This is a genomic window from Lutispora saccharofermentans (genome assembly GCF_024363565.1).
Classification (GTDB): Bacteria; Bacillota; Clostridia; order Lutisporales; family Lutisporaceae; genus Lutispora; species Lutispora saccharofermentans.
In genome coordinates this window covers 1-57,671 of sequence record NZ_JAJEKE010000003.1, presented here as the reverse complement: position 1 = coordinate 57,671, position 57,671 = coordinate 1, and the positions used below count along the sequence as shown (strand labels likewise).

Here is a 57,671-nt window from a genome sequence, read left to right as displayed (position 1 = left end):
TCTACAGTATCCGCAAATTCTATAATGTCTTTTATATTAAGAAGGGTTCTATCTCCAATCGGTGCCGAATCGCTCTGAGCGCCTTCTTTATTTTCGTAAATGATTTCCCCATTCTTAACTATTTTGATTATATTGGTATGGGAATCTTTGATGTAAACCTCTGCTGATTCGCCTTCTGAAAAAACCTTGGCTGCAATATAAAGGTTTTCTACCCCCTGAAGATGATATACGGAACAATAGTCTTCCTTCAGCAGCTTTCTTATCTCATTATGGTCCTCAGTCTTAACGCTTTCTAATACCTGAAGCCCCCTGTCCGGGTCTCCTCCAACTACTCCTGCAACGGCAGCCGCCGCAATACCTATGAGGCCGCCTGTATTTGGCACTACAACGCCCTTCACATTCTTTACGATATTTCCGCTGCATCCAACTTCCATTCTCTCCGGCTGCTTGCCTAAAACCGCCTTTGCCTTGGCTGCCGCATAGGCGATTGCTATAGGCTCAGTACAGCCTAAAGCCTCTATCAATTCACTCTTTAATATCAAAATATAATTTTCATATGCTTCCTTTGTAAGCATTTTATCTCCACCTGCTTTCCTTAACTAGATTGCTACCAATATTTGATAAATATATTGCATAAAATTTATTGGTGGGGATCTATGTGAACCCTTACCTCATATACTTTATCCAATGCCTTATAAACATTGTCCCTTGCTATATCGCCTATCTTATGGGCTTCATCAAGGCTGACGCCCTTATCTACGCATATGTCCAGATCTATTAAATAGAACGGGCCGCTCTGTCTCATGCGAATGCCATGAGCGCTCTCAACTCCCGGTGTATTTAATACGGCTTCCTTTATCAATCCTACCTTTTCCTTTTCAGGGGACTTGTCCATAATTTGATTTGTTGCATCAACAACTATATCGTAGCCCATCTTTAATATAAACAAGGCTACCAGTCCGCCGGCTATTGGGTCCATTATGGGATAGCCTAATATAGCACCGCCTATTCCGACGAAGGTTGCTATGGAAGAGAAAGCATCAGACCTATGGTCTAAGGCATTAGCGATAGTTGACGGGCTATTTATTCTCTTGCCTACGCTATAAGTGACCCTGTACATGCCTTCCTTTACAACTATTGAAGTAATAGCTGCATATAGGGCAATTATCCCCGGAGCATGCAGAGAACCGCTGGATATTGAAGCATAAGCAGTTCTTAGTATTTGGATACCTGCAGCTATAAGCATCAATCCTACAATTGCAGCCGATATGGCTTCTGCTTTTCCATGTCCAAAGGGATGTTCCTCATCGGCAGGTTTTTTTGCAATTTTTAAGCTTACATATACTACGGCTGAGGCTATAATATCAGAAGCTGAGTGCATAGCGTCCGCTACCATAGCGCTGCTGCCTCCTACAATCCCTGCAAATGCCTTGAATGCTGTCAATACCAGATTACCGACAACTCCAATAATGGCCCATTTCTCAGCAGTTTTAAAGTCTTTATCATGCCTGGCATTATCCGCCAAATTCATATTCCCAATCCTCCTATACCACTGGTATTTCTTATTTTTATAATATCTTCCAAGGTTCATCTTATTATGATCATCATTGTCTCTGCTGTTCTGATATCTAAAAGAAGTCTCATTTTGGAATATATAGCATGTAGGAATACCTTATAGTTTTATGTCCTATATAATTGATTGTATAGAACATCAAGCTGTCCTATACAATCAATATATCTGCTAAGTGCTTGTGCCGGATTTTACCACTTGCATCCAAAAATCCTAATCGCAACAACTTTTACAGTGTCTTTGATGTTTTCCTTCTTCGCAGAATAAATTCTTTCTCCGGGTTACCGCTCTGCACGATAGCTAACCGCTGCTAACTTAGTCAGAAACTCCTATACTAATTTTTATCGGGCTGCTTTTTCAAGAAGCCTCTTTGCAACTTCAAATCTATCTTCATTGACATATAGGGGAACGCAGCATCCGGGGCCTAAGATAAGCTTCTTATCTTCAACCTGATCTAATGCATCCTTAAGATGAGCCAAAAGTTCTTCTTCATTGGCGTCATTAAGCACCTTGAACTCGTCCACGCCGCCGATTAAAATTTTGTCCGTCTTGCTTCTGCCGTCTTTTAAGCTTAAATCTACCAACCTGTCGTGCCAATTGACAGCTTGTACAGGATATTTTTCCATTATTTCAAACATAGGTGCAGCACCATGCATATGCATTATGTTGAACCAGGTATTGTTCTTCACAGCATCTAATATCTGCAAATCATAGGGGCGTCCGAATTCTTCGTATTCTTTGACGCTCATCCTGTCATAGGTTCCCAATTGGCTGGCGAAGAATAGTCCGTCTGCTCCGTTTTTGACCAACTCCTTGACATAGTTGACAGTGGTTTGTGTGATAACTTCCAAGCCTTTTTTGAAGAGCTCAGGATGCTGTCTCATGTGAATGAACATCTTGTCTCCGCACATCTTTACTGCAGTGGTCAAGGGATTAAATACTGTAACGACTACAGGAGCTTCACCCTTGAATCTCTTTACAATCTCTTTTGCAGCGAGAATGGAATCTGCCATTGAGCCTTGATCCATAGGCAGCACCTTTAGGTTCTTCCAGTCCTCGGCTTTTTTAATCGAGAAATCGGTTACTACACCAACCTTTGAGCAAGTGTTAGGCCATTGACAGTCTCTTTCAGGCCACTGAATTTTTGAGCCCCAATCCTGGATTGAATATAAACCTTGATAGGTAACCTTTACAAAATCCCAGTTGAATCTCTCTTGGAACTGTATGGTTTTTTTCACAAGCTCTTTCGGATCCTCATCATAAGGCGGAAAATGCTTCCACAGGTTGATCGCAGGTGTGTCCAGTTTCTTGCCAGCTAATAAAGCTTCTATCCTCTCTATAGGTTTCATGTACAATTCCTCCATTTCATGCAAATACTTCATTTGCTAAATTCTTATATTTTTATTTTCTGCCGGGGCAGGCTCCCTTGATTTCCTACATGGCTAGTCCTCATCAGCTTCCGGTGCAACAACTACGGAAAGCCTTGTAATACGCATGCCATCCAACTCTATAACCTTTATTGTCAGGTTCTTGTATCTAAAAGTATCGCCTGTATTCGGCAATCCATTGAGCATTTCTATGGTCCAACCGCCCACCGTGCTATATTCGCTTTCAAAGTCACGGTCATCTATATCTACATATTCAAAAAAATCACGAATCGTTAAATCACCACTCACCTCATAGGTGTTTTCTCCGAGGATGACAAATTCGTTAATGATCTCATCCGTCTCATCCCATATATCTCCTACCAGCTGCTCGAGCACATCCTCCATAGTGATGCATCCCATGGTTCCGCCGTATTCGTCAGTGACGATTGCCAGCTGGAGCCTGCGGCGCTTAAGCTCAGCAAAGATAGCAGGAAGTTTCATCGTCTTGTGGACAAAGCAAGCTTCAATAAGCATGGAGCGTATATTAACCGGTTCTTCATCCACCAGTTTTTTTAAAAAGCGGCCAAGGTATAAAACACCGATAATATTGTCTATAGTATCTTCGTAGACGGGAATCCTTGAGTAAGGTGAGTTTAATGCAATATCGACTATAGTATCCATGTCATCGTCAATATCAATAGCAATCATGTCCGTCCTGGGTGTCAGTATTTCCTCCACCGATATATCCGAGAATTCCAAAGCCGATTGCAGCAGCTCGCTTCTATCCTTATCGATTATACCGTCATCCTCGATGCTTTCAATGATAGAGACCAGTTCCTCTTCTGTTACCGACGGTTCCTTTTGCCCATCCTTTTCCCATAGCTTTGAGATCAGGTTCACAATCCATACTACAACGGCGATAACAGGCTTCATGATCACCATTAGAAAGCGCAATGGGTAGGATGCCAGCAGCACAAATTTATTGCATTGCTGTTTGGCTATGATTTTAGGAGTTATTTCTCCAAAGGTCAATATTACGACTGTCATGATCAAAGTTGCAGCAACAGTCCCTGATTCTCCCATCAAGCCAATGGCTATTACTGTAGAGATAGAAGATGCGGCAATATTTACAAGGTTATTGCCGATCAGTATTGTCGATAAAGCATCTTCAAAATGCTCGGTAATGTATAAGGCAATCTTCGCACTGGATTTTCCAGATTGGGATGCCTTTTTTAATCTTGCTTTGTTCACCGAGGCAAAAGCAATTTCCGACCCGGAAAAAAAAGCAGAAAGCATGATTAAAAGAACAATGCCTATATAGGGCCAACTGTCCATAATATAAAACCAACTCCTATTTCACATTGTAGTAAAGTAAATAATGTCCGCATTTTTCACTCCAGCAGCTTCAGAATCACCTTCGTAATCCTTCCGCTGTCACTATGCAAAACAGATACTTCAAGGTTTTTATCGCGAAAGCTATGCCCTTCACAGGGTTCACAATCAAAATGCTCCCGTGCCCATTGGCTTATGCTCAAAGCCCCGATTTCATTATCCCCGCATTGAAGTCCGATGCGTTCAAAGACTTCCGACACTGTGAGGTCACCGCTTATTTCATAGCGCTCTCCTCCCAGCTTGAGAAATTCATCATTTACGACATCGTCTTCATCCCATATCTCACCAACAAGCTCTTCTAAAATATCTTCTACAGTGACAAGCCCAAGAGTTTTACCGCTGTCATCGACGACAATGGACATGTGAAATTTTTTGCTGCTCATTCTTTTGAGCATATCATCGATGGGCTCTTTCCTCTTTATAAAATGAGGCTCTAAAAGCAGATCCTGAATCTCAAACACATCATGCTTGATGTAGAGCTTAAGAAATTTTCTAACTTGAAGGATGCCTATAATATTGTCTATAGTACCCCGATAAACGGGTAAACGGGAATATTTCTGAGTTTTTATCTTTTCCAGGATTTCTTCCTGTGTGGAATCTATATCCAATGCCACAATATCTTCCCTGGAGGTGAAAATATCACCGACTGTGATATCATCGAAATCCAATGCAGAATTAACCAAATCCTGCTTGCCTCTATCCAGTATACCTTCTTCGTCGGCGGTCTCGATAATATCGTAAAACTCCTCTTCGGTAATGGCTGGTTCCTGCTTTTCAGGAAAAAGCTTTGATATGCTCCGGCTCACCAATGTAAAAAAATAGGCAACCGGTGAGAATATTTTCATCAAAGCGCATAATGAACCTGATACAGCAAGAGCAAACTTTAGGTTGTTTGCTTTTCCATAGCTTTTGGGAATCATCTCGCTAATAAGAAACACTACAATAGTAGAAACAATAGTGGTATATTTAACTGATCCCATACCCCATAACTGAGTTGAAATCAAGGTTGCCAGCGATGCGAATCCAATATGTGTAATATTATTGCCGATGAGAATAGTGGTCAGTGCTTTATCGAAATTATTCGAAATATACATCGCAGTCTTTGCACGCTTATCCCCATTATCAGCATAATTTTTTAATCGGATCTTATTTAATGACGCATAAGCTATTTCTGAAGCGGCACAATACGCTGCACCAATAGTTAACAATACCAGAAGGATAATCTGTATCCAACTGCCATCGTCCATGAGGCTACCAACTCCTTTTTACAAGCAAATTATAATGCTCCGGTCCATCAGAAACTCCCGGTGTTATGTGTCGTACCAAAAGCTGTTATCGGGAGCTTCCTATGGATACCGGAAAAATATATTAATTAAATCAAATCTCCTACAGGCCTTCAACAGCTGTTCTTGCTGCATAGAAATTGACTGCCGGCGTGCTAAGCTCTGCTACACAGCCAGGTGTAACCATCAGGCCTGTACGGCCTGCTGCCAATACGGCTTCTCTGATATGCTCTCTAACTTCCTCAGGCTTTGCCTTTGACAGCCACTTTTCATTTATGCCGCCAAGGAAGCATTTGTCGGATATTTTTCTAGCCTCCGGCATGCTCGGGCTTACCCATCTGTCATGCCAGTTTATGCAATTGCACGGATAGCTTGCAACCTTTTCAAACATAGTGTTGTCTCCATGGATATGTGCAATATTAAAGTAGGTGATATCCTTATAGGCATTGATCACCTGAAGGTCATATTTTACACCGAATTCATCGTATTCAGCCTCAGTAACCCATTCTTTATTTGCACATTGGGTTGCGAAGAAGAATCCTGCCACGCCTGCCTCAATGTTGAGCTTAACAAAATTTATCGTAGTCTCAGTGATGGCAGCCAATGCCTGGTGCAAATATTCCGGATGGGACCTCATATCTTCAAAAACACGAGGGCCGGCCAGTTTTTTTGCAGTAGTAAGAGGGCTGAAAATAGTCTGCACGTATGGTATTTCTTCTCCCTTGAGCTGTTTTTGAAGCTGTCTGGCAAGCATCAATTGCTTGCCGTGAGAGCCGAAATATCCCGGCAATGGCTCAAGCTCTGTCCACTCTTTTACATCATCAATGGCAAACTTTCTTTCTAAAACAGGCTGTGTCTCAGTGCAGAAGAAAGTGCAGCTAAGTCCATAGTCATGTGCGCCATAATTGCCGAAAGGCATCATTTTGATGAAATCCAAGTCATAGCAGTGAGCTTGTTCAATTTGAACCTCTGCCAGCTGAACAGGGTCCTGATCCACTTGAGGTATGTGATACCAAATGCTGAAGGGTACTCTGTCAACTTCTTTCTTGTTTATTGCCGCGATAACTCTCTCTTTTTTTGTCATCTTATTCATATCTGTACTCCTTTCCACAGTTGTAAAAGTTTATATATTAGCAGCCGGCTGCTCCTTTGTCTTTTTTGATCAATCCCTTAATCTCTCCCCAGAAAGGTGAAATCAAGAATATCAAATCTACAGCCAGCAAGGCAATCGCCAAAGGTGTAAAGGCCACTGTGCTCAGGTTTCCGCCGGTCAGCAGCATAGTCCTGCGGAAATGTATCTCTGTATTTTTGCCCAGTACAAATGCCAGTACAAAGGGTGCCATAGGTATATTGGCCTTGGTCATGTAGTAGCCGATGACACCGAAGAATATGATCAAGAAGTTGTCAAAGGCCAAATTCCTATAAGTATAGGCACCCAGTATGCATAAGGAGCCTACTATGGGTATCAAAATATTTGTAGGTACTTTAGTTACTTTGGCATAAATAGGGGCTCCAAATAAGCCGATGAGCAAAATGAAAAACTGTGCGACTATCAAGCCAAAGAACAATCCATAAACTGTTTGAGGGTTTCTGTTAAATAATTGTGTTCCCGGAGCCAAACCGTGAATCAACAGGCCTCCTAAGAAAAGAGCGGAGGTTCCGTTGCCGGGAATTCCTAAAGTCAAAAGCGGTACCAAAGAGCCGCCAACCACAGCATTGTTGGCTGCAGATACTGTTGCCAGGCCCTGGTCATTTCCCTTACCGAAGGTTTCCGGATGGGGATCACCTTTTCTTGCAAGGTTATAGCTTATGCCTGCCGCAACAGTCGTCCCTGCTCCAGGGATAATACCAACGATGGTTCCTATTATTGAGGATCTTATATTATTGAACAACATGGATAGATGATCCTTCATCGATAAGAAGGGACTACCCTTGATTGCAGATTTATCAATAGAAATAGTTTCAGTTTTGTCTCCTGCCAGCGCAAGCACTTGGGAAACAGCAAACATACCCAATACAACAGGCAGTAAAGGCATTTCGTCATATATTGGTCTTATTCCGAAGTTCAATCGGCTTAAGCCGGTTATTCCGTCCATTCCTATCATGGTGCACAGAAAACCTAATGAAGCGCTTATTAAGCCTTTAAGCATACCGCCTTTTACCAAGCCTAATATGATGATCAATCCCATAAGAGTTGTCAGGAACAATTCCCAGGGACCGAATTTTATTGCTATCTGAGCAAGGGGAGGTGCAATAAAGAGCAATGCAATAGATCCTATCATTCCTCCTATAAATGCACTGAAGGTCGTGATGCCTATTGCCCTTAAGCCTTTGCCCTGCACCGTCATAGGATATCCGTCAAGGGTCATAAACAGAGAATCTGAAGTTCCGGGGGTATTTATCAATACCGCAGTAATATTTCCACCATAAGAGCCTGTTACATATATGGCGCCTAAAGTTATAAGTCCTGTTACCGGCTCAAGATTAAATGTCAAAGGTAAGAAAATGGCTATACCTGTATCGGCAGACATTCCGGGCAGCGCACCCAGGATGGAACCGATAAGAGCGCCTATGGTCAGCCACAATAAATTTGTCAGGGTACATGCCTCCAAAGCATATTGAAAAAAATCCATACGTTACACTCCTCGTTAAAGAAAATTATCCTAGAAACATGGGAAGCAGCAAGCCTTCCGGTATCTCCATGCCCAAGAGCATATCAAAGAATAGAAATACTCCCAAAGACATAAGCACAGAAATAGCAAGCATGAGCTTCTTATTTTTCTGTCCCAGTACCCGCATAGTAAGATAGAGATAAAAGGGTGTAGCCAAGTAAAAACCAACAACTTCTATTGCTGCAACATATACAACAAGGAATACTGCCATAAGCAGAGCCATTTTACCGCCGGCAAAGCTGATTTCTTCTTGTTTGCCCCATTTAAAATAAGTTTTCAGCAGTAGGATCGTTGCCAGTACCATTGCAAAAATACTTATCATTACAGGAAAGAGTCTTGAGCCCGGATCCTTTATTTTAGGAGTCCACATTAAAAATGCAAAAGCCCATATATAGATCAGTACGACCGATAAATAATTGAAATCAAAGGATTTTTTTGTAGTTTTATTATCCATTAGCGCACCACCTGCACATTTACTTATTTATGATTCGAGGGGCGTTATCCACCCCTTGAATCACATTGATTTATTAAATTAAGTTACTGCTTATGTTGTTAGTTCCAGGGATCTTCTTCATAAAGCTTCTTATAAGTGTCAGCGATAGAAGTAAACATAGTCTGCAATTCAGCACCAGTCAAAGTATCAACGGGGATTTTCATTTCAGCAGCTTTTGCTTTTACTTCAGGATCATTTGCAGCAGCTATGAAGCAGTTTTCAAGGTATTGTCTTATGGGCTCAGGGATACCTGCAGGTCCGCCGATTCCTCTCATGTTAAGCTGTGTAACGTCATAGCCTGATTCTTTATATGTTGGTACATCCGGCAGGAATTGTGAACGTTCGTCATCACCTGTAGCAAGTATTTCAACCTGTTTTTCTTCGATGAAAGTAGTAGCATCGGAGATATTGAGGCAGAAAGCATCCAAGTGTTTTCCTATAACTGCGGCAAATATTTCAGCTTCACCGTCGAAAGCAACCATGTTGAATTTAGCACCTGAAGCTTTTTCTATAAGCTTTACAGTCAAGCCTTCTTGTCCGATTGTAGATGTAACACCGACAGTTACTTTGCCAGGATTTGCTTTAGCAGCTTCAACCAGATCTTTTAATGACTTATATTGAGAACCAGCTGCAACACCTATAGCACCGGGGTCAGACATAGTATTGATGATATAGCTCATCTTGTCGGCACCGTAGGACACGTCTTCTGAAACGGCGGATATCAACATAGCACTGGGAGCGAATCCAAGTGTATATCCATCGGGTTTGGCCTGAGCAAATGCATTCCACCCGATTCTTCCGCTGGCTCCTTCTTTATAAGTAACTACGAAGCCGTGCTTCCAGCCTTCTGTCTTTTGGATTTTGTCTGCTAAGATTCTGAAATAAGCATCCATTGGTGATCCAGGACCAAAAGCATAAATCCATTCAATTTCTTTGTTGGGGAAGTCTTTCGGCACACCTTCAGGTCTTAGACCGGAGGCGGGTGCTGCTGTTCCGTCAGATGCTTCGGCCGGCTCCTTGCTGGCAGGTGAGCCGCAGCCAACAGCAGCGAAACACATTAAAGCGACGAGTAATAAAGCAATGATGGATTTACTTTTTTTGTTTAACATTCTTCTTCCTCCTCAATTTTTTTGTATTTTTTTATTGAGTAACAAATTCGATTTTTATATAATGCAATATTCATGCCACGATAAAAAGATTGTAAAGTTCCACATTGTCTAATAAATAACAAAAATAAGAGCCATATTTGGATGGCTCTTCCAAAATTTGTGGTTGTTAAATGATTAAATCTTTATTAAACTTAGTAGTAGAACATACAAATTGCAAATATGAAAAACATTTAACGGTATATATGTAACATATTTCTATTTCTTTTCCTTGGTCTATAGCTCATAAGATCAGATGATCCATATGTTATACCTTTAGTAAAAGCATATTGATCTTAGTTAAATTTTCATTTATGATAATACTTTTTTCAAATATGAAAATTTACGAATAGAAATACATAAATTATCGGCTTGGATAAGACCCGGAATCAATTATAAACTTTTTTTATATAAATGTATTATTGTATAGGCACAATATATGATCCATTGCTCTGACTGCTTCTCCTTGCTGATGCTGCAAGGCCTAGAGCTTTCACAAAGCCAAGCTGCATCAAAATAGCACAGCCGGTTAACCCATATGCTTTTTATGGTTTGCCATTTGATGTCAGCAAATAGGCATATATTATTTTTTTCAGCTATTAATAATGAAGAAAAATAATATGTTCCTTTGAGTTGGCACAATAATTGCAGATAGAAGTCATGTATAGATAATTGTCATGTCAATAATTGATTGAAGGGAGTTTTATGCTTGAGCAGAGAGGATATTTTAAATATTTTAAAGCAGCAAGTGAAGCCTGCTCGAGGCTGTACTGAGCCGGTTGCGGTTGCTTTGGCAGTGTCAACAGCCTATAAAGAAATAAAAGGGAATATTGAAGCGATCAATGTCAAACTCAGCCCTAATATATACAAAAATGGTATGAGGGTAGGCATACCGGGCACAAAGGAAAAGGGCATTGTTTTCGCTGTGGCCTTATCTGTTATATGTGCGGACCCGAAGTTAGGATTAGAGCTTTTCAAAAATGTTAACGATTGCTGCATAGATGAAGCCAGAAGCTTGGTCAGCAAGAATAAAATAGGCCTTGAAGTTGCTGATAATCAGGGCAATTTCTTTATAGAAGCAAAGATCAAGACCGATAAAGGCGAGGCCTGCTGTATTGTGAAGGACGGCCATACAAATATTGTTTATTTGGAGGCTAACGGTAAAATAATCTATAATGCAGAGGATAAAAAATGCTCTTTTAATGAAGGCTTTAGCGGCAACAAAGCTTCCTTAATAAGTGTAAGCATTAGAGAGATCATGGATTTTGTAGAAAACTCTTCATTTGAGGATATCAAGTTTTTATTAGAGGGCGTAGAGCTGAATATCAACATGGCCAATAAAGGCTTGGAAGGCAAAATAGGACTTGGTGCAGGAATGAGCCAATTGCTGCAAAAGGGAATATTGCGGGATGATATTGTAAATCAGGTAAGAATATTGACATCAGCTGCATGCGATGCAAGAATGGCCGGTATCAATTTGCCCGTCATGAGCAGTGCGGGCAGCGGCAACCATGGAATTACGGCAATAATACCCCCTACGGTGGTTTGCAGGTATTTGGGCTATGATGACGAGAAGCTTGCCAGAGCATTGGCGCTAAGCCATTTAGTAACTGCCTATATAAAAGAATATACAGGCAAGCTGTCTCCCGTATGCGGCTGCAGTGTAGCGGCCGGAATCGGGGCATCCGCTTCTATTGCATGGCTCCTGGGCGGAGGTTATGATCAGGTGGTAGGCGCTATAAATAATATGGTAGGCGCTATATCGGGAATGGTATGCGACGGAGCAAAGGGCGGCTGTGCCTATAAGCTGTCTACTGCAGCAAGCGAAGCTGTTATTCAGGCATATCTTGCCGTCAATGGTGTAGTAATATCTAAACTCGACGGCATTGTCGGAGATGATGTGGAAGATACTATTAAAAACCTAGGTGTATTGTCCAGTGAGGGAATGAAGGATATGGACGGTGCGATCTTGAAAATTATGACGAACAAAGTAGTCTAATTATTATATAAATATTTTATGGTGCTCCTGAGCTATGATTTGACGTCATATCAGGAGCACCATTTTCTTTCTTGAAGCTTGCTTTATTAATATTGATTATTTCTATCTACTTTTATCCTCTTAGGCTGCTTTCTTTAAATATAAAATTTATTTTAATAAGCTTTACTGGTTTACATCAAGGACAAACTGAACAAATAAAGCCATTCCATAAGGAAGCGCTTCTTCAGGGAAGACAAAATAGTCGTTATGAAAAATTGGAACGCTCATCTCAGGACGGCGTATTCCCAATCGTGCGAACACTCCCGTCGGCACAACCTCTAAGTATCTGGAAAAGTCCTCAGATCCCATTGCAGGAACTTCAATTTGCCTTACCTTAGCCGGACCAACTATTTTTTCTGCACTTTTACGTACAATTTCCGTGACTTCCGGTGAATTAATCAGAGGCGGAACTCCATAATAATATTCTAATTCAGCTTCGCACTTGTAAGTGGAAGCGATTCCTTGGATAATATCGTTGATCCGCTTTTCCATGGTATTTCTTATGTGTTTATCCTGACATCTGACGGTCCCCGAGAACTCAACTGTTTCCGGAATGATATTCTTAGCCGTACCTCCATGGATCTCACATATTGATATCACCACACTGTCTAAAGCATCGATTTGTCTGGTAATGATACTCTGAATAGCCATTACACAATTTGAAGCCGCCAAAATAGAATCACAGCCAACACGATGAGGATAGGCTCCATGCCCGCTCATACCGGTAATTTTAACTGTAAAAAAATCAGTTGAAGCCATATACGCTTCCTCTCGCAAGGCTATTTCGCCAACTTCATATGTAGACTCTCCATGAATGCCTAAAATATAATCAACCTTCGGATTCTCCAAGGCTCCATGATTTATCATGTACGTGGAACCATTTAAGCTTTCTTCGGCCGGTTGAAATATGAGTTTTACTGTTCCTGAAAAGTGCTCTCTTAGTGACATAAGCAATTTAGCTGCTCCCAGCAGCATAGCTGTGTGGCAATCATGCCCGCAGGCATGCATAACTCCGGAAACAGTAGATTTATCTGATATATCCGTCATCTCCTGGATTGGAAGAGCATCTATATCTGCACGAAGAGCTGTAACAATTTCTTTTCCTTTTTTTTGCCCTTTTATAATTCCTACCACACCCACATCTAAATTGAGAGGTGCTATTTCCACTCCCATATTATTCAATTCAGACTTCACAAAAGCTGTTGTAGCAAACTCTTGCATTTCTAACTCAGGTTGTCTGTGAATCCTGCGCTTTACCTGAACAATATATTCTTTCAAGTCCAAAGACTTTTGAAGGATTTCTGAAGTCATGCAGGACACCCCCTTTATGATAGATTACTCCTATTATTGCATGCTTTAATTAAGGCAACAGCTTCTTTGAAAGAGTGGAATATCCTGTTTCTTTCCCGTATGAGCTGACGCTCCAGCATTTTAAACTCCAGACTGTTACGATTCATGGCAGTAAGCTTCTCCAGATCTGTTAATCCGGGAAAAGGCTTCATCGGTAACGCAAGATCCGTCTCAAAGAGACTTTTACTGCAATAATGGACAGGGATTAAAATCCTGTTCAAGGACATTATACAGTCATTAATATTATCAGCATTCTCTTTATCAGCTTCAGACAGGTTCTCCATTTTGTTTATGCGGGAAATTTCCCCATCCAGGCCAGGAAGCATTTGGTTTAGCGCTGCAGCTTCTTCTTTCAATGGAGATAAGTCAAATGCCTCACCGGCTGCCTTCTGCCAATCCTCCAGATTAGTCAATATTTCTTGACCTAAGTCAGTAAAGCAGAAGGGAAGAGCAGCCTGACTGACAAAGCGCCAAATTGAAGCCAGATATATCTTAGTATCCAGTGTTAATTCTTCTTTTCCTACATATTCAAACTTATCTTCGGTTGTATGCCAATACCAGGGCAGCCCCGGGACAAAAGTATCTTTTCCCTGAGCAGACTCAGGTTGGAGCGAAAGTATTTGAAAGAGTGAAGGAACACCATGACCCCAAAATGACTGATCTCCGTTTCGCTGGATTCGGGAGTAGCTTGGTTCTTGTCCCGTCATCTCTTTTATAACTTCATATCCAAGGCGGAAGCATTGGGCAGATGAGTCAACAGTGCGATAGCTGGTCGATCCTCCGGCTCCAATGGCGTCTATATTAACGTTCAAAACAGCATTTTCGTGGATATCCTCCCAGTTATGGTCGGCATACCAGTTGCTTCCGCTGTATCGTCCATTGCTGTGTCCTGACCACCATACAAAGCGAACGTTGATTTTGAGCTTGTCCCTGTAATCCTTCAAAACTCTGGCTATTTCCAATATGGCAGCGTTTGCTGTTGCATTGTCTGTTGCTCCTTTATGCCAGGAATCCACATGTCCGTTAAATAGGATATATCTATTTGTTGGCATAGCTGCTTTCAGGTCTGCTATGCAAAGGGGAACCTGCTTAAATTCTGCTTGTACTTCAGATTCAATCAGAATCTCTTTAGATTCATCTGCAATGTAATTTAGCAGCAGTTCTCCATTTTTTTTGGTTACGGATACAACAGGAATCTTACCCAATAGTTCTATGGTCTCCGGAACAGGCATGCCCCATATTGGACTGATTGCCATGTTATGCGGATAATCTCCTCCGTTTATAAATATGAGTCCCAGGGCACCCATGCGTTCTAAGTTATAGCAGGCCGAAGGAGAGGCCAGACCCTTGAGTATTGCTATTTTGCCTTTTACATCAGGGCACTCAGGGTAAAAGACTGCTTTTCCCTTCAGACCTCCGGGTTCGGTAGAAACAGCGTAGCTCTGTGTTATGCAAGGCACCTTGCGCCCATCATCCAATGTGATTTCAGCAGAGATTGGAAGACTGATAAGGTTCTCAATAGATTTAACGTGCACATCCAATCCATAGCCAGTCATCACTTCTTCAAAATATCTTGCGGCTTGCCATTCGCCCTCGCTTCCGGATTCTCTGTCGAAGGATGAAATATATTCTGTATGTTTCATCAAGAGATCTGGATCAACGCTGGCAAGCAGCTTGGATTCCATCCCTTTAACTTTCATTTGAAAACCTCCTTTTAGTAGCTTCTAAATATCTGTTGTTTTGACTGATAACGATTGCCAAAGCTCCGAAGCTAAGACTTTGTAAGCTTGTATAGGGTTGCGTCAAAACTCGCTTCGGCTCAAACAGTTGACGCAACTGATCCTATACTTCGCTAACAAACTCTAAGCCTCTTCACAATGCACTCTTATATCAATCAAAACAACATTTTAAAACAAGCTATATATAGTGATCAATATTCATAAGGAACTCGTCCGGCAGATTCACCGCCGTCTATGCGAAAATCACTGCCTGTGATCCATTCGGCACAGTCTGATGCCAAGTAGCAGACCATGTTGGAAATGTCACTGGGTTTACCAGGTTTACGCAGCAATATACGAGGGAGTATATCTCTTTTTACCGCAAGCAAATCACCCTCGTCAAAACGACTCACATCAACAAAGCCAACAGATATTGAGTTGACATTGATACCCATGGGAGCCAGATCGAGAGCAATGGCTTTGGTCAGCATAAGCAATCCTCCCTTAGAAGCACAATAATGAGCATGATTTGTCCTGCCGCTGTGGCCTGCGCCTGAGCTAATGTTTATTATGCGTCCTTTTATACCGGCAGAAGCCATAGCCTTGCTTACCTCTCTGCACATATAAAAGGCTCCTTTAAGATTTGTATCTATTGTTTTGTCAATTATTTCGTCAGTAACTTCTGTAATATGTCCGTACTCCTTATAGTAACCTGCATTATTGACCAAAACATCCACAGGGCGATCGAAATAGTCCAGAGCCTCCTTGACCATTTTCCTTACTGCTTTAGAGCAGGCAATATTTCCATGAACTACAATAGCTTTTCGTCCTATTTTCTTTATATCCTCAGCAATTTTCTCAGCTTCATCAATTGAATTGTTGACTGAGAGAATTACATCAGCACCACATTCGGCCAAATCAATGGAAATCTGTCTCCCAAGTCCTCCTGCGGCACCGGTCACCAGGGCAAGTTTATTGGTGAGATCTATCTTGATCATAGTTTGTTCCTCCTGTCTTATTGTTAAATTTATTAACCATGGTTTGTTATATAGCTCATTAAGCCCAATGGATAAGCTAGTTGAATAACAACTAGCTTATCCATTGGCAACCAACATATCAGCTATAAATGCTCTTTGGCTTTCCATCTTAACTTTCCAAAGAAGTGATATCTCTCTTTTGAAGCTTGCGGAACATCTCTTGACGCAAATTAGCCAGATCTTTTCTTTTCAGGCATTGGATAACTACATCGTGGGACACAATACTATCCTTCAACTGTTCTACATGGTGCAAACATATTTCGAAAGAACATCGTATCTGATAAGAGAGGTTTCTATGGATTTTTTGGGTCCAGAAGCAGTGATCTTTTGCCAGAGAACATAAATACATATGGAATTCCATTTCTTTATCACAGAATATAAACAGCTTATTGTCCCCTAAGTCAGGATCATCCACTATCTCCTGCAGCTCCCGGTTTAATAACTCAAGATGGCTTATCTCTTCTGGGCTTGGTCCTCCCATAGCTATTACTTTTTCAAGGACAGTATACTCCAGGAGAGTTCGAAGTTTAGTAATCTCCCAAAATGCTTCTTCATGATATTCTGTGACAAACCAGCCTTTATATTGAATAGAACTGACCAATCCCTGTTCTTCCAATTCTTTTAAGGCTTCCCGTATTGGAGCTCTGCTTATATCCAATGTTCTGGACAGTTCTCTTTCGTTTATCCGATCACCGGGGCGAAGCCCCCTGCTTTGAAAAATCTGCTCTCGGATATAGTTAACAACAAACTCTTTTAGGTTTCCTTTGATGCTGGAAACATCATGGAATTCCTTTACCATATTTCTTTTCCTCCTCTTAATAGACGACCGGTCAACCATTTGTCCAATTGCCTTATACTGCAATCCGCTTCTCCAAAAGTTTACCAGAAAGGCTTTGTACATGCTAAACTGTGTATTTTTCTACATCTTTGTTCAATCTTTTGATGTCTTCTTCTTCTAAAACTATATTGCCGCCAGCCGCATTTTCCTTAACATATTTAGGATTTCTAGCCCCACAAAGCACATTAGTTATTCCGGGCTGTGCATTAGTCCATGCAATAGCTAAATTAGATAGGGGACAATTATATTTATGACATAAATCCTTCCAATTGTCCAACATTTCACATATTTTTACTATTTTTTCTTGGGCAAACAATGGATTTTTAGTCCTGAACTCTCCCTCTTTTAACGGTGTGTCTTTACTAAACCTTCCTGTTAATAATCCGTTCTCAAGGGGAGAATATGTTTGTATACTTATATTGTTCTTTATACAAAACGGAACATGAGTCTCTTCAATATTACGATTCAGCATAGTATATTTTTCTTGAATAATATCTAATTGCCCATATTTGACATACTCTTCAAGATGATATAATTTGGTATTTGATGCGCCTATTGCCCTTATCTTGCCTTCTTTTTTCAGCTCCATCAGACAGCTCATTGTTTCTTCTATAGGTGTTAAAACCGGTTCTCTGGCTTGAGCATGCACATAGTATATATCTATGTAATCAGTATTCAATCTGATTAAGCTTCTCTCTAACTCTTTACGGATCGTAGATCTATCAACAGCTCTCCACATCGGTGTATCATAGAATTGTGTTCCTACATATGACCCCCTGGCATCGCTCCACCAGTGACCGCATTTTGTAGAGACAATTATTTTATCTCTAGGTATATGTTTTAAAGCAAGCCCGACTATTTGTTCGCTTTGTCCGAGTCCATATATAGGTGCGGTATCTAAAATATTTATACCTTCATCTACGGACTTTATTATGGTTTCAATAGCATCGTCAACACTTTGTTCTCCCCACCATTTACCGCCGCCCATAGCAAATGTACCTAAACCTACTACTGAAGCTTTTATACCGGACTTGCCAATTTCTCTTTGTTGCATATTTCCTCCTAACAGCTTCTTCTTATTTCTTTAGGAATTTAACTTCGCACACCGGATGTCCTTGTGCAATAGTCTTTCCAAGCTTGAATTCAAATCGGTCAAATTGCCCTGCTATACCCCGGTCCCCTTCCATAGCTATATCGCAAAGAGCGCTTAATGTCTCACCTTCAAATCCCAAATCAGTCCATGCTTGTACTAAAGGGCAATAGCCAAATTCAAAACATATTTCTTCTTCATCAAATCTCTTGACTTCCATATCAAACATATTTTGTGTTTCTTCAGGAAAAAAACAATTGGCAAAGCACAGTAAGCTCTCTGTATTTTTCATCTTTTCTTTACCCTCATTACCTTGAAAGCACCCGCACTGCCTTACGGCTTTCCTGCACATATCCTCCCAATCATATCCCTTTTCCTGGGCCACCTTTACAATAAATCCCAACCATAGCCCTCTATGATATATAGCTTTTCTTACCTTATTAAACAACTCATTATCCTTTACTTTAGGTTCATTAGAGCTCATAGCTTCCTCCTGTATAAAGACTTATTTTATGTCGGCAATTAATTTTCCGTTTTCGCTATATCCTAAATCATCACGATATCTAAATATTGCAATGACTTTCTTATCGCCTTTATAGCCTATTGCTTTTACCATTGTTTCATTAAGGCTTTTAACAATATTTCGTTTAGTATCTATATTTATATCTTCGTCAACACTTATAAAAAATGTTATTTGATCCTTAGCTATGCCTGCACAGTTTTCATGGGGTAAATTTCTTAACATAAATGTATTCTTGTCAAATACTGCATCAACTGTTTTACCTAACTCTTTAACTAATCCCTTTTGCTGTGTTTTTGTCAAATCTAATGAAGCAATTCCTAGTACAGTTACCATAATAATACACCTCTCATTTTTATTTTATCATATCTATAAGCAGTTCTCCGTCTTTACCCACTGATTCCTCAGTATGATAGTGGAATAACACTATTACCTTTAATTTACCTTTATAGCCTACAACCTTCAGCATTGTATTATTTATAATCTCTATGGTTTTTCTTTTCTTTTCTATTGAAATTTGCGGCGGAACACAAACAAAAAATGTAGTTTGGTCTTTAGCCATCTCTGTGCAAAATTCTTGTTCCACCTCTTGAAATGTTATTGCTAACGCACTGGTATATATTTCTCCTAAGGATTTTTCCAATTCACTTATCAGCTCTACCTTTTTTTCATGTGTTAAATCTAATGAAGTTATTGACATAATTGTTGCCATAATAATGCACCTCTCATATACTTTATTAAAAATTTTGTAATATCTATTTATTAGCTGCTGCCTTAGCATCTGCACGAAGCACTCCGTCAACTCCGCAAGCTTCGTCATCATGGTAGATGAATGTCACTATTATATTTACATCTCCCAAATAATCTTTTACTTTAAGCTTTATGTCATCTATATCCTTAACTAATTTTCTTCTTCTTTCTATTTGCACATACGGGGGCACACATACAGCTATTTGTATTTGATTTTTACACATGCCTGTGCAATCTTCTTCATCAATATCTCTGAACAAGATTGAAGGTGTGGGAAATGTTTTTACTATCGCAGTATTTATCTCATTAAATAATTTTCTTTTTTGTTCTTTGCTTAAATCTATTGTTGTTGTCGCTAATATTGTTGCCATATGTAATCTCTCCTTTTTTTAACAATACTAAATTATTTAAAACTAATCATATAAAAAACATGCTACCTGGTGATTTTTATCTACTTTTTTTAGCTCAGGCATATTATTCCTGCATTTATCCATAACCTTTGGACAGCGTGACGATAACGGGCAATATTTTCTCATCCCAATCGGGCTTGGTATTTCGCCCTCTAGCATTATTCTCTTTTTATTTTCAAAGGGATTTTTAGGAGGGATTGCCGATAATAATGCCTGGGTATATGGATGCATTGGAACATCGTAAATATCTTTCGCATTGCACAATTCTACTATTTTCCCTAAATACATAATGACAATTCTGTCACTGATATGTTTTATAACTCCTAAATCGTGGGAAATAAATATATATGTTAAGTTTCGCTGCGATTGTAATTCATTTAATAAATTCAGAACTTGTGCCTGTATTGATACATCAAGTGCAGATACCGGCTCATCACAAACAATAATTTTAGAATCCAGTGCCAGGGCTCTGGCAATATTCACACGCTGCCTCTGCCCACCTGAAAATTCATGGGGAAATCTATAAAAATGCTGTACGTCCAGCCCTACTTCTCTCATTAATTTTATTACTTTATCATTTCTCTCTTTTTTGCTCAGCCCCATTTTATGAATTATCATTGGTTCAGCTATCAATTGCCCGGCTGTTTTTCTTGGATTTAAGGATGAGAAAGGATCCTGAAAAATCATTTGAATATCTTTGCATATTCTCTTAGAATCATTTCCTTTGAGCTTGCTGATATCTTCATCATTATAGATGATCTCCCCTGATGTAGGCTTATGCAGGCGTACTATACATCTGCCCAGTGTAGATTTACCGCAGCCTGATTCACCGATTATACCTAATGTTTCTCCTTCATACACGTCAAGAGAAATATCATTTAAAGCATAAAGTATTTGAGAGCTTCTCATAAATTTGCCAGACTTTATATGAAATTCTTTGCACAATTTATTTATTTTCATTATTGCTTTTTTTTCATTATGCTGTTCCATTAACTCATTTCCCTCACTAATTTATTTTCTTTATTTTGACGATGACATGCAACAAAATGTCCATCTGATATCTCAGACAGCTTAGGTACCTCTCTAGTACATATGTCTGCTGCGTACTTACATCTATTATAGAAGTTACATCCCTTTCCGGTTAATCTTAGGTCCGGCGGTGCGCCAGGTATAGTAACCAGCTTTTGTTTTGATTCAACTGCCAGTGATGGCATAGAATCCAACAATCCCCATGTATAAGGATGAAATGGAGATGAATAAAGGTCTTTGGCTGATGCTTGTTCAACTGTACAACCCGCATACATTACCATAACATCATGACACATCTCCCATATAACACCGAGGTCATGTGTTATCAATAAAATTGCCGTATTAGATTTTTTTTGCAGTGTTTTCAATAAATCTAAAACTTGTGCCTGTATAGTTACATCTAATGCTGTCGTCGGTTCATCAGCTATAATCATTTTGGGTTTACAGCATAATGCCATCGCTATGATGACTCTTTGACACATTCCTCCGGATAATTCATGAGGATATGAATTTATTCTCTTTTCAGGTTCTGGTATACCAACCTCTCCTAATGCATTAATACATATTTTAAATGCTTCTTTTTCACTTATATTTCTATGTGCTCTAATCATTTCAATCATCTGATCTTTAATTTTAAACACAGGGTCTAAAGAAGTCATAGGATCTTGAAAAATGGTTGAAATCTCTCTGCCTCTGAGCTCAAGCAGCTCTTTTTTATTTAATGCCAAGATATCTCTGCCTTCAAATGTTATCTCTCCGTCAACTATTTTCCCAACCTTATTTGGTAATAATCTAATTATCGAAGATGCTGTAACGCTTTTTCCTGAGCCTGATTCTCCAATTATTCCTAATATCTGACCATTTTTTAATGAAAAGCTTACACCATCAACTGCTTTTGCAACGCCGCTAGCTAAATAAAAATACGTCTTCAGATTTTTAACAGTAAGCAATTCTTTATTCATAGTTAAGCTACTCCTTATATTCTCTATTTCTTCATTTTGGGATCCATTACATCCCTTATACCATCACCAAATAAGTTGATGCCTATAACAGCGACAAAGATAAATAGTCCTGCAATAGTTGCAACATGCGGATATGTACTTAAGCATGATTTGCCATCTCTCAATATATTTCCCCACGAAGGCGTAGGTGTAAGTATTCCTAATCCTAAAAAGCTTAAACCGGCTTCTGATATTATTGCATTTGCAAAGTCAAGTGTTGCATAAACAATGACTTGAGATAGTAAGTTTGGAACTATATGACTTAACAATATCCTGCTATTAGAAGCCCCTAATACTCTTTCAGCGTTACAATATTCTTCATTTTTAAATATGATAACTTGTCCTCTAACGATTCGCGCATAGCTTGGTATGGCAGTTATACCTATGGCAAGTATTACATTAAATAAACCGGAGCCCAATATAGTGACAAGTATGATTGACAGCAGGATAAAGGGAAATGCAAACATTGCGTCAACTATTCTCATCAATATACTATCTACTATTCCTCCCATGTATCCTGAAATCAATCCTATTAATATTCCTATAAATCCACCAACAATTGTGCTGCCAAGAGCAACGACAACCGAAACTCTTGCACCATAAATGATTCTGCTCAATAAATCTCTGCCAAATTCATCTGTACCTAACAAATGTCCCTCTGTGCCAGGTTCCAAAAATATTTTTGTGAAATCAATATAATTTGGATCATGAGGTGCAATTATAGGAGCCGCAATTGCCATAAAAATCATTATAGCAATAATAACCAAGCCTACAACAGCAGCTTTATTTCTGCGAAATTTATTCCAAGCATTATTAACTTTTCTTTCTCTTTTCAAGAGAGCAATTTCAGCCTCTGTTGTAATTGTGCCTCCGCTCTGAACATCATCTGATTTATTATAATTTTCCATCATTCATGCTCCCTTTTTATTTGCCATCAAGTGCTACTTTTGGATTAATGATCATATAGATTATATCCACTAAAAGATTAATGCCTACGAAAGATATAGCAACAATTAGAACTGCTGCCTGAATCAATGTATAATCTCTATTTTCAATAGCATTTGAAATCATCGTGCCCATTCCCGGCCAGGCAAATATATTTTCAGTCAGTACAGCTCCTGCAAATATTCCGGCAATCCTCATTCCTATTACAGTAACAATAGGAGGCAGAGCATTTTTCAAAGCATGCTTCAGCACAACGGACTTCTCTGATATGCCCCTAGCCCTCAAGGCACGAATAGAATCATTGTTAAATGTTTCTATCATACTTGCACGTGTAGTTCTTGCAAAGCTAGCCATCGGAATTAATGCAAGACATGTACATGGTAGTATTATATGACTTATATAATCCCATAACCCATTCTCCAGTGACCCCATACCCAGAGTAGGTAACCAGCCTAGATTAACACTAAACACCAATACAAGCATCAAACCCAACCAAAATACAGGTAATGATATGCCTAATAAAGATAAAAAGGTAAATAAATAGTCCCATAGACTATATTGTTTGATAGATGAGATCACTCCCAGCATAACACCTACGACTATAGCTATTAGACTGCTCATTAATGCTAGTATTAAAGTATTTGGCAATCTGTCTGCTATAACGTCTAATGTGGGAACATTATAGTAGTATGATCTTCCAAAATCACCTTTCAATATATCCTTTAAATATCTGACATATTGCACTAAATAAGAATCATTCAAGCCTAATTTCTGTCTTATCTCCTCTATTACTGCCGGGTCGGCTTGTTCGCCGACCATTGCAGTAATAGGGTCACCAGGTATCATTCTGGTCAATATGAAAGTAATAGTGACTACAACTAACAATGTTGGTATTGCTTGTAATAATCTCTTAAAAATCACTTTGGCCATTTGTAACCATATTCCCCCTCCAGATTACTTTTCTTTCCAAATGTTTATCCCATTTCCTGATATAGTTATTACTGATTTATTTTCTTGTACAACTCCATGAAGTTTATTGCTTACGCCCCAAGATACATTATCATTTCCAAAGAAAATGCCTACGCATTCCGGGGTAGTTTTCTCCATTATTTCCTTATATATTTCAATACGTTTTTCTCTGTCAAGCTCTTCGACACCTTTAGTTATTAGCTTGTCCACTTCCGGATTGCTATAGCACCATGCATTATAATTTGAATGCAATTTTGCTGTATTGAACTGATATCCTATTGAAGTAGCAGGATCGGATGTAGAGGTTTGTGCACCTGACCACATTTGAACTGTACCCTTAATAAGACTATCCATATAAGTTGTTGCTTCCACAGTATTGATTTGCAAATCTACATTAAGATTCTGCTTCCATTGCTGCTGCAAAATTGTAAGTGATCTCATGGACATGGCGTCACCTTTGCACATCACTTCAACCTTAAATCCATTAGGATATCCTGCTTCAGCCAATAGCTTCTTTCCTTCTTCGGGGCTGAATTTCGGAATTAAATTTTCAAATGCTTCATCGTATGCCCATGACTTTTTAGGTAAAGGCAAGCATGCTGCTATACCTTCTCCATACAGATATGTCCCAGCAGCTAATTGCTGATAATCTGTTCCCATCAAAAGAGCTTTTCTTACTCTGATATCATCTAATATTTCATCTTCCATATTAAAGCCTACGTCTCTTACTCTAAATGCAGGTGATTGCATCAAAGTCAAATTGGAATCACCTTTAACTAATTTTGTTGACTCTCCCATAACATTAAAAACTAAATCAATTTCTCCGGTTCTAAGAGCATTTATGGCTTGAGCCTGATCAGGTATTATAACAAACTCTATACCATCAAGATATGGCTTTTCTCCCCAATATTTTTCATTTCTAACCAGCACTGATTTCTGGTCGGTTAAATGTTCTTTTAACACAAATGGGCCTGTTGATACTAAGTGCGTAGTAAAATCTTTGCCCCATCCTTCTACTTCTTCTTTAGGTACTATAGAAGTTGAGCTGTGAGATAACTGATATAAGAAAGTAGCATCACGCTGTGTCAAATATGCTGTAGCCTCATCCTCGCCGGTAACTTCCATTCTATCCAGCATCCATAAATAATTGCAGAAATAACCCTTTGATCTGTTTATGGAATATGCAACATCTTCCGGGGTCATAAGCCTTCCATTCTGATATTTTCCTTCATGGAAATATACGTTTTCTCTTATTTTAAATTTATACTCTAACCCATCTTCACTTATTTCCCATGATGTGGCTAAACATGGCAAATACTCACTGCAATCCGAGTTAGTTTCTATTAATGTCTCACCTACTTGGCACATAACCTGCTCAGCTGTTGTACTATCAATATACAATGGGTCCAAATTCTTAACATTGTTCTCAAGAGCTATTTTCATTACTCCGCCATATTGAGGTTCACTAGGTTTTTCAGGTTCTTTAGCAACATTTTCATTAGTGCTCTGGGGAACTTCATTTTTCCCACAACCAACTGCTACAATTGACATAACCAACATTAGTACTAATAATAAGCTTATTCCTCTCTTTGCCAACTTGATTTACCTCTCTTTCGTTTTTTAATATATTTATACATATAAATCACTTAATAAGACAAACCTGCATTTTAAAAATTACTATGTAACATGAAGAGAATATAATGTATATATCAAAATAATTTACTGCTTACCCAGATAGAACACTAATAAATAATTATGAATATGTACACTATTATTCAGTTTATTTGCTAATAATTTTGTAATATATATCTTATTAAGCAATATTATATTTGCAAGCTATTCCTTATAAGAAAGTCATATAAGGGAAGGTTCATATTGAGGAGATCTATGCTTTCCTATGCATTATAAAAAATCGCCATGCAAAATTATTAAATGTGTACTAAAACGCCCAATTACCATTTTTAAATATCTGTATTGCATTGTTATTCTCATCGTATCCAATAACATCCAAATCTTTAGAGCCGACCATGAAATCTACATGTATCAGAGAGCTGATGTTTAATCCGGTTTCTGCTATTTCTTCATCGGTCATTATACTATTATTTTTTATAACAACCGGATACCCTCTTCCCAAAGCAAAATGGCAGCTTGCATTTTCGTCAAAAAGCGTATTGTAAAACAATATATTTTTATTGGATATGGGTGAATCAAATGGAACTAGCGCAACTTCTCCCAAATAGCATGAATTCTCATCAGTCTCTATGATATGCTTAAGATGCTCATATCCCACTTCAGCTTCAAAATCAACAACTTTACCATTTTTAAATACTAATTTGAATTTATCTATTAATTGTCCGTTATGGCACAATGGTTTAGTACTCACTAAAACTCCATCAGCCCCGGTTTTATATGGTGCTGTTGCGACTTCTTCAGTAGGAATGTTAGGTACAAATGATATACCGGATTTGCTCGGCAAAGTTCCTCCCACCCATAAGTGATTTTTAGCAAGCTCAACCACTAAATCGGTTCCTATATCATTCTTAAAATACAATTTGATCAGCTTTTTGGCTGTAAGATAGTTAGCTTTGCCGGTAAGGTTTTGTGTATGGATATCCCAATTTTCTACTGAATTTGTTTCATCAATCCGGCAAATGTCAAAAAACATGTCCCACAATTTTTCAAAGGCTTCATTCTCATCTAATTCCGGGGACACCTTTTCAGCCCATTTTTTAGATGGTATGGCCAAGGAAGTCCATTTACAAGTGCCGTTCATTTTCATAGAATTTGTTTCTTCATCAATTTTCCGCTTGGCTTTAAAATTTTCACTAATGATGCTTGCCGAAATCTCAGAAAATACATCCGGATCAGGAGTGTTTATTTTTACGAAGCAGCAGCCTTTCTTAGCATATTCCAGAAGAGTTCTACCTGACCACGGATAAGTTTTTGTTAATGACTCAATGCTTTCATTTTTATATCTGAGCTTGTCCATTTCATCATCGAACCACTCTGTATAAACTTCACTTGCACCTTCCTCAAAAGCCGTCTCTGCTACTATACGAGAAAAATATGCTGCTTCTACCGATGCCTGGATCACAAGTATTTCACCTTCAGCAAGTACAACGCCTTTTTTAACTATGACCTTCGCAAGCTCTTTTAATTTTCTATTAATGTTCATTTGCTATGTTCCCTTCTGCAGCTATGTATTTATTAGTCTACTTGTCAAAATCAACAATAAATTTCTTATAAAAGTCAATCATTCTGTTGAAATTCTCTATAGTTATTCTTTCATTCGTATTATGAAAAGCCTTCATTTCTTCATCATTGACTATAAAAGGAGTAAACCTGTAAATATTTTTGCATACATTATAGTATTTTCTTGAATCGCTTCCTCCTACCACCAGATAAGGAGTTATTATGATATTGGGAAATATTTCTTTTATCGTATTCTCCAGCTTTTTATACCCTTTTGTATCTATTGGAGATATTTCAGAAGGTTCTCTAATGCTCAAGGGTTCAACCTCAATATCATAATCCTTTACCAGATTTTTAATATGATCAATAAGCTTTTGACTATTATCGCCTGGCAAAAGCCTTGCATTCATGACTGCCTCAGCGCTCTGCGGCAAAACATTAGGAGCATCGCTTGCCTTACACATTGTGTTTGCAATAGTAGTTCTAATCATTGCATTATCATTTGGTGAGTTAGCCAGTATCTTAATTATCAATGGTTTAAAAAGCCACATATTTGCAACAAGCATTTTGAATATAAAACCCTTTTCTCCGCCTATATTTTTTATCATATTCGCTACCGGCGAACATAAATAAGCGGGCATAGGATTCTTTTCAATTTTGCATATAGCTTTAGCAATAACACCTAACGCAGTGTTTTGTGGAGGCATAGCCGCATGTCCGCCGCTAGATGCGGATTTAATTTTAATATTGCAATATCCTTTCTCTGCAATACCTATCTGTGCTATTTGGCAATCAACACCCTTAATTGCACCTATAGCTACAAATCCGCATTCGTCATAAACAGCCTCAAAAAATATTTTGTTTATTTCAAAGTATTCTGATATTTTTAAGGCTCCAGTTTTCCCGCCGACCTCTTCATCATTGCCAAATGCAAAATATATATCTCTTTCCGGTACATATCCTTCTTCTATCAGCTTTTCCGCCGTCTCCATTAAGGCTATTATCTGACTCTTTATATCTAAAGAACCTCTGCCCCATATTTTGTTTTCCGCTATCTCACCGGAAAAAGGACCATATTCCCAATCATCTTCCGTTCCTTGCTCAACAGGCACTACATCGTAATGACCTAAAAACAGCAACGGTTTTTTATCCTTATCTTTTCCGTTCCATTTATAAACAAGGCCATAATTATTTATTCTCTTAAATTCCATAGAGTTATGGATATTGGTATATGTACTCTTTAAAAATTCTATAAAATCCTCAAAAGGCTTATAATCTAATTCTTCGTAATTAATGTTTGATACAGTTTTAATCTTGATGGCATCGCTTAAATGCTTTATTGATTCCTGAGAATTTGTTTTTATAACATAATTGTCTTGATTATTATTTGTAGTATGTGTCTTAAATGTAATAGTCCTAAAAATTATAAATCCTGCAAATAGTACTGCTAGCAAAATAACATAGTGCATAATTATGTTCATTCCTTTCTTTATGATTATGCAAAACCAGAAAAAACTTGATTGATGCTGGAAGCATCTCGGAATTCTTATGCTGTATCTTCTCAATTTATCCTATTGGACGACCGGTCGACCAATTGTAATAAATATATATCTTTTTGAACTTTGCGTCAAGCAGAAATTATATAGAATATTATTTATTTTTACAAAAATTTATGAGTATTTAAAATTTATCTATTTTAAATACTTGTCGAACCAGTCGGTCATCTCCTTTAACCTTCTCAGCCTATGCTTTGGCTTACCGCTTCTGCTCAATTCATGGTTTTCACCCCTGAACATGCAAAGCCTTGCAGCAACACCGTGATACTTCAGGGCTGTAAACATCTGAATTCCCTCCGCCAGCCAGCATCTGTAGTCCTCATCTGAGTGAATAAAAAGGGTAGGAGTTTTTACCTTATCAGCATACCTCAATGGTGAATGCCACCATAGCTTCTCTTCATTGTTCCAAGGTGTTGCTCCCTGCTGGTCATCTACAAAGAAATAGCCTATATCTGTTGTACAAAACTTTGATATCCAGTTGGATATGCTCCTTTGGGAAGCTGCCGCCTTGAATCTGTCGGTATGGCCAATTATCCAATTCGTCATAAATCCGCCATATGAACCTCCGGTAACGCCTATCCTTTCGCTATCAATAAATGAGTACTTCTCCAGAACCGCATCTGTAAACTTCATTATATCCTCATAATCTATTGTCCCATATTTGCATCTTAAATCTGCAAAATCATTTCCTCTTCCGTCACTTCCCCTTGGATTACAGATAAATACAGCATATCCATGGTTTGCCCAGTACTGCATCTCATGGAAGAAAACTTCTCCATAGACAGTCTTTGGCCCTCCATGTATGTCCAGTATTGCAGGGTACTTTTTACCCTCGACGAAATCAACGGGCTTGATTACCCATCCATGAATAACAACACCCGGGGCTGTTTCAACACTTATTTTTTCTAAGGGCGCAATGCTTCTTTTATCATGAACCCAAGCATTAAAACCGGTTATCCTGACTTCATTTTCCCCTTCAAGCTTGTAAAGCTCTTGAAGTCCCAAATCTCTCATTCCGATAAAGAGAGATTCACTATTATTTATGCTGTATGCATCAACAGAACCTTTCTTTCCGATAATTCTTTTAATAACTCCATTTTCATCTATGCTGTTAAGATAAGAACTGTCCACTTCTGTAGTGATGAAATAAAGATGCCCATCTATAACCTTCATGCTCGCGGAGCTTCCATATCTGCAATCAGAACCCACAGAATTCCAAATACTTTTATCAAGCTCAGGAGTGATGCATTTTATCTTACATTCATTTAAATCGACTATATAAAACTTCTTATTTTCAATAACTCCATACCTTTTCAGGTCGCTTCCTAATAATATAAGCTTACTCTCCGAAATAAAACCGGCAAATTCATATTCAAGCTTACCCGATTCTGTAAGCTTTTTCATATCCTTGCTTTTTATATCATAGAGGTATATATCATTTGTACGAGGCATTATCCCTTCAAAGCCATTGGCAATAAAAACTATTTTATCTTTTTTCTCATTTAGGTTGAAATCCAGAACACTTATATTTTCATCAGTTATTGGTGCTATGCTTTTAGTATCCCTGCAGTATAGATATAATCTGCTCCTTTTTTTGCTTATAAATCCTCTTCCATTTGACCAGAAGGGTATCTCCTCAAGAACTTCATAGTCCTTTTCTTCTTTTCTTCTTTTTAACTCCTTGTCCCTTTCATTATCATCAAGAATATACGATTCGTTTTCAAAAGCATTATAAGGTGATGCAAACAGATATGTATTTTCATCTATCATCTTAATAGATGAAGCTTTCCTTGGTATCCTGAAGGATTTCAGAGCTTCTCCTCCATTTATTCCTATCTGGTAGTACTGGGTAAAATCTTCCCCTTTTTCAACTTTTTCTTTATCCTTTTCATTTCTTATATCCGGGAAAAGAATTGTTTCATCATCCATCCAAATGAAGCTTCTTTCACTATCCAAGGATGTGAGCTGAAATACTCTTCCATCCTTAGAACTGTAAACCCATAGATTTGACAGATATTTATTTTCATCCATATCCATTTTGTGAACTGCAAAACAGGCATGACATCCATCAGGTGAATGTTCTATATCTGATAAGAAGCTGTAGTCTTTAAAATCATCGATTCTAATATTCTCCATAAAAATCCCTCCAGAGTAAATATAATCTGACTATTTCATGTTAACTGTAATGTATGTATTCTATATTTAGCATAAGGAAAGGTGATGCATACCAACTCGGACGACCGGTCGACCATTTGTATTAAATATATATCTTTTTGAACTTTGCGTCAAGCAGAAATTGTATAGAATATTATTTATTTTTATAACTATCTGCAGAATGACTCCACCACATATTGAAGAGCGTTGCAATATCGATACTTCTGATATTAGCGATGGTGAAATGATTACCTTAAGCATTGTTGCTGAATTGCTAACCATTGACTCAGAAAATGTATCGTCTATAAATCAATAAGAAAATATTGATAAAAATGTCTGAATAATTTAAATATGAAAATCGATATGCTTTATTATGCCATTTGCGGTATAATATGATTTGATATAAGTAAAACTATCCGACTGGAGTTGATCATCATGGATGCTTCTATAAAAAAGGATACAAAGACCATAGGTTCTGTCATAAAAGCTGTCGAAGTTATGGAAGAACTGGCGAAGTCCGAAGACGGACTCGGTGTTACCGAAATAAGCAGCAGGCTCAATTATGGCGTAAGCGCAACCTATCACCTTCTCAATACCTTGAAGCAATGCAATATTATCGAGCAGGATAAAAAAACAAAAAAATATAGGATAGGCTTTGCGTTATTTCGGATAAGCGGCATGGCGAAAAGGCAAAATGTGCTGGCAAACCTCTCCCAGCCGTACTTGGATAAGCTCAGGGAAGTAGTGGGCGAAACCAGCAATCTGGTGATCTTGGACGGCAGCGAAATAGTTTATATAGCTCAATCCGAAAGCACCAAGCTTCTCAAAATGTTCACTCAGTTAGGTGCCAAGGTTCCTCTGTATTGTACAGGAGGAGGAAAGATCCTTCTGGCTTATCAGCCTAAGAGGATACAGGATTTGATTTTGAGCAAAACCGATTTTCAAAGATATACACAGAATACCTTGGCTTCTGCAGAAGATTTGATGAAAGAGCTTGAGGTCATAAAAGAACAGGGCTATGCCCTGGACAATGAAGAAAGGGAGGAAGGTGTAACCTGCATAGCAGCCCCTGTTTTTGACTGCTATGGTGAGGCTATTGCTTCCATCAGCATTTCAGGACCCTCTTACAGGCTTAAAGAAAAGCAAATTCCCGTCATAATAAAAAATGTCATGGATATCGCAAAAGAGCTGTCCGTCAGCTTAGGATATATGGAAGAATAGGCTTCTAGTCTCTGGTCTCTAGTATTAGGGTATTTCTTTGGAGTCGAGAGGATGGGCATGGAGCTCATCCCCGTTTCCACGACCCAACAAGAAAAAATAGGCTTAGGTCTAGCTGTGCCTATTGAGGATAAGCTGAACCATCGTAGCAACTCCATAGGGAATTGCGTCATCATTAAAATCAAATTTACTGTTATGCAGAGCGATCGGCTCAATGTCTTCTCCGGTACCGATTCCGAGCCTATAGAATACACCCTTGCCAACAGCATCAATATAATAAGAAAAATCTTCCGAGCCCATAACAGGTCCGTCGAGTTCACGGATGCTTTCATTCCCCAAAGCATCTGCGCCTGCTTTGATGACCTGCTCTGCTAATCCCGGATCATTCATCAGCGGCGGCACTCCTCTTTGGTAATCTATTTCGGCACGACAGCCAAACATCTGCGCTGCCCCGTCAGCTACACGCCTGATCTTAGCTTCAAGTTCATCTCTGACCTCAGGATCAAGACAGCGTACAGTACCTCCGAATTCCACCGAATCAGGTATCACATTAAACGCCATCCCTGCATGTATCGTGCATACCGTCACCACCGCCTGCTTTGCAGTAACGATCTCATTGGAAACAATATTAGGAATAGCATTGATGGCACTGGCTGCCGCCATTATAGGATTGACTGCTTTATAAGGGCGTGCTCCGTGTCCGCTTTGGCCTATGATCTTTATCAGGAATTTATCTGCCGAAGCCATATAAGGTCCCGGCCAGGCTCCGATCTCCCCGACCTTAAAATAGGGCCATCCGTGTAAGCATATGATCGCATCAGCATCAGGATTTTTCAAGGCTCCTGAGTCTATGATCACCCGAGAACCGTATAATCCTTCTTCAGCAGGTTGAAATACCAGCTTCACCACTCCAGAGAACTGATCTTTCACCTCATTGAGCAGCTTTGCCGCACCCAGCAGTATGGCAGTATGCCCGTCATGCCCGCAGGCATGTGCAACCCCGGGATTTTTTGAAGCATAGGGCTTGCCGCTTAAGTCTTCCATCTGCAAAGCATCTATATCCGCACGCAAAGCAGTTACGGCTTCCGGTCCTTTTTTTGTTCCTTTTATTTCCGCTACAACACCGGTAGCGATATCCAAGGGTAAAACATCTATACCCATATCTTTAAGTTCTTTTTTGATCAATTCCGTCGTTTCAAACTCTTTGAATGATACTTCCGGATTTTGATGTATCATATGGCGAATATTTGTACAGTACTCTTTTATAGATTCTGCTTTTTTAAATAAATTTGTCATAATCCTGCCTTTCTATATATAACGCATTAAATATTCTATATAATTGCGGTAAATGCATTTGTAGTTTTAAAAAGGCATATGCCGTCATTCTGAGCGTATGCGAAGAATCTTAGCCAGATTCTTCACTCCACTTTGTTTCGTTCAGAATGACAGTTTTGTAAAATATTTACCGCAACTTATATAGCTGTTATGCTGTAAAATCTTTTTCACGTTATATATATATCAATAAATCTTCTTTTATATTTGATCTCGTAATTGCTCTATATCAATCTTATCAAATAAGACTCTTTCCCCTTTATTAACAACTATACAGGGTATGCCCACTCGTCCGCTTTCTTTTATTTGATTAAATTCCGGCCGGCTATCCCGATATTTAAGAAAAACTTTCAGGTTAAAAAGATTCTCTGATATATCCAAGTAAACAAACTTGATTTCGTTTTTTGAAAGGAACTCCTTCATAGGTTCACATCCGCCTCAGTATTTGCTCCCAAATAATATAATCTTTTTCATATTCTCACCCCTGCCCTGCATAATAGATCAACCACGTTAATTTTACTATTCTTTATCTTCCGGAATGATTAGCCCTAATTTGTTTATCTGCTCCTGCAGCCCCAGCAGTTCAAAAAGTGTTATGCCCTGCTTCATTTTTTCTGAAATCTCATCTTCCTTTGCCTGATTCTTTTTGCATGCTTCCAAAATTTCTCCTGCCTCTTCCAGAGGGATCACTGCCACTCCGTCATCGTCACCTATGATGATATCGCCTGGCGACACCACCACTCCGCCGCATGAAATCTCCGTATTGACAGAACCTCCGACAGATTTAAAGCCTCCCAGCGGGCTTATGCTTTTACAATAAACCGGCAATCCCGATTCAATAAGCTCTTCCCTGTCCCTCACTGCTCCATCCGTAACGATGCCGCCGATTTTCTTTATGCATGCCATCTGGGTCATAAGATCACCCCATAACCCGGCATTTGTTACTTCTCCGGCATCTACCACAAGCACATCGCCCTCCTGGGCCATTCCCAAAGCAACATGAAGCATAAGATTATCGGAACGGTATGTCTGGACTGTAACAGCCCTGCCCTTCATTTTCCTTCCATAGGCAATTGGCTTTATATATGGTTTCATTGCACCATATCTTCCCATCGAATCTGCAATCAAAGCGACACCGAATTTTGAGAATTCATCGATCAGCTCTTGACTGGCTTTTCTGTTAGATTTATTAATCGTATACATATTCATAACCTCACATTAAATTTCCATTTTGGAATTTTCTATTCGCTTTACAAACTCACAGCCGACTTCAACCATGCGCTCAAATATCCTTTTCCCTATTTCCGCACTGCCATAATGCGGATCGGCAAGGCATCCCTGATCTGTAATATCTTTGACATTGAAATAAATGCTGGCTTCCATTCCCGCAACCTTCGTCTTTGCTAAGCTTGCCATTTCAAAATCCTGCCATTTATATACCTTGTCCATTTCGCCCACCAGATCCATTCTGATGTCCTCGGGCCGCAAATATTTCATTACGGAAGTGACGGGCTCCGCGCCATGGCCCATACACTTGCTTACATTCTCGCCATAAAGCTCTTCTTTCATTTGGGGCGATAATACCTGCCACAGATCAAACTTAGCTATCATGACCCCCTTTTCGCGCCTTAAGTCACGGCCAAACATTTCGATAATGGACATATTCCCTCCATGGCCATTGACGATCAGGAACTTTTTTGCTCCATGCTCTATAAGGCATTCAAAAATATCTGCTATGACTCTATACATCGTCTTTGGAGAAAATGAAATGGTCCCCGGATAATCCCTGAAATATTCGGAGTATCCAAAGGGTATGGTGGGAACCATAACAGCTCCCGATCTTTTGGCGATCTCTTTTGCCGCCTCTTCCGCGGCCATATAATCCCCTAAAACAGACTGGGGTCCATGCTCTTCCATAGACCCTAAGGGTATCAGAAAAACTTTGTCCTGCTTAAAAATATGCTCTGCTTCTTTCCATGTCATTTTTGCTAATTCATACTTTGTTATATTCATTTCTAAAACTCCTATCTTTTGCAATATTATTTATGCAATATGCAAGAAACATAATGTCCTTGCGATACTTCAACCAATCCCAGACCATCATTTTTACATTCTGCCGTCACATGGAAGCACCGGCTTGCAAACCTGCATCCGGGCTTCGGATTGATAGGACTGGTGACTTCTCCCTTGATTATTTTTCTTAGTTTATCTCTTTCTTTTAAGCTTGCTATGGGTATTGCATCCAGCAAAGCTTGGGTATATGGATGCAGCGGATTAGCAAATAGCTCTTCCGATGGTGCTTTTTCAACACACTGTCCTAAATACATAACCATTATTTCATCACTTATATGTTTTACGACACTTAGATCGTGTGTAATGAACATATACGTCAAGCCATGGTCTTCCTGCAAATCCATCATTAAATTTAATATTTGTGCTTGTATAGATACATCTAAAGCAGAAACCGGTTCGTCGCACACAATAAATTCGGGGTTTAATGCAAGTGCCCTTGCTATTCCAATCCTTTGGCGCCTTCCTCCATCCATTTCATGGGGATAGGTATTTATAAACCGGTAGTCTAATCCAACTATTTTCATTAAATCAAATACACGCTGGTTAAGTTCCTCTTTATCTTTAATTATTTTGCAGACTTTTATAGGTTCAGCTATTATCTCACTTACAGTCATTCTTGGATTCAATGAAGCATATGGATCTTGAAATATTATCTGCATTTTTTGGCGAATATTGTTCATTTGTTTCTGGTTTAAATGTATAATATCATTTCCGTTATATATGACTTCACCGAATGTGGGCTCCAGCAATCTCAGAATAACACGTCCTAAAGTAGACTTTCCGCATCCTGACTCTCCCACTACACCAAGTGTCTTTCCTTTATTAATATCAATATTCACATTATCGACAGCATGCAAATCACCCTTCGGTGTACCAAAATATTTTTTTAAATTTTTTGTTTGGATTAGAGGTGTATTCATTTTTTGTATCCTTCCTTTTGTTTACTACTGATTGGAATTCCGTACAAAATGGCACTTAATCTCATGTGAGCCGATCAACACAGGCTCTGCCTTTTCAGTCTTGCAAATATCCATGCACTTAGGGCATCTCGGATGAAATGCACATCCTGATGGAAGGTTGGTAGGATCAGGCATCAGCCCGTCAATAGGGTTCAATCGCCTTGTAGATTTTGTTAAATCGGGTATCGAACCGAATAGCCCTTCCGTGTACGGATGGTGGGCAGCACCTTCAAAGATATCTTCAATCATTCCATTCTCTACGATCTCACCCGCATACATGATTGCCACCTTGTCGCAGGTCTGAGCAACAACGCCCAAATCATGAGTGATAAGTATCATCGAGGTGTTTAATTCGCGCTTAAGCTCACGCATCATTTGCAGGACCTGGGCTTGGATAGTGACATCCAAAGCTGTAGTAGGCTCATCAGCCAATAAAAGCTTGGGCTCGCATGCCAATGCGATGGCGATCACCACTCTCTGCTTCATCCCGCCTGAAAACTGGTGGGGGTAATCATTTTGCCTTTCGGGGGAAATGCCTACAAGCTTTAATATCTCGTTGACTCTGTCGCTGATGGCTTCTTTATTATTGTTGTTGTGCAATTGCAATACTTCTGCAATTTGACTGCCAATAGTCATTGTTGGATTCAAACTGGTCATCGGGTCCTGAAAAATCATTGAAACCGTATTCCCTCTTATGAGCCTCATATCAGCTTCAGTTTTTTTTGTTATCTCCATTCCATCCAGGTATATTGAACCTCTAGTAATTCTCCCTACCTTATCAGGCAACAGTCTCATAATGCTTAAAGCTGTTGTTGTTTTACCAGCTCCGGTTTCTCCAACAACTCCCAATGTTTCACCTTTATTTAAAGCTAAATTGAGGCCGTTAACTGCATAAATCAAAGCCTCATCAGTTTTATATGTGACATTCAAATCTTTTATTTCCAACAATTTATCCATAACTTTTCTCCAATTCAAGCTAATTTTTCAATCTTGGATCTAATGCATCCCTTAAGCCGTCGCCTATCAAGTTGAGTGATAAGACAGCTACCATAATAGCTAGCCCGGGTATTGTAACCAAATATGGATAATATCTCATTTGGCTGCGCGCACCAGATAACAATGATCCCCATTCAGGAGTAGGCGGAGTGATTCCCAAACCAACGAAACTCAAACCCGCTATACCTAAAATTGCACCAGCAACATTTAATGAAGCTTGTACAACAATAGGTCCGATAGCATTGGGTAAAATATGCCTTGCAATTATTCTTGCATCACTTGTTCCACAGGCTTTTGCTGCTTCTATAAATTCTTGCCCCTTGATCGACAATATTGCCGATCTCACTATGCGGGCAAACTGTGGTATCCTTGACATGCTCATCGCAATTAAAATGTTTACAATGCCTTGTCCAAGTGCCGCAACAACAGCTATTGCCATCAAAATGCTTGGGATTGCCAAAAAAACATCCATAATACGCATCAGGATATTATCAATCCTGCCACCGTAATAAGCTGCCAAAGACCCAATTAACGAGCCAAAGAACAATGAAATGATTACCGTTGATAAACCGACTAACAACGATATCCTTCCGCCATAAATCACTCTGGCAAACATGTCCCTCCCATACATATCTGTCCCGAATATGTATTCTTTTCCCGGGGATATTAGCTTTTTTGAGATGTTCTGCTCAATTGCAGCATCATAACTTATAAACACTGGTGCCCCAACAGTAAAAATAATCGTTATAGCAAATAGGATCAAGCCGAACATTGCGAGTTTATTCTTGCTAAACCTAAACCATATTGCTTTAAGTTGGCTGCGTTTTTTAATGTTTTTAAAATTTACTCCCTTTTCAAAATTAACCTCCATAGCCACCTACCCTTTCGAAAACTGTGTCTTAACCCTAGGGTCAATATAGGTATATAAAATGTCGACCAATAGGTTAACAAGACCACCAACAAAAGCAATTAGCAGCACTGCACCTATAACTACCGGTGCATCCTTCATTTTTACCGCTTCTACAACTAATGTTCCTAGGCCATTTATTGCAAAAACGCTCTCTGTAATTACAGCTCCGCCCAATAAAATTCCAAAGTTTATACCTATTACTGTAACAACTGGCAGCAACGCATTTCTTAATGCATGCTTAAATATTATCCTTTTTTCAGAAGCCCCTTTTGATTTAGCTGTCCTTATATAATCTTGCCTTATCACCTCTAGCATGGTTGAGCGTGTCATTCTTATCAGTGTAGCAAGGGTTATGGAAGACAATGTTATTGTAGGCAGTATAAAATGTATCCATGTGTCAGCTCCTGTAGTAGGCATTAAATCCAGCTTTAGTGAAAATATTAATATAAGCATTAATCCAAGCCAAAATCCCGGCATTGATGTTAATACTAATGTTGTGATCAAGCTAACTGTATCTATTATCGTATACTGCCTCACAGCCGATATAATTCCTATCGGAATTCCCAGAATTATCGCAAATGAGATACCGCATAATGCCAGTTTTACAGTAACTGGGAAACGAACCAGTATCTCTTGAGAAGTGGGAGCCTTGGATACATAAGAGATGCCAAAGTCACCCTTGCATATCCCGAGAACATATTTGCCATATCTGATAAAGAAGTTTTCGTTCAATCCCATCTCTTCTCTTAACATTGCAACAGCTTCTTCCGTTGCGCCTTCACCAAGCATGAGCCTGGCAGGATCACCCGGAGTTAAATTTAAAATAGAGAATAAGATAAAAGATATTCCCACCATTACCGGTATCATTAAGAATAACCTCTTCAAAATATACCTAAACATTTTGCCTCCTAACATGTTGCAGGCATAGAAATGCCTGCAACATTTTTGCATCAGTTCTTGTTAATTATTTCCAATCTGCGTAAATATATCTACGCAGATTATCAGGCCTTAATTCCAACCCTGTTAAATTTGTATTAGCCGCTAATGTTCTTTTAGCCATAAACAATGGAACAAGCATTGTTTCTTCCTTTATGATTTCGCAAGCTTTAGCATATATTTCTTTCCTTTTCTCAAGATCCAGACAAGCTCTCCCTTCACTTAGGAGTTTGTCCAATTCCGGATTATTGATCCCCATGTAATTTCCTTTGCCTTTAAGGTTTTCGCTGTGGAAGAAGGAATACTGGCAAAAATCAGCATCGGGAACCTTAGCTACTATTGCCCAGAATGTGATATCAAAATCGCCCTTATTTGTGACGTCGTCCATATACTTGCCACGTTCCATGATTTCTATTTCAATATTTATTCCTATTTTCTTCAACTGTGCCTGAATGATTTCTGTAGGCTTAGAATATGTGGGAGAATCGATAGTCTTCATCTTTACGGTAAAACCATCAGGATATCCTGCCTCTGTAAGCAATGCCTTTGCCTTTTCAAGGTCATATGGATTGGCTTTGAAGTCAACCGGATACTCAGGACATGATGTCAGAAGCGCTGCCTCTAATGGTGCAGCCATTCCATTCTTAGCTCCATCTATTAGCTCCTGCCTGTCAACTGCATAGCTAACTGCTTCCCTTACTCGCTTGTCTGCAAATGGTCCTTTTGTGTTGTTAAACATAATATTTAAGAACGCATTTGAATCACACTCTGCATATTGAAGCTTCTTGTTATCGATAAGTGATTGACGTGCTTCTTCAGGGGTATTACTATCAATGATATCAATTTCACCCTTCTCTAATGCAATAAGAAGAGTACTGGGGTCAGGAATCTGTATATAAGTAATCTTTTTAATTGCAGGCTCACCGGCATAATAGCCGCTGAATGCTTCCATTACTATTTTTTCACCAGGTATCCACTCTTTAAGTACATATGGCCCCGATCCCACTGGATTCTTACCGTATCCATCTTCATCAGCTTCAATAGCTTTTTTATTCATAATATAAAGAGCGGTAGTAGTAAAATATTTTAATCCTGGTCCATATGGATACTTGAAATTTACCAATACAGTCTGTTCATCAATTTTTTCGGCTTTATCGATCGCAGAAGCCATTATAGTTACAAATGGAGATGCTGCTGCTCTATTGATTGAAAATACTACATCTTCAGCCGTAATAGGATCTCCGTTATGGAACTTGGTGCTGGGTCGTAACTTGAAAGTAATGGATTTAGCGTCATCAGCAAATACCCAACTTTTTGCAAGCGCAGGTACTATCTCCCCGTTGTAGTCTCTTACAAGTCCATCAAAAATCTGAAACTGAGGTAACATAATATCTGCTGTTTTAGTAGTGTCCAATGTTGGAGAAAACTTTTGAATACCAATAACTAAATCATCACGTTTCTTCGCGGAAGAAGCTTCTTCACCTGTACTACCAGTGGAATTTCCATTTGTTGATTGGGCCTCTTGTCCAGCACAAGCGGTTAGTGTGAATAACATTACTACCAATAATAGACAGGAAATTATTCTTGTTTTTTTCATACTCGTATCCCTTCCCTTTCGTTATTTACTTTTTAGAAAATTAAATAGTTAAAGTAATACTCCCTCCTATCATGATTAATAAGCAAAGATCTTTTTTGAACGAGACTTCATTCAGAGGGGGATTCAACCCCCTCTGAATGAAGTCTCGTTCAACAGAAGTCCAAATAGCTGGGAGGTCTAAAATGAACATAAATAATAGAAAAATCATAATAATGCTGTTATCAGCCCTTTTATTGCTCCTTTCAATGCCATCGGCTGCTTATGCAGTAAACAAAACATACGATGTTGCCGTAGTTCCTTTTTCTCCTCCTTATCAATATATACAAGATGGCAAAATAATAGGAGCCCATGTTGAAATTCTAAATAAAATAGGATCTGCTCTTAAAACAGATTTTAACTATATCCCGTATGATAATTATACAGAGGCTGTCAAGGCATTAAAAAACAACGAGGTCAGCCTGATACTCGGCGTACCCCTGAGTCAAAAGGACAAATACAATTTGATGTATTCCACCCCTATATCCCAGGACAACATAAGCATTATGTCCTACAAAAACAAAGTGGATATTACGAAGTATCCGCTGAATTCATACGCTTATTCCGCCGCAACAGAAAGAAGCGTTGCCGAAATCAATGAAATAACACCGATCATCAGCCTGCCCTGCTGGATTTCATCCACCACCCAGGAAGCCTACAATGTATTTAAAAATCAAAACCTTGATATATTGATCGGACCTCGCGCTTCGCTCAAAAAATTGATCTCAGAAAGCAAGGATTCTAAGAAATATACTATCTCAGATAACTATATCGCCACGATCGATTATGGCATAGCAATGAACAGCAACGATAAAAATGTGCTTCAAATCATCAACGATGAGATTTTTAAGCTAAAAATCTCAGGCAATATGGACCGCATCCTCGATAAATGGATCCCTGATGAAAATATTTCAAAAACAGTATTCAGGACTTATCTGATAACTTTTATTGTTATATCCGTCATAGCATCAATAATCATCTTCGTTTCGCTGCGGATAAGCGTTTATCTGAAATCACAGATCGATACCAAAACAAAGAGCTTGCAGGTTTTGAACAAAGAATTGGAAGAGCAAATATTAAAGGTGAGAAATTCAAATGAGCTGAAAGAATGCCTTATTGAAAATCATAATAAGGGTGTCGTCGTGTTCAACAAAGAGCGCAGGATCACTATTTTCAATGATAGAGCAAGAAAAATTATCGGTCTTAATTTTACTCCTATCGGCTTAGACATCTTTCAGATCAGCCTTTTTAACCATCTTTTAGAGGACATCAAAGAAAATATGTTCGATAAAAGCATCAATTTGCTTAATCAGATAAAAAGTATCACAGACGATCTGGGCAATGTCAAAACATACGATTATAACATTTTCCCTCTTTTTACATCGGATAATAAAGTGCGTGCGGTAACTTTAATATTTGATGATATCACTGAACAGCAGAACCTGGAGAGAGCTGCATGAAAAGGAAAAGAGCAAATCCCTGAACAGAATAGTTGCGGGAATGGCTCATGAAATAAGAAATCCCTTGACTTCGATCAAAACATTTATTGAATTGCTCCAGGATAAAAAGGATGACAAATTATTCCAGCAGAAGCTGGCTGAAATAGTTCCAAGGGAAATCGAACGGATAAACTCACTTATTACAAATCTGATAGAGTATGCGAAACCGGAAAAAATAGAATACCGGCGGACAAACCTCAAAGAAATAATACAAGATACCACTGAGCTGCTGAAGCATTCAGTAGAACAAAAAAATGTGAGCCTTTCCTATGAATGCGATAAGAATATTTTTATTAATGTAGACGAACAACAGCTCAAGCAAATCTTGATCAATTTTGTGATCAACAGCCTGGACGCCATTATTTTAAGCGAAAAGACAGAGGACAGGCAGATCATTATAAAAGCCTCCCGTGATGATGTTTATGCATATATATCAATTACCGACTCCGGTATCGGGATGACAGAGCAAGAAATCGGAAACTGCATGGAGCCATTCTACTCCACAAAATGGAATGGAACCGGATTGGGCATGTATATTGCCAAGCGCTACGTAGAAAGAAACAACGGAACAATGTCCATCGAGAGCAAAAAGGGTGAATACACAAAAATATTTTTAAAATTCCAATTGATTTAGGATTAAGGAGGGCATGTAACATGAAGAAAACCATTCTTATAATTGATGACGAAATTGGAATATGCACATCCTTAGAATTTGCATTGAATTCGAAATATGATGTAAAGTCAGCAACAAATTCCAATAATGCGTTGAAAATGCTTAATAAGGAAAAAATAGACCTCTGCCTGCTGGATCTCAAGCTGGGAAAAGATAACGGGATCGACTTGCTCAAAAAAATAAAGAATAGACTTCCTGATATGGTAGTCATTATGATGACGGCATACGGCACGATTGAAACTTCGGTAGAGGCAATGCAGCAAGGCGCATACACATATTTGATAAAGCCTTTAAGCATTTCAGAATTGAATATAGTCTTGGAAAAAGCTTTTGCATATCAGGATTTAAATTACCGTGTGGGCTATTTGGAAAGCGAATTGGAGGACAGATATGATCGCAACGGCATCATAGGCAAAAGCCCTCTGATGAAAGATGTACTCAAGCTTGTAGACAAAGTGAAGGATATCGACAGCAGCATCCTTATAACCGGTGAAAGCGGAACGGGAAAAGAGCTCATTGCGCGTGAGATACATTACTCAGGTAAAAGGGCTAAATATCCCTTTGAGGTGGTCAATTGCGCTGCAATTCCGGAAGGATTGCTGGAAGAGGAATTCTTCGGGCACAAAAAAGGAGCTTTTACAGGAGCGATTGAAAACAAAAAAGGCAAATTTGCTTTAGCAAACAACGGGACAATTTTTTTAGATGAGATAGCCGAATTATCATACAATCTTCAAGCAAAGCTATTGCGCGTCCTTCAGCATAAAGAATATTCGCCTGTCGGAAGCAACGAAAAGATTTCTCTAAATATTCGTGTGCTCTCAGCCACAAATAAGGACTTAAAAAAATGCATTGAAGAAAAGACCTTCAGAGAAGATTTATACTTCAGGCTGAATGTCATAGAGATCAATCTTCCACCATTAAGAGAAAGAAAGCAAGACATCTCCCTGCTGATAAATTATTTCATTAAGAAATACAATATAGACTTCAAAAAAAATATTACTTTAATATCAGATGCAGCCGAAAAAAAGCTTTTGAAATACAATTATCCCGGTAATATCCGCCAATTGGCCAATATTCTCGAATATGCGGCAGTGATGGCAAACACAAATACGATAGAAGAGGAAGACCTTCCGGCAGACATAATAAGCTATAATAGCGGGAATAAAATCATAGATAAGGATGAGCTCTCCGACCTTAGTTTAAAGGAAGTCGAAAAAAAAGCGATTGAATCTGCGCTTCAGGCAAATAAGGGCTATCGCAAAGCTACCGCTGAACAGCTGGGAATAAGCCTAAAAGGCTTATTCAACAAAATAAAAGAATATAATATTGACACAAGCCAATATATAGAATAAGCATATGTGCTGCAGCATGCATAATTAGAATGGTATAGCATTTTGAAGGGATATTGCTTATCTTTGGAAAGCTCCAAAGCTCCTACCGATTTCAAAAATTCCTCCTGCCTTGAGGATGCGATGATTATGCGGTATCCTCAAGGCAGGAGGTGGCTTTTATAGATATTTATCGTACTGGCTTATATTTGTAGGAAAAAATGAATCTTTTCCTTAAAAAATAAGCAAATATGCTATTATAACTAACATTACACTTAATAATGTTCCTAATAAATAGTACTCCGAAAATTTGGGGTCATCAGCAATTTTATTATATCTAGCTATTGACTTTGCAGTAAGAACAAATCCAATAGAAGAATATTGCCCTACAGAGAGCAATAGTAAAATTATACAACGTTCAAGTATTCCTATAAGTGCTCCTGCATTTAGGTGTCCTCCTTCTTCATTGTTAGCCGTCGGTTTGTAGCGATATAGCAATTTCTTAATTGTTATACTAAAGGGCTGGATTATAATAAGCAAAATCAACATCCAAGAAAAAATATCCATAACATCAATCTGTGACCTATTCAAAATATATTGAATACAATAAGTATAACTAATAGGTTCAGATAGGAAATATATAATTGCCGCAGTAAAAATGATTACAAGAATATGTATTATCTGATCAAGAGAGTATGCTAATGCATCTAATTTATCATCTATAGTTATTTTCTTTTTTATAAAGAAATTCACTAAATCAACTATAAAGTGAGCTATGGAAATGATAACAGTCCATTTTAATAGTTTAAGACTAAATACCGGAATAATTACAAACATCATTGAAAACAAGTATATTACACCATGCTTCAATAATTTCTTGAATGATTTATCCTTGCCTATTGCCAATTCAGAGGACTGTAGATAGAAATCACCTAATGCATGTCCGATTAAAAATAAAGTCAAAACAACCTTAGCCATCAAGTCCCTCCCTTTCCTTACTTAAAAAAAAGTTAACTGTGTCCATTGCAGATTTATAGGAATAGAACTTAGCATTATTCAGCGCTTTATTTACACTGGGCTGTCCAATATTAAGAACATGTGCCGCTTTATACTGATTCTCATCATTAGAAAGATACGCATAAATAATTTCCTTTTGTCGGTCTGTCCACTTTGATTTTAATGCAGTACAGACAGATAAAATAGAATTCAACAGTTCATCAATTTCAGTATTATTTTCCTCTGAGCATATCATAATATTGGAATGCGGCTCAGTATATTGAAATCTTTTACTTTCCATTTCTTTAATCATTTTTCTTGCACGGTGATATGCAGAGCCATCAATCTCTGATGAATTATCAAAATTAATATCTGTGCTGATATCGCCAATTCCAATACCAAAACGTAATTCCACGGGTGCCATTGCCATTTCAATTTCACAAATAATCTTCATAATATTATTCCTATTTCTAAGCAGCCCCTGAAATTCGTCTCCTAAAGTGATTGTAAATTTGGATGCAATATCCTCGGAGTATTTAACATTGATATCTGCCAATACACTTTTAAACTTCTGCTGCATAGCTTTTCTATCTTTTATTTTTTTTGAGTCTACTATATCACCAATAATAGCAACATATTTGTCATAGAAAAAAAAGAAAAACATTTAATCACCTCCACTCATATCGTAGCAAAAGAAAAGATGCATTACAACATGAATCTTTTCCTTTGATTCATTCAGTAATGCATCACTTCTGCAATTAGCATTTAAAATTGCCAAAGTCAATATCTTTATAAGCTGCACATATGCTTATTCTGTATTCTCTGCGGTATCTGAGGGATCACCGGAGTCCAGAGCCGGTGCGGCTTCCTCCGCCGGCAGAGCCTCCACATCCTTCAGCTTTCTTTCGATGGTTCTGGATTTCCTGGTAGCGTCCTCAATGGTCTTGCTGGCTTCGTGAAGCTTCTTATTAGTCTTTTCCAATATATCTCCAAACTTTCCGAACTCGCTTTTCACCGCTCCCAGAAGTCCCCATACCTCAGAAGAGCGCTTCTGTATAGCCAGGGTCCTGAAGCCCATGGACAGGCTGTTTAAAAAGGCTGCCATAGTGGAAGGGCCTGCAATGTTTATCCTGTATTTATCCTGGATATGCTCTATGAGGCCCGCTCTCTTGGCTATCTCTGCATAAAGGCTCTCTATGGGCAAAAACATGATTGCAAAATCCGTGGTAACAGGCGGATTTATATATTTATCGCTTATCCTCCTGGCTTCAGCCTTTATCCTGTTCTCAAGCTGCTTTGCGGCTTCCTCCATTGCAGAGGCATCCCCTATTTCAGCCGCTTCAACCAGCCTTTGAAAATCCTCCTGAGGGAATTTGGCGTCTACGGGAAGCAGCACTTCCTCCCCTTCCCCTCCTTTACCGGGAAGGCGAATGGCAAACTCCACCTTTTCCTGAGTATTCCTTTTCGTAGAAATATTTGTAAGGTATTGCTCGGGAGTCAGTATCTGCTCCAGTATATTCCCAAGCTGGATTTCACCCCATATGCCCCTGGATTTTACATTGGTGAGAACCTTCTTCAAGTCCCCCACTCCCAGGGCTAAGCTCTGCATTTCCCCTAAGCCCTTATGTACCTGCTCAAGCCTCTCACTGACAAGCTTGAAAGATTCTCCCAACCTCTTCTCCAGTGTATCATGAAGCTTCTCATCAACTGTAGCCCTCATGGCTTCCAGCTTTTCGCCATTATCCTTCATTATGCTGTTCAGCTTCAGCTCCAGTTCCTTCCTCATGGCCTCCAGCTTCTCTTCGTTGCTCTCCGCCAGCCTCGCCATTCGGGCATCTATTGAATCCGCCTGCATATGCTGCAGCTTGGACATCTCATTGATCCTTGAGATCAATGAGTCGCTCAGGTTCTTCGCTGAATTGGAGGCTTCCGCTCTGCTCAGGCCCATTTCATCCCTTACAGTCTTTTCTGTTTTATCCGATAATTTTTCTAAATATGCAATTTTGTTTTCTATAGACAGATAGCTCTCTTTCAGCTTTTCTGCCCTTTTAGCGGCGCTGCTCCTCTCGGCAAACACCAGTATCAATACCAGCAGACCGGCTATAAAAGTCCCTATTGTCATGAAATTTTCCATTTTCTCACCCCATTTATACTACTACGACTCTTGATTTGCTGCCTGTCATGCCAGGCGTTACTTCGATCCTTGCCCTTATCCTTTCCTTAAGCTCTCCTACGTGGGATATTACGCCGACCAGCTTGCCTGTTTTTTGGAGTTCCAAAAGACATTCTATAGATTTTTCCAAAGAGTCCTCATCCAGGCTGCCGAAGCCTTCATCTATAAAGATGGTATCCAGGCTTATTCCTCCTGCATAGGATTGTACAACATCAGACAGACCCAGAGCAAGGGACAGTGAAGCTTTGAAGCTCTCTCCTCCTGATATGACCTTGACATGGCGGGGCTGACCCGTATAATAATCATATATCTCTATTTCAAGCCCCTGCTGTGCAGCACCTTTTTGCTTTTCTTTTATTCTCGATAATTCAAATCTGCCGTCGGTCATCTTCACAAGCCTTTGATTGGCTGCATGGATTATATCGTCAAAATAGGCTGCCAGGACATATCTCTCAAAGCTCAGCCGCTCTCTGTTATTTCCCTTTGCCATATTAGCCAGGTGCCCAACCACTCTGTATATCTCCTCCTGTTTTCCTATCTCTTCTCCCGCATCTTTCATATTGTTCATTAAGGCTTTGTTATGCATCAGACGGGCAAAATTTTGTTTTATCTCTTCTTCCAGGCCGGCTTTGCTGAGCTTCTTTGACTCCATTATCTCGTTCAGCTCTTCGGTATTGACAGGCTTCAAGCCTTCTATGCCCTTTAAAGCCTTATGAAATCTGTCTCCCGCAGACTTCAGCTTCTCATTATATCTTCTTATTTCCCCCTCAAGGGCTTCCATTTCCTTTTCCTCGAGCTTTGATGAGTCATATTCCTGTTTATCCGAAAACCCTACCCTTAAAAGGGCATCCGCAAACCTCTTTTCTGCTCCCTTATACTCTTGCCCTGCAGCTTCCAGGTTCTTCTCCTTGAATACTTTATTTTCTTCTTTTTTGGTCATTTCGAGCTCTGATTTTCTGTAGGCTTCCTGAGCATATTTATAGCTTTCTTCCATAGCTTTGCATTCTTCTTCACAGCTCTTTATTTCCATTAAAAGCTCATCCTCTTGTTTTATGCCCAGGGACAGCTCGCTCTCCACCTTGAGCAGCAATGCCTTTGTGCCCTCAAGCTTAGCATATATGTCCCTGTATTCCCCATCCAGGCTTAAAGCTGCATTTTCCTTATCCCGTTGGTTTTTTTCCGCCAGATCCAATTTCTCTGCAAGCTTATCCTTTTCTTTTCGCTTCTTATCCGCCTCTTCCCTTTTAGACTTCAAGCTCAGAAGCGTTCCTTCGTAGGCTTCAGTGACAAGCTTGAAATTTTCTATTTCCCCCAGCGCTTCTCTCAATTCCAGCTTTATTTTGTCTACGCTATTCCTTTGAGCTTCCCCTTTGGCTCTTACATCCGCAAATTCATCGGCTGCTTTCCTCAGTTTTTCGTTGAGATCATCATAAGCTTCTTTGGCGGTTTTTAGCGCTCCCTCTGAAGGCATGCCCGAAAGAGGCTGCGCCGGACCGGGATGGTGGAGAGAACCGCAGACAGGACAGGGTTTGCCCGGGATTAAGCCTTCTGCTAAAAGCCCTGCCTGGCCCTGGAAAAATAATTGGCTCAGCTTTTCGTATTCCTTCTTGCTTTCTTCATAATCCTTGTTCAGTTCTTCATATAAAGCCTTTTTCTTTCCGTACTGCTGCCTCAAGCTTTGAAGTGTTTGATTCTCTGTCTCCAAGCCTTTCAGCTTTTTTAAGATTTCTTCCTTCTGGGCTATATCCTTTGCGTGCTCTATATATTCCAGGGCTGCTTTATTGGCGATATCGATGCCATGATTCAGCTTCTTGATCTCTTCCTTTAAAGCTTCTATTTCATCACTGTTCCTTTTCCTTGCGCTTTCTTTTTCCCTAAGCTCTTTGTTCAGTGCTTTAAGCTCCAATGAAAGCCTTCCATATTCTTTTACCTTATCGATATCCTTCTTGAGCTCTGCGGCTTTATCCGAAAGCTCTTTCCTTGCGCTTTCCTTGCCCTCCTCTTCCTTCAAGGAGTCCCTGCATTTATTAAAATTCTCCACGGCAGCTGCAAGGCCAGATTTGGATTCCTCATATTCAAAAATGGCTTTATCCAGATCTTCCCCGGACTTTTTGCATTGCTCTTCAGCAGATTTTATGAGAAGGGCTTTTCTGGACTTATGGAGCTTTTTTTCTTTTTCTTCCCAAAAGCTTTTACTGCTATCTAATATATTAAGCTCATCTTCGGCAATTTTTCTTTCTTCAAATCTGTTGTTTATATCAATGCCTAATACCAGAGCCTCCTGAAGCTTTTCCAGTTCATTGCTCATTGTCTCGGCTGCTTTTTCCAGCCTTTTTTCTTCTTCATCATCTTCCTTGATCAGATTCTTCAGGTCTTCCATTATTTCATAATGATTCACATCATCTTTTTGCGCTTTCGCTCTTAGTTCCTCTTTTTTGCCCCAATCTATGCCTTTGATATAAGCGATCTCCTTTTGAGTCAGAGCCTCAATGCTCCTTCTCAATTCCCTTGCATTATCCTCCAGCTTCTCCTGGATCATCTGAAACTGCCAGCTTCCGAATATTTTCCTCAGTATCACTTCCCGCTCCTTGCTTTCAGCCAAAAGGAGCTTTCTGAATTCATTCTGAGGTATCATCACTATTTGCTTGAACTGCTCACAGCTTATTCCCAGCAGATCGCTTATCTTTTCATTTACTTCCCTGACACCTGTTACTACTTTCTCCCCGGCCGCCTTAAATTCTGCCTCTGCCTTCTGCTCCGTATAGCCTTCTCCTCTTTCCTTCCTTTTTTGCTGCCTTGGGATTCTTTTTACATAATAGGATTTACCCCTGAGCTGGAATTCCAGTTCCACGAAGGTAAGGACATCATCCTTAGCGAAATGGCTTCTCATGCTTTCGCCGTCTCTTCCCTCTCCCGAAGCGCTGCCGTACAAGGCATAGCATATGCCGTCAAATATAGTGGTCTTGCCCGCTCCCGTGGGCCCGGTTATTACAAATATGTTTTGCCCCTCCAATAGTGAAAAATCGATCACTTCCATATCCGCATAGGGTCCGAAAGCCGACATGGTAAGCTTAATTGGCTTCACGGTCCTCACCTCTCTTTTCCACTTCTTCAATTATCTTTGCTAAAACTCCCGAACTCTCTTGCGCCAGTTCCGTATCGTTTATGTACTTATAGAACTCTGAGAAAAGCTCCAGCTTTGATTTGCTTCTCGAGGTTTTGGCTGAAAGGAAATAGTCCCCTTTGCTGCCTCTATCCTCTACCTCCAGCAGCATTACATTGGGGTATACGGATTTCAGCTTGCGCATGGGGTCCAATAACTCGCCTTTGTCCGTCAATATAGCCTTTATGTAATCCTCCCTGTTTGCAGCATTGTATACGGCCGGGTCTGTCAGGTGCTTGAGCTCTCCTCTTATTATCCTCATATCCCTCATGGGGACCAGTTCCCTGAAGGCTATGTCTGAAACGCCCTTTTCATCGATATTGATTATGTTTACTCCTTTTTTCTGCTTCACCTCAGAAAAGGAATACTTCATCAAGGAGCCCGAATACCTGATGTTTTCGTTTCCGGCCCTTTGAGGACTGTGGAGATGTCCTAAGGCAGTATAGCAGAAATCATTGAATAGCTCATAGCTTACCATATCCGTACCGCCTATGGAAAGGGGCCTTTCCGATTCAGAAGTCTCGGGCTCCTCGGAACCTCTGACATATCCGTGAGTTATCATTATATTCCTTTCATCCTTGTCCATAGCAGCCCCTATTCTTTCTATTATGGCCTTCATGGCATCCTGCTGACTCCTGATGCCGGGGTCTTCAAACACATCTCTGACTACGACCGCATCTGCATAGGGCAGGAGATAAAAGTTCACAGGCCCGTATTCATCATTTAGGGTAATCTTCGTTGCATCTTTTTTCAGGACCCCTTCTATGTATAAGCCCTTGGTTTTAAGTATGCCGCTGCCGAAGTTCAGCCTTTCCGGGCTGTCATGATTGCCTGCCACTGCCAGGACCGGAATGCCATGCTCCAGGACTATCTTTGCCAAAATCTTATCTAAGAGCTCCACAGCTTCCACCGGTGCGACGGAGCGGTCATAGATATCGCCGGCAATTATTACCGCCTGCGGTTTCTCTTCGCAGACTATATGTAAAAACTGATCCAGTATGTACTCCTGATCTTTTGTCATGTGGTATTCGTTGACTATCTTTCCTATATGCCAGTCACCTGTATGGATTATCTTCATCATATCCCCTCCCCGCTTGTTTATCATATGATATCTAAGAAAAGCGGCTTCCTTTTTTATATCAGGAAGCCTCTTCTATCTTTAGCTGAACGCCATTATTTCAGTTTTTAGCTTTTATATAGCCCGGAGGTTCTGTTCACATCTATTACAAATATTACACCTTTGCCCGGGTCTTCAATGTGTATCCTCTCTTTTATTGAATTCACTATTGCTGTTGTCTTTTCTGATTCCGATAAAATCAATATGATGTCCTTTTCCGGTTCTATTTCGACATTGAACAATTTTGCCGTGTCCTGAGTGCCGGAGCCTCTGCCGTGAATTATTGTTCCTCCTGTGGAGCCTGCGGATTCCGCCGCTTCTATAACCTCGTCCGACAGTCCTTTTTCTACTATAATAAATATGGCTTCATATTCCATCTTATCTACACCTCGCCTTTTTGGTTTTGATACATATTCGCATCTGTTAAAAACAGCCAAATTGCTTATTGGAACGGAAAAGGTTATCCCGTGATTGGGCTTATCCAAATTAAATTTTTTTGTGAGCTGATCATGAAGGACTTCCACCAGGCTGTCTTCGACGACCATTATAAGTATCTCTTTTCTCACTTCATCAAGGCCTAAGATATTAAGCAATTGATTTTTTATCGTTCCCTTACCTACAAGAAAAGTGCCCCCGGTTACTCCTAGCTCTTTAGATGCTTTTAATATTTTGCTTCCTTCTCCAAAGTTCACAATCACACAGAATAACGAGAACTCCCTATCTTTTAGCATCATTTAGATCAATGCCCTCCTTTTTTGCTTTAACTTTAAACATAAGCCCCAGCAATTGCAAAGCTACTAACGGCATCATCGCAACCATCGCTATAACGCCAAACCCATCCACTAATACATTGGCTGTCGGAATGGCAGTGGCAGCCCCCTGTGCAAAGGCTAATATAAAGGTAGCTGTCATAGGGCCTGATGCAACCCCGCCGGCATCATAAGCTATACCGACAAATATAGGCGGCACCCTGTAGCTCAAAAATGCAGCTAATGCAAACCCGGGCAGCAAGAAATGCCATAGCTTTAATCCCGGTATCATTATCCTCAGCATAGACATGCAAACGGCGAAAGCAATACCCGCTGACAATGCAAACAATATTATTTTCCTTGGAATATGTCCTGCTGTCACATCTTCAACCTGTTTTGTCAGAACATGTACGGCAGGCTCAGCAAGCACAACCATCATACCTAAAAGAAATCCTACCACGGGAACCACCCAGGCATATTGGAGGCTGGCTATGCCGTATCCCATAACTCTGCCAACCTCCATAAAGCCTGCATTGACTCCTGTCAAAAACAGTCCAAGACCTGCGTAAGTGTAGGCAAGACCCTTTAATATTCTGTTTCTTTTTTTTCTATTCAGTTTAAATTTCAGAAAATCAAAAATCAAAAATAATACGAGCAAGGGCAGCAAAGTGATGACCGATTCCCTCATGATTTTGGGAAATTCCTCTAAATAAGGTCCCAAAATTCCGCTGTGGGCGCGGAAGGCTTCCGCTTCCCCTACAATTTTATCTGCACCTGCGATTATATTCATTATCATGACTGCAAGAATAGGTCCCGTCGATGCGATGCCTACCAGCCCAAAGCTGTCTTCCTCAGATGTTTTGCCGCCTTTTAGCTGGGAAACACCCAAGCCTAATGCCAAAATGAAAGGCGTAGTCATAGCTCCCGTTGTAGCTCCTGACGCATCAACAGAAATAGCCAGAAACTCCTCCGAAACCCATAGGCCCAGAATCAAAATGATAAAATACACCAGTGTAAGCAGCTTATTCAACGGTTTTTCATATAAAATTCTTAATAGTCCTATAGCTACCATAATACCTACTCCTAAAGAAACAACAACAAGGATCAGAGAAGCAGGAATGGTCCCTCCGCTGGCGCTGCTCACTTCATTGGCAAGGATCTGCAGGTCTGGCTCAGCTATGGTAATGAAAAAGCCTAAAATAAGCCCGAGAATAGCAACGGAATGAGCTCTATTAGTCTTTGCCGCTTCTTCTCCCATAAGGCTTCCTATAGAGGTTATGCCAATATCAGCTCCTAATAAGAATATTCCCAATCCGATAATAACCAATACTGAGCCGATAATAAATCTGATCAGCATATCTGTTTCTATAGGCACCAAAGTAAAGTTCAGTATGAGCACCAACACGCTTATCGGTAAAACGGATGATAAGACCTCCTTAAATTTTTGAAGCAGTAAATTCAAATAATATAGCCTCCTCTCTAAATCCCCCAAGCACGTCCTATAATAATACATCAACTTAGAGATTTTATCCTGTAATCCGAACTTTTCACAACTATATTCTACTATAGTTATTTATATTTGTGCAAGGCAATAAAATAGAAGGCTTATGTGCATTTTACTTTTTTTAGGCATAGCACTGATAAGCCATAGCATCCATGTATAGTCACGTATAGTATATAAAAATTGATGACACTAATTCACTGAGCCTAAGAAAATCCTACGCTTCCCAAAGGTCATCCGTGGCCTGGAAAGCTTGCTCGGCGTCCGTGCCTCGCCTACGGCTTTTCTAAGGCTCAGCTCATAAGGGTCATTGACAATTTTTATATAAGCATACTTAGTCTATACATGGATGCTATTTCACTGCAGCGCAATATATAAAAGTTACGAGAGCTAAGGTAGCCCGCTGAGGTCATATGGGAACGGAGAACACGGATTATAACTGTCTATTTTAACTAATTCCATATCTAAGCCGGTTCGCAACTCGCATTCCTGTGGTGATATGGCATTAAAAAAACATTTCCGTGTTTTTCAGTGCAAAATTCCGTGTCTTTCAGTGGTTTCCGTCCCCCGGCCTGCTCAGATATACATACCATTCTTCTTATAGCTGCTGTATCAACAGCCTAAATGGAAGGCTGCTATTTGAACACATTAGGTTCCACCTGATTCCTTCCTTTATCAGGGTGATTCAGGGGATACAGGGCAGGGCCTTCCATTATGCTTCCGTCATAGCTGAACCTCGAGCCGTGGCACGGACAATCCCAGGATTTTTCTCCATCGTTCCACTGAAGCTCGCAGCCCATATGGGTGCAGGTTATATCCAGAAGGTAAAGCTTCCCGACTTCATCCTTATAGACACCTGTCCTTTTGCCTTTATATTCTACGACCTTGCCTTCGCCTTTTTCAATATCTATTTCATCATCAGGATTTTCAATTTTACCTGATATGAGCTGCATGGCCACATCTGCGTTTTGTGCGATGAAGGTTGCAGCAGCAGTACCAGTAGCGGCTCTTTGAGGACTATAGATACCCTCCCAGGAGCTTTTCCCTTTGATTATCAAATCCTTAATGATTATAGCTGCAGCAGTTGAATTCGTCATTCCCCACTTTTTGAATCCTGTTGCAACATATATGTTAGGAGTATTGGAAGTGAGTCTTCCTACATAAGGTATTCCGTCCAATGTGTAATAATCCTGCGTGGACCAATGATAAAGCTCCTCTTTTACGGTAAACATGGTTCTTACAAGCTTTCTCAGATTCTCATAATGAGCGGAGGTCTGCTCTCCATGGGCGGTTTTGTGGGCCTCTCCGCCGAATATGAGTATCCGGCCTCCCTCATGGGATTGGCTGCGCAGGGTCATGCCGGGCGTATCAACATTTATGAACATTCCATCCGGAATGTCCTCCTCAACCTTAAACGCTAATAGATAAGATCTGGAAGGATACATCCTTGCAAAGTACATTCCCTTTCCGTCATAAAAAGGATAGTGTGATGCTATTATGACATGCCGGGCTTTTACTTTTTTACCATTAACGGTTTTTATTGTACAGGTTTCTCCCTCATCAACATCTACAGCCCTGGTATTCTCAAATATATAAGAGCCGTCCCCCGGTATATTCTCGGCTAATGCCAATACATACTTTCTCGGGTGGAATTGAGCCTGATCGGTAAATCTGACTGCTCCAAGCACTGGGAAGGGCAGAGGAGTTTCCGGAACAAACTCTGCAGGTATTCCGAGGCTTACAGCAGCCTCTGCTTCTTTCCTTATCTTCTCCACGGATTTTTGATCCTGAGTAAAGACATAGGCGGACTTTAGCTCATAATTGCATTGAATATTACAGCTCTTGACTAAATCTGTCATGAACTTTACAGCATGCTGATTCGCATCTGCGTACTGCTGAGTCAGCTCTTTACCGAAGGTTTTTATAGCTTTATCATATGTTAATGTATGCTGTGAGGTTATCTTTGCAGTGGTATGGCCTGTGGCGGCCTTGCATATCCTGTCTGCTTCTATGACGGCTACCTTGAAGCCTTCTTTTTTTAGCAAATAGGCGGAAGTTATGCCTGCCAGTCCTCCTCCTACTATTCCTGCATCTACGGTTATATCTTCAGTTAATTCCGGATAGTTGGTGTCCTCCGTAGTTCCGATCCAATAGGGCGTCGTGTTCCTATCCATAAAAAAATCCCTCCTTGCTATAATCACCTTTATGTTTTACAGCAAGAAGAGATTTATGCATGTCTATTTGATTTTCAAACCATAGATATAGCCATTTCTCGAAGCGATAACCACATGATCATTGAATACCGCCGGTGATGCCTCAATATATGAGTCTATCGCAGCTTTTCCCAGTATCTCTCCGTTTGCTCCATCGATGATATGCATGGTGCCGTTTCGCAAAGCTTGCAGTATATATGCCTTGCCCTGGCTGTCATAGACATCTACAGGGGATGACCAGGCATAGGTCGGCATTTCCCATCTCCATAGCTCTTCTCCTGTGGCTTTATCAAGAGCCACCATCAGCCCCTTGTCCTTGATTTCTGCCCTGCAAAGAGTAAATATTACCATATCGCTCATACTGTTCTTACCAACTATATTGGTAGCAAGAGCCCCTCCGTTTGAAGTACCCACTGAATAAGCCTTATAACCCTTCTCCCAGAGTATTTTGCCCGTTTTTGCCTCGATCTTCAATATTCTTGAGACGCCCTCACTTCCCTGCTTATCCACTTCACTGGCAGTATATAATACAGGATTTTCATTCTCTATGTCTAATGTTATGGAAGCGTCTGTATCGTCAAAATTATCCACAGTCCAAATTTCATTGAGATCCTTGTCTATAGCTTTGACAAAGCCCCCGTTGTCCACAAAGAAGAGCATATTCTCCCATGCCACGGGTGAATTTTCAATTCCATAAGTGCTCCATTCCGGATCTGTGCTGTGGTCTTCTCTCTCGTATTTCAGCTTTTGTATCTCGGGGTTTATGGTTAAAAGTTTCTCCTTCGGGTTGAAAACCGTATTCAACTTCAATTTGTAGAAAAGGCCGTTTTCGCCGCCAACATAAAGGGCATCCTCGCTTCTGCTGAATAATGCAGATGAGTCAAAATTCGGCCATAGCCTTGGAGCATCCTTATCCTCTCCATCCTGGATAAAGAGCATTTTTTGGTCGATAAGGCTGTATAATCTGAAGCCGAAATCCGGCTTTTCTTTGATGCCTTGTCCTACATATAAAAGCGGGTATCCTCTCGAATCCACCGACACACTGCCTTTTATTGGACTGCCTGTGTCAATAGGCTCTCTCGTCTGCTCTCCGGTGGCCAAATCGATAAAGTAAACCTTGCCGTTTAAGGATGCAATGATCACCTCTACAAAGTTTTCATCCTCTTTGAATTTTTCTTTTATGTTCATGATCTTTCTTACTTCAGGGCTCCATTGGACCAGAGCAGGCTGGCCTGTCCAGCCGCTTCCCCCGCCCCAAAGCCCCTTGGCTTCAGCCTTGACCTGCCAAAGCTTCTCAATCTTATTGTCCTTTATATCCACAGTACCGTAAGCAGGTGCCGTTCTAAAATTGTTTCCCCTAAAAGTTAACACTCCCGGAACTTCTGTATAAGATAAAGTAAAGGGAAGTAATTCCTTCTCAGGTATGGGTTCTTTATCCTTGTCATCCGCAGGGAGTTGCTCTCCAGGGTTGTCCATACCAAGAGTAGGCGTTATGGTAAGCCCGGGAAGAAGCTTAAAAATCAATATTGAAACTAATAAAATAAAAAATAGCAGTTTTAATTTTTTCATAGAATTTTCCTCTCTTTTCTGATCGCCGTTCCCCATCGCATTTTTGTACCGGCATGACGCATTATATAGTTATTATACATCAACAGGACTCCGGTTGTCAGATAGTTTATATGA

The 57,671-nt window shown here is 39.8% G+C and carries 48 protein-coding genes and 1 pseudogene (1 of these 49 running past the window's edge); 6 read left to right on the top strand and 43 right to left on the bottom strand.

The annotated features are described in order from the left end of the window. From LJD61_RS05270 to LJD61_RS05230, 9 genes are all read right to left on the bottom strand, one after another. On the bottom strand, nucleotides 1–575 hold the 5' portion of the coding sequence (locus tag LJD61_RS05270) for an L-cysteine desulfidase family protein (RefSeq protein WP_255226474.1). The gene continues 703 nt to the left of window position 1, outside the view; only the first 575 of its 1,278 coding nucleotides appear in the window; the start codon lies at nucleotides 573–575; the stop codon falls past the left edge of the window. A 65-nt stretch (nucleotides 576–640) separates the two neighbouring features. Continuing rightward, nucleotides 641–1,531: a cation diffusion facilitator family transporter gene (locus LJD61_RS05265; protein ID WP_255226473.1), complete on the bottom strand. Its 891-nt coding sequence runs from the start codon at nucleotides 1,529–1,531 to the stop codon at nucleotides 641–643. A gap of 380 nt (nucleotides 1,532–1,911) precedes the next feature. Then, nucleotides 1,912–2,919 (bottom strand): uroporphyrinogen decarboxylase family protein, encoded by a 1,008-nt coding sequence (locus tag LJD61_RS05260; RefSeq protein WP_255226472.1) that lies wholly within the window; start codon nucleotides 2,917–2,919, stop codon nucleotides 1,912–1,914. A 93-nt stretch (nucleotides 2,920–3,012) separates the two neighbouring features. Further along, the gene (locus tag LJD61_RS05255) at nucleotides 3,013–4,272 is read right to left on the bottom strand and encodes a hemolysin family protein (protein WP_255226471.1); all 1,260 of its coding nucleotides are present in this window, start codon (nucleotides 4,270–4,272) and stop codon (nucleotides 3,013–3,015) included. A gap of 56 nt (nucleotides 4,273–4,328) precedes the next feature. Further along, nucleotides 4,329–5,576 (bottom strand): hemolysin family protein, encoded by a 1,248-nt coding sequence (locus LJD61_RS05250; RefSeq protein ID WP_255226470.1) that lies wholly within the window; start codon nucleotides 5,574–5,576, stop codon nucleotides 4,329–4,331. Nucleotides 5,577–5,715: 139 nt separating this feature from the next. After that, a complete protein-coding gene (locus tag LJD61_RS05245; protein WP_255226469.1) occupies nucleotides 5,716–6,705 on the bottom strand; it encodes a uroporphyrinogen decarboxylase family protein in 990 nt (329 codons plus the stop codon). Between the two features lie 37 nt (nucleotides 6,706–6,742). Continuing rightward, nucleotides 6,743–8,245 (bottom strand): tripartite tricarboxylate transporter permease, encoded by a 1,503-nt coding sequence (locus LJD61_RS05240; RefSeq protein WP_255226468.1) that lies wholly within the window; start codon nucleotides 8,243–8,245, stop codon nucleotides 6,743–6,745. A 25-nt stretch (nucleotides 8,246–8,270) separates the two neighbouring features. Further along, nucleotides 8,271–8,738, bottom strand: a complete 468-nt coding sequence (locus LJD61_RS05235; protein ID WP_255226467.1) for a tripartite tricarboxylate transporter TctB family protein — start codon at nucleotides 8,736–8,738, stop codon at nucleotides 8,271–8,273. Nucleotides 8,739–8,836: 98 nt separating this feature from the next. Further along, entirely contained in the window at nucleotides 8,837–9,886 is a 1,050-nt protein-coding gene (locus LJD61_RS05230; RefSeq protein ID WP_255226466.1) for a Bug family tripartite tricarboxylate transporter substrate binding protein, read from the bottom strand. Nucleotides 9,887–10,631: 745 nt separating this feature from the next. Between LJD61_RS05230 and LJD61_RS05225 the strand changes: the two genes are divergently transcribed. Further along, the gene (locus tag LJD61_RS05225) at nucleotides 10,632–11,921 is read left to right on the top strand and encodes an L-cysteine desulfidase family protein (protein ID WP_255226465.1); all 1,290 of its coding nucleotides are present in this window, start codon (nucleotides 10,632–10,634) and stop codon (nucleotides 11,919–11,921) included. Between the two features lie 162 nt (nucleotides 11,922–12,083). Here LJD61_RS05225 and LJD61_RS05220 read toward each other — a convergent pair whose 3' ends face one another. The 17 genes from LJD61_RS05220 to LJD61_RS05140 all read right to left on the bottom strand — a co-directional run bounded on the left by LJD61_RS05220 (nucleotide 12,084) and on the right by LJD61_RS05140 (nucleotide 30,501). After that, nucleotides 12,084–13,271: a M20 metallopeptidase family protein gene (locus tag LJD61_RS05220; RefSeq protein ID WP_255226464.1), complete on the bottom strand. Its 1,188-nt coding sequence runs from the start codon at nucleotides 13,269–13,271 to the stop codon at nucleotides 12,084–12,086. A 14-nt stretch (nucleotides 13,272–13,285) separates the two neighbouring features. After that, nucleotides 13,286–15,010 carry a M28 family peptidase gene (locus LJD61_RS05215; RefSeq protein ID WP_255226463.1) on the bottom strand — a complete coding sequence of 575 codons (1,725 nt, stop codon included), beginning with the start codon at nucleotides 15,008–15,010 and terminating at the stop codon, nucleotides 13,286–13,288. 230 nt (nucleotides 15,011–15,240) lie between these two features. Continuing rightward, on the bottom strand, nucleotides 15,241–16,026 hold the full coding sequence (locus LJD61_RS05210; protein ID WP_255226462.1) for an SDR family NAD(P)-dependent oxidoreductase: 786 nt from the start codon (nucleotides 16,024–16,026) through the stop codon (nucleotides 15,241–15,243). A gap of 148 nt (nucleotides 16,027–16,174) precedes the next feature. Next, entirely contained in the window at nucleotides 16,175–16,864 is a 690-nt protein-coding gene (locus tag LJD61_RS05205; RefSeq protein ID WP_255226461.1) for a GntR family transcriptional regulator, read from the bottom strand. Nucleotides 16,865–16,967: 103 nt separating this feature from the next. Continuing rightward, on the bottom strand, nucleotides 16,968–17,957 hold the full coding sequence (locus LJD61_RS05200; protein ID WP_255226460.1) for an aldo/keto reductase: 990 nt from the start codon (nucleotides 17,955–17,957) through the stop codon (nucleotides 16,968–16,970). 22 nt (nucleotides 17,958–17,979) lie between these two features. Beyond that, on the bottom strand, nucleotides 17,980–18,477 hold the full coding sequence (locus LJD61_RS05195; RefSeq protein ID WP_255226459.1) for an L-2-amino-thiazoline-4-carboxylic acid hydrolase: 498 nt from the start codon (nucleotides 18,475–18,477) through the stop codon (nucleotides 17,980–17,982). A 21-nt stretch (nucleotides 18,478–18,498) separates the two neighbouring features. Next, nucleotides 18,499–18,849 carry a hypothetical protein gene (locus LJD61_RS05190; protein ID WP_255226458.1) on the bottom strand — a complete coding sequence of 117 codons (351 nt, stop codon included), beginning with the start codon at nucleotides 18,847–18,849 and terminating at the stop codon, nucleotides 18,499–18,501. A gap of 19 nt (nucleotides 18,850–18,868) precedes the next feature. Continuing rightward, nucleotides 18,869–19,225 carry a hypothetical protein gene (locus tag LJD61_RS05185; RefSeq protein ID WP_255226457.1) on the bottom strand — a complete coding sequence of 119 codons (357 nt, stop codon included), beginning with the start codon at nucleotides 19,223–19,225 and terminating at the stop codon, nucleotides 18,869–18,871. Nucleotides 19,226–19,268: 43 nt separating this feature from the next. After that, on the bottom strand, nucleotides 19,269–19,634 hold the full coding sequence (locus tag LJD61_RS05180) for a hypothetical protein (RefSeq protein ID WP_255226456.1): 366 nt from the start codon (nucleotides 19,632–19,634) through the stop codon (nucleotides 19,269–19,271). Between the two features lie 42 nt (nucleotides 19,635–19,676). Next, nucleotides 19,677–20,663, bottom strand: coding sequence for an ABC transporter ATP-binding protein (locus LJD61_RS05175; protein WP_255226455.1), 987 nt, complete (start codon nucleotides 20,661–20,663; stop codon nucleotides 19,677–19,679). Next, a complete protein-coding gene (locus LJD61_RS05170; RefSeq protein ID WP_255226454.1) occupies nucleotides 20,663–21,664 on the bottom strand; it encodes an ABC transporter ATP-binding protein in 1,002 nt (333 codons plus the stop codon). The genes LJD61_RS05175 and LJD61_RS05170 overlap by 1 nt, the downstream gene beginning before the upstream one ends. Nucleotides 21,665–21,687: 23 nt before the next feature. Continuing rightward, nucleotides 21,688–22,611: an ABC transporter permease gene (locus LJD61_RS05165; RefSeq protein ID WP_255226453.1), complete on the bottom strand. Its 924-nt coding sequence runs from the start codon at nucleotides 22,609–22,611 to the stop codon at nucleotides 21,688–21,690. 16 nt (nucleotides 22,612–22,627) lie between these two features. Beyond that, complete coding sequence (locus LJD61_RS05160; RefSeq protein ID WP_255226452.1) at nucleotides 22,628–23,578, bottom strand: ABC transporter permease; 951 nt, start codon at nucleotides 23,576–23,578, stop codon at nucleotides 22,628–22,630. A gap of 24 nt (nucleotides 23,579–23,602) precedes the next feature. Beyond that, entirely contained in the window at nucleotides 23,603–25,213 is a 1,611-nt protein-coding gene (locus LJD61_RS05155) for an ABC transporter substrate-binding protein (RefSeq protein ID WP_255226451.1), read from the bottom strand. A 343-nt stretch (nucleotides 25,214–25,556) separates the two neighbouring features. Further along, nucleotides 25,557–26,792, bottom strand: coding sequence for an aminopeptidase (locus tag LJD61_RS05150; RefSeq protein WP_255226450.1), 1,236 nt, complete (start codon nucleotides 26,790–26,792; stop codon nucleotides 25,557–25,559). A 37-nt stretch (nucleotides 26,793–26,829) separates the two neighbouring features. Next, on the bottom strand, nucleotides 26,830–28,278 hold the full coding sequence (locus tag LJD61_RS05145) for a M20 family peptidase (RefSeq protein ID WP_255226449.1): 1,449 nt from the start codon (nucleotides 28,276–28,278) through the stop codon (nucleotides 26,830–26,832). 222 nt (nucleotides 28,279–28,500) lie between these two features. Beyond that, nucleotides 28,501–30,501, bottom strand: coding sequence for an alpha/beta hydrolase family protein (locus LJD61_RS05140; protein ID WP_255226448.1), 2,001 nt, complete (start codon nucleotides 30,499–30,501; stop codon nucleotides 28,501–28,503). Between the two features lie 199 nt (nucleotides 30,502–30,700). On the opposite strand from LJD61_RS05140, the pseudogene LJD61_RS20865 reads away from it, so the two are divergent. Continuing rightward, a pseudogene (locus LJD61_RS20865) lies at nucleotides 30,701–30,814 on the top strand (IS982 family transposase); the annotation flags it as partial. 140 nt (nucleotides 30,815–30,954) lie between these two features. Further along, nucleotides 30,955–31,740, top strand: coding sequence for an IclR family transcriptional regulator (locus LJD61_RS05130; RefSeq protein ID WP_255226447.1), 786 nt, complete (start codon nucleotides 30,955–30,957; stop codon nucleotides 31,738–31,740). A 108-nt stretch (nucleotides 31,741–31,848) separates the two neighbouring features. On the opposite strand, the gene LJD61_RS05125 is transcribed toward LJD61_RS05130, so the two are convergent. The 8 genes from LJD61_RS05125 to LJD61_RS05090 form a co-directional block, all read right to left on the bottom strand. Continuing rightward, entirely contained in the window at nucleotides 31,849–33,033 is a 1,185-nt protein-coding gene (locus LJD61_RS05125) for a M20 metallopeptidase family protein (RefSeq protein ID WP_255226446.1), read from the bottom strand. Between the two features lie 555 nt (nucleotides 33,034–33,588). Next, on the bottom strand, nucleotides 33,589–34,272 hold the full coding sequence (locus LJD61_RS05120) for a 4-carboxy-4-hydroxy-2-oxoadipate aldolase/oxaloacetate decarboxylase (RefSeq protein ID WP_255226445.1): 684 nt from the start codon (nucleotides 34,270–34,272) through the stop codon (nucleotides 33,589–33,591). Between the two features lie 15 nt (nucleotides 34,273–34,287). Continuing rightward, nucleotides 34,288–35,082: a creatininase family protein gene (locus tag LJD61_RS05115; RefSeq protein ID WP_255226444.1), complete on the bottom strand. Its 795-nt coding sequence runs from the start codon at nucleotides 35,080–35,082 to the stop codon at nucleotides 34,288–34,290. A 26-nt stretch (nucleotides 35,083–35,108) separates the two neighbouring features. Further along, nucleotides 35,109–36,062: an ABC transporter ATP-binding protein gene (locus LJD61_RS05110; RefSeq protein ID WP_255226443.1), complete on the bottom strand. Its 954-nt coding sequence runs from the start codon at nucleotides 36,060–36,062 to the stop codon at nucleotides 35,109–35,111. Nucleotides 36,063–36,086: 24 nt separating this feature from the next. Then, entirely contained in the window at nucleotides 36,087–37,058 is a 972-nt protein-coding gene (locus tag LJD61_RS05105; RefSeq protein ID WP_255226442.1) for an ABC transporter ATP-binding protein, read from the bottom strand. Nucleotides 37,059–37,077: 19 nt separating this feature from the next. Then, entirely contained in the window at nucleotides 37,078–37,968 is an 891-nt protein-coding gene (locus tag LJD61_RS05100; RefSeq protein ID WP_255226441.1) for an ABC transporter permease, read from the bottom strand. 6 nt (nucleotides 37,969–37,974) lie between these two features. Then, nucleotides 37,975–38,907 (bottom strand): ABC transporter permease, encoded by a 933-nt coding sequence (locus tag LJD61_RS05095; RefSeq protein WP_255226440.1) that lies wholly within the window; start codon nucleotides 38,905–38,907, stop codon nucleotides 37,975–37,977. 64 nt (nucleotides 38,908–38,971) lie between these two features. Further along, a complete protein-coding gene (locus LJD61_RS05090) occupies nucleotides 38,972–40,540 on the bottom strand; it encodes an ABC transporter substrate-binding protein (RefSeq protein WP_255226439.1) in 1,569 nt (522 codons plus the stop codon). A 182-nt stretch (nucleotides 40,541–40,722) separates the two neighbouring features. Between LJD61_RS05090 and LJD61_RS05085 the strand changes: the two genes are divergently transcribed. Genes LJD61_RS05085 through LJD61_RS05075 form a run of 3 tightly spaced genes read left to right on the top strand, consistent with a single transcriptional unit; the run spans nucleotide 40,723 to nucleotide 44,100 of the window. Continuing rightward, on the top strand, nucleotides 40,723–42,036 hold the full coding sequence (locus tag LJD61_RS05085; protein ID WP_255226438.1) for a transporter substrate-binding domain-containing protein: 1,314 nt from the start codon (nucleotides 40,723–40,725) through the stop codon (nucleotides 42,034–42,036). Continuing rightward, entirely contained in the window at nucleotides 41,996–42,709 is a 714-nt protein-coding gene (locus tag LJD61_RS05080) for a sensor histidine kinase (protein WP_255226688.1), read from the top strand. The genes LJD61_RS05085 and LJD61_RS05080 overlap by 41 nt, the downstream gene beginning before the upstream one ends. A 20-nt stretch (nucleotides 42,710–42,729) precedes the next feature. Next, nucleotides 42,730–44,100, top strand: coding sequence for a sigma-54-dependent transcriptional regulator (locus LJD61_RS05075; RefSeq protein WP_255226437.1), 1,371 nt, complete (start codon nucleotides 42,730–42,732; stop codon nucleotides 44,098–44,100). A 210-nt stretch (nucleotides 44,101–44,310) separates the two neighbouring features. Here the strand turns inward: LJD61_RS05075 and LJD61_RS05070 are convergent, their stop codons facing one another. From LJD61_RS05070 to LJD61_RS05030, 9 genes are all read right to left on the bottom strand, one after another. After that, on the bottom strand, nucleotides 44,311–45,054 hold the full coding sequence (locus LJD61_RS05070) for a DUF3307 domain-containing protein (protein WP_255226436.1): 744 nt from the start codon (nucleotides 45,052–45,054) through the stop codon (nucleotides 44,311–44,313). Further along, a complete protein-coding gene (locus tag LJD61_RS05065) occupies nucleotides 45,047–45,736 on the bottom strand; it encodes a SatD family protein (protein WP_255226435.1) in 690 nt (229 codons plus the stop codon). The genes LJD61_RS05070 and LJD61_RS05065 overlap by 8 nt, the downstream gene beginning before the upstream one ends. Before the next feature lie 144 nt (nucleotides 45,737–45,880). Next, nucleotides 45,881–47,206: a DNA recombination protein RmuC gene (locus LJD61_RS05060; protein ID WP_255226434.1), complete on the bottom strand. Its 1,326-nt coding sequence runs from the start codon at nucleotides 47,204–47,206 to the stop codon at nucleotides 45,881–45,883. Between the two features lie 13 nt (nucleotides 47,207–47,219). Further along, the gene (locus tag LJD61_RS20465) at nucleotides 47,220–50,330 is read right to left on the bottom strand and encodes an SbcC/MukB-like Walker B domain-containing protein (RefSeq protein ID WP_255226433.1); all 3,111 of its coding nucleotides are present in this window, start codon (nucleotides 50,328–50,330) and stop codon (nucleotides 47,220–47,222) included. After that, on the bottom strand, nucleotides 50,317–51,486 hold the full coding sequence (locus tag LJD61_RS05050; RefSeq protein ID WP_255226432.1) for an exonuclease SbcCD subunit D: 1,170 nt from the start codon (nucleotides 51,484–51,486) through the stop codon (nucleotides 50,317–50,319). The genes LJD61_RS20465 and LJD61_RS05050 overlap by 14 nt, the downstream gene beginning before the upstream one ends. A 107-nt stretch (nucleotides 51,487–51,593) precedes the next feature. Continuing rightward, a complete protein-coding gene (locus tag LJD61_RS05045; protein ID WP_255226431.1) occupies nucleotides 51,594–52,259 on the bottom strand; it encodes a P-II family nitrogen regulator in 666 nt (221 codons plus the stop codon). After that, a complete protein-coding gene (locus LJD61_RS05040; protein WP_255226430.1) occupies nucleotides 52,243–53,736 on the bottom strand; it encodes a DUF1538 domain-containing protein in 1,494 nt (497 codons plus the stop codon). Before LJD61_RS05040 ends, LJD61_RS05045 begins: the two co-directional genes overlap by 17 nt. Nucleotides 53,737–54,410: 674 nt before the next feature. Continuing rightward, on the bottom strand, nucleotides 54,411–55,949 hold the full coding sequence (locus tag LJD61_RS05035; protein ID WP_255226429.1) for an FAD-dependent oxidoreductase: 1,539 nt from the start codon (nucleotides 55,947–55,949) through the stop codon (nucleotides 54,411–54,413). A 63-nt stretch (nucleotides 55,950–56,012) separates the two neighbouring features. After that, nucleotides 56,013–57,557, bottom strand: coding sequence for an outer membrane protein assembly factor BamB family protein (locus LJD61_RS05030; protein WP_255226428.1), 1,545 nt, complete (start codon nucleotides 57,555–57,557; stop codon nucleotides 56,013–56,015). Nucleotides 57,558–57,671 lie beyond the last annotated feature (114 nt).

Excerpts from the sequence above, each read along its gene's own strand:
- LJD61_RS05265 (WP_255226473.1), bottom strand. The coding sequence starts at position 1,531 with ATGAATTTGGCGGATAATGCCAGGCATGATAAAGACTTTAAAACTGCT.
- LJD61_RS05260 (WP_255226472.1), bottom strand. The coding sequence starts at position 2,919 with ATGAAACCTATAGAGAGGATAGAAGCTTTATTAGCTGGCAAGAAACTG.
- LJD61_RS05255 (WP_255226471.1), bottom strand. The coding sequence starts at position 4,272 with ATGGACAGTTGGCCCTATATAGGCATTGTTCTTTTAATCATGCTTTCT.
- LJD61_RS05250 (WP_255226470.1), bottom strand. The coding sequence starts at position 5,576 with ATGGACGATGGCAGTTGGATACAGATTATCCTTCTGGTATTGTTAACT.
- LJD61_RS05245 (WP_255226469.1), bottom strand. The coding sequence starts at position 6,705 with ATGAATAAGATGACAAAAAAAGAGAGAGTTATCGCGGCAATAAACAAG.
- LJD61_RS05240 (WP_255226468.1), bottom strand. The coding sequence starts at position 8,245 with ATGGATTTTTTTCAATATGCTTTGGAGGCATGTACCCTGACAAATTTA.
- LJD61_RS05235 (WP_255226467.1), bottom strand. The coding sequence starts at position 8,738 with ATGGATAATAAAACTACAAAAAAATCCTTTGATTTCAATTATTTATCG.
- LJD61_RS05230 (WP_255226466.1), bottom strand. The coding sequence starts at position 9,886 with ATGTTAAACAAAAAAAGTAAATCCATCATTGCTTTATTACTCGTCGCT.
- LJD61_RS05220 (WP_255226464.1), bottom strand. The coding sequence starts at position 13,271 with ATGACTTCAGAAATCCTTCAAAAGTCTTTGGACTTGAAAGAATATATT.
- LJD61_RS05215 (WP_255226463.1), bottom strand. The coding sequence starts at position 15,010 with ATGAAAGTTAAAGGGATGGAATCCAAGCTGCTTGCCAGCGTTGATCCA.
- LJD61_RS05210 (WP_255226462.1), bottom strand. The coding sequence starts at position 16,026 with ATGATCAAGATAGATCTCACCAATAAACTTGCCCTGGTGACCGGTGCC.
- LJD61_RS05205 (WP_255226461.1), bottom strand. The coding sequence starts at position 16,864 with ATGGTAAAGGAATTCCATGATGTTTCCAGCATCAAAGGAAACCTAAAA.
- LJD61_RS05200 (WP_255226460.1), bottom strand. The coding sequence starts at position 17,957 with ATGCAACAAAGAGAAATTGGCAAGTCCGGTATAAAAGCTTCAGTAGTA.
- LJD61_RS05195 (WP_255226459.1), bottom strand. The coding sequence starts at position 18,477 with ATGAGCTCTAATGAACCTAAAGTAAAGGATAATGAGTTGTTTAATAAG.
- LJD61_RS05190 (WP_255226458.1), bottom strand. The coding sequence starts at position 18,849 with ATGGTAACTGTACTAGGAATTGCTTCATTAGATTTGACAAAAACACAG.
- LJD61_RS05185 (WP_255226457.1), bottom strand. The coding sequence starts at position 19,225 with ATGGCAACAATTATGTCAATAACTTCATTAGATTTAACACATGAAAAA.
- LJD61_RS05180 (WP_255226456.1), bottom strand. The coding sequence starts at position 19,634 with ATGGCAACAATATTAGCGACAACAACAATAGATTTAAGCAAAGAACAA.
- LJD61_RS05175 (WP_255226455.1), bottom strand. The coding sequence starts at position 20,663 with ATGGAACAGCATAATGAAAAAAAAGCAATAATGAAAATAAATAAATTG.
- LJD61_RS05170 (WP_255226454.1), bottom strand. The coding sequence starts at position 21,664 with ATGAATAAAGAATTGCTTACTGTTAAAAATCTGAAGACGTATTTTTAT.
- LJD61_RS05165 (WP_255226453.1), bottom strand. The coding sequence starts at position 22,611 with ATGGAAAATTATAATAAATCAGATGATGTTCAGAGCGGAGGCACAATT.
- LJD61_RS05160 (WP_255226452.1), bottom strand. The coding sequence starts at position 23,578 with ATGGCCAAAGTGATTTTTAAGAGATTATTACAAGCAATACCAACATTG.
- LJD61_RS05150 (WP_255226450.1), bottom strand. The coding sequence starts at position 26,792 with ATGAACATTAATAGAAAATTAAAAGAGCTTGCGAAGGTCATAGTTAAA.
- LJD61_RS05145 (WP_255226449.1), bottom strand. The coding sequence starts at position 28,278 with ATGCACTATGTTATTTTGCTAGCAGTACTATTTGCAGGATTTATAATT.
- LJD61_RS05140 (WP_255226448.1), bottom strand. The coding sequence starts at position 30,501 with ATGGAGAATATTAGAATCGATGATTTTAAAGACTACAGCTTCTTATCA.
- LJD61_RS05130 (WP_255226447.1), top strand. The coding sequence starts at position 30,955 with ATGGATGCTTCTATAAAAAAGGATACAAAGACCATAGGTTCTGTCATA.
- LJD61_RS05125 (WP_255226446.1), bottom strand. The coding sequence starts at position 33,033 with ATGACAAATTTATTTAAAAAAGCAGAATCTATAAAAGAGTACTGTACA.
- LJD61_RS05120 (WP_255226445.1), bottom strand. The coding sequence starts at position 34,272 with ATGTATACGATTAATAAATCTAACAGAAAAGCCAGTCAAGAGCTGATC.
- LJD61_RS05115 (WP_255226444.1), bottom strand. The coding sequence starts at position 35,082 with ATGAATATAACAAAGTATGAATTAGCAAAAATGACATGGAAAGAAGCA.
- LJD61_RS05110 (WP_255226443.1), bottom strand. The coding sequence starts at position 36,062 with ATGAATACACCTCTAATCCAAACAAAAAATTTAAAAAAATATTTTGGT.
- LJD61_RS05105 (WP_255226442.1), bottom strand. The coding sequence starts at position 37,058 with ATGGATAAATTGTTGGAAATAAAAGATTTGAATGTCACATATAAAACT.
- LJD61_RS05100 (WP_255226441.1), bottom strand. The coding sequence starts at position 37,968 with ATGGAGGTTAATTTTGAAAAGGGAGTAAATTTTAAAAACATTAAAAAA.
- LJD61_RS05095 (WP_255226440.1), bottom strand. The coding sequence starts at position 38,907 with ATGTTTAGGTATATTTTGAAGAGGTTATTCTTAATGATACCGGTAATG.
- LJD61_RS05090 (WP_255226439.1), bottom strand. The coding sequence starts at position 40,540 with ATGAAAAAAACAAGAATAATTTCCTGTCTATTATTGGTAGTAATGTTA.
- LJD61_RS05085 (WP_255226438.1), top strand. The coding sequence starts at position 40,723 with ATGAACATAAATAATAGAAAAATCATAATAATGCTGTTATCAGCCCTT.
- LJD61_RS05080 (WP_255226688.1), top strand. The coding sequence starts at position 41,996 with ATGATATCACTGAACAGCAGAACCTGGAGAGAGCTGCATGAAAAGGAA.
- LJD61_RS05075 (WP_255226437.1), top strand. The coding sequence starts at position 42,730 with ATGAAGAAAACCATTCTTATAATTGATGACGAAATTGGAATATGCACA.
- LJD61_RS05070 (WP_255226436.1), bottom strand. The coding sequence starts at position 45,054 with ATGGCTAAGGTTGTTTTGACTTTATTTTTAATCGGACATGCATTAGGT.
- LJD61_RS05065 (WP_255226435.1), bottom strand. The coding sequence starts at position 45,736 with ATGTTTTTCTTTTTTTTCTATGACAAATATGTTGCTATTATTGGTGAT.
- LJD61_RS05060 (WP_255226434.1), bottom strand. The coding sequence starts at position 47,206 with ATGGAAAATTTCATGACAATAGGGACTTTTATAGCCGGTCTGCTGGTA.
- LJD61_RS05050 (WP_255226432.1), bottom strand. The coding sequence starts at position 51,486 with ATGAAGATAATCCATACAGGTGACTGGCATATAGGAAAGATAGTCAAC.
- LJD61_RS05045 (WP_255226431.1), bottom strand. The coding sequence starts at position 52,259 with ATGATGCTAAAAGATAGGGAGTTCTCGTTATTCTGTGTGATTGTGAAC.
- LJD61_RS05035 (WP_255226429.1), bottom strand. The coding sequence starts at position 55,949 with ATGGATAGGAACACGACGCCCTATTGGATCGGAACTACGGAGGACACC.
- LJD61_RS05030 (WP_255226428.1), bottom strand. The coding sequence starts at position 57,557 with ATGAAAAAATTAAAACTGCTATTTTTTATTTTATTAGTTTCAATATTG.